The following is a 56,666-nucleotide window of genomic DNA, read 5'->3' as shown; positions in this document are numbered from 1 at the left end:
TTCGTGGCGAGCGATGGAGATGTTGCGGCCGCGCCGCACGACGATCACCAACGCAAGCACAGCAGCGGCTGCCGCGACACCGACGATGAGCGCCAGAGTTCGACCGTCCATGTCCATCAGCGTCTCCACATCGAGCTTCGATTCGGCGAGCCACGCGCGCGCCAGCGGCGCGGACTTCGGGTGTCTCCATCTGAGGCAGATCTCTGCGGCGAGGTCCGCGACGGCGTCCGCATCGCCTGGGGCCGCAGCTCCAGACTTCAACCTCCGCTTCCCCTCATCTCTCGCCGCCCATTGATCGATCCTCGGTGGGCGAGCTCGCTCTTCGTGTGGAGAAGAGCCAAGCAGCGTCCCGGCGACCTTTCTGATCAGCCCCTTCTCTCGCTGCGGGGGGGGCGGTGAGTGCGCGGCATCTCGTGCGCGTTCGCGAGCGCTATCGATCCTGCTGGCGAGCCAGCGGACGGCCTCGTCGAGGAGCTGATCGCAGCTCGGCTTCGTCACAGTCGCCTGCCTCCCAGCGCGCACATCCCGCCGACGACGGCGAACTTGTCGTAGCGCGCGAGTGGCTGGCGCTCGCGGCGCTCGGACCAGACCTGCGTGGCTTCGAAGCGTCGAACCTCCTCGGAGCCGAGTTCTTGGAGTGGCTCAGGGAACTCGCGAGCTTGACGAATGAGGTCTTGGACGGTCGGAGCGTCCACGACGTTGGCGCGTAGCCCCGCGTCCGACGCGAGCTCGCTGATGTACTCGGCGAGATGAGGGTTGCGCGACCCGCCACCTGTGAGCAGCACGCAGCAGTGGCGGGATTTTTTCCAGCGCGTCTCGCCGAGAGATCGAATGACGCGCGTCAGCACCGGGCCATAGAGTTCGCGCGTGGCGTCTCGGTACTCGCGTTGCGCCGGATCGCTGAGGTCTCGCGCGGGCAGCCACCGAAGTCCGAGCTGGGCCTTATATCTGGTGCCACGCGGTCCGATCTCGTGCCGCCCGATTCGCGACGAGATCGCTTCTCCACCGCACCCCGTGTCGCTGCGACTCAGCGCGCGAACGAGCTCGTGCTTCTCGAGGACCGAGATATCGAGGCTGAGTCCACCTGCGTCGAGCAAGACGACATGGTCGAACTGCTCGGGATGCTCGACGAGATCGTTCATCCACTCAGCGGGATTCGTGATCTTGGTGTCGACGGACGGTCTTGAGCCGCTTGGTCCTGCAGGGCGGTCATTGAACCAGCGGTACCCGAACCACCGAGACTCGTAGTCGCTGACGGCTGCCTGGCGGGAATCCCAGGTCCGCTGGCGCTGGGCTTGATCAGCGCACCGAGCTTCGTGGCTCTTGAACCGCCCCGCGTACGCCTGGGCGGCCTTCTGGAGGATACGCAGAACGCCGAGGTAGTGTGCAGCGACGAGTTCATGCTCGGGCACGACGACCACCGCTCCCTGCGACACCAGGTTTTCGGTGGTCGCCCTCCTCAGCGCATCCTGCGGCGAACGCGAGGCGCCATCTCCGGAGCGCGCCGTGTCCCGCAAGGTCTTCCCCAGCGCGATGACGTCGAACTGCTCGGTGGAAGGAAGCGAGAGGTGGACGTTGCGCAGGTACGCGTTGTGCTCGCGGCCGACCCAGTGCCGCAGCGCGGGCAGAGCGCGCGCAACCCACTCGCTCCACCGGTCCCCGGCAGAATCGGAGAGGAGCTCCGCTTTTCGATACGCGTCGATCCCCCACACCTCGGTCAGCGTCGCAGTGTCTTGATCGTGTTCGACGGGCTCTTTCCCCTCGAGGCGAAGCGCCCACTTCGTGTTCGTCGAGCCGAGGTCGAGGAAGATATCCGCGACGGCTGAGAAGGCGGGCAGCGCCGCGACAGGAATGCGCGTGGCGAACCTCTTCTCGGTACCGCGCACGGAGAGCAGCAACTCGCCGCCGGAGGCACCATTCGCCGCGAAGCCGCGCACGGCTTCGGCCGAGAGAACGATCGGCGGCAACGCGGTGAGTGCGTCTCGACGGACGACCCGAGTGAGCGGAGCGACGAGGAGTGGCTTGTCGCCTGAGACCACCTTGCACTCGTGGATGAGCATCTCGCGGGGAGTCCGCACCGCAACCTCGATGCGGTCTCCTCCGGGGGCGAAGCTCACCTGCGTTCGTGTCACATCGAACGTGACATCGCCGTCGCGAAGCTTTGCTGCTGCCGAGGCCGCAGCCGCGTCGAACGGCACCACCTCCAACCAGGCAGGCGCCGGTTCCCCTTCGGCGAGCGCAATGTCGGGGTCGAGGAGCATCGCACGAATCGAGACGAGCACCCGCGCTGCAGAAGGCTGCCGGAGGCCTTCCCAACTTCGACGGATGAGGGAGTTCAACTCGTCGGTGAGCAGCGACCGGGCGAGCTCGCGAAACACCTCCCAGGAACGCCCGGACGGGAACGAGGCCCCACTCGTCGCCGACCCGCCCAGCAGAGATCGAAGGCCGTCGTCGTTGAGTCGCTGAAGAACGATGGCCTGGTTGATGGCGGCGCCGACCCGCGGTGTGGTGATCCCTGTGATGTGCCACGTGCGATCGGAGCGCAGCTCGGCGTCGACCAGCACGCGAAGCTCGGCGAGATCTCTGCCGGGGGCGCCCAGCGCGAGGCGCGACCACTGACACACGGAGCACGCGGTGTCTTCCGGTGCCCGCTGCCAGTGCCCGCATGCTTGGCACATCCTCCACGGCGTAGTCGATGCTGCGGCCGTCATGACTTCCTCGGCGTCGTGGGCGTCTCGTGGCCCTCGAGCGCGCCGCCCCCACGCACCCACGCGTCGACCTCGGAGAGCTTGAACTTCCAGAGCTTGCCGATCTTGTGGGCGGGCAGACCCTTCGCGTCGATCCACCGGTACACGGAGTCCTTCGCGACCCCGAGATGGGCAGCGACGTCTTCAACGGATACCCAGGGCTCTGCCATCGGACGGTTCCTCGCGGATCCCTGATGGTACGCCGCTCGCCGGACATCCCACAAGGAGCGCGGAGGAGGGCCGGCCAGAGTCGACGAAAGTCGGTCCCGGACTCGGGGCGCGGGCCCCGAGACGACATCGGCGCGCGGGGCTCGAGGGTGCCGGAGCGAATAGCCGCTTCCCCGTCAAAGCGGCTATTCGGTCCGAGGCGGGCGAACGACGGCGGTGCCCACGCAGGAGCTGCAAGATCCCGCCGCCGAGCGCCCGATGGCGTCCACAAGGTTCGTTGTGGCGACCGAAGCTTTCTTGTACCGTCGTACCGTGCGGGCTGTCCTCATCGCGTGGGTCGGCGTCTCCGACCTGAAGGGACCTGAGAAGGCAGGTACGGGCGACCTTGGGCCCATCGCCCAGGCGCTCGCCGCACGCTCGTTCGACCAGGTGGTCCTGCTCGAGTTCTTCGACAAGGCCGACCATCAGAAGCTCCTGCCCGGCTTCATCGCCTGGCTGCGCGAGCGCACCCCGGCAGAGATCGTCGAACGGCGCGAGACGCTGCGCGGGCCGACCGACTTCGGCGGCATCTACGAGGCTGCGCGCCGAGCCTGCCAAGAGGTGCTGGCGCAGCACAGGGACGCGACGCTCACGTTCCACCTCAGTCCCGGCTCGCCACCGATGGCGGCCGTGTGGATGCTGCTCGGCAAGACGATCTTCCCGGCGCAGTTCATCGAGTCGTCGCGCGAGCAGGGCGTGAAGACCGCCGAGGTGCCGTTCGACATCGCGGCGGAGTTCCTACCCGATCTTCTGCGCGAGCCGGACGAACGCCTCCGCGCGCAGAGCACGGCGGACTCGCCGCCCGCCCCGGAGTTCAAGACCATCATCCACCGGAGCCGGGTGATGGCGCGGCTCATCCAACGCGCGCGCCGCGTGGCGCTGCGCAACGTCCCGGTGCTGATCGAGGGCGCGTCCGGTACCGGCAAGGAGCTGCTCGCGAAGGCGATCCACCAGGCAAGCCCGCGTAAGAGCAAGCCCTTCATCCCTGTGAACTGCGGAGCGATCCCCGCGAGCCTGGTCGAGTCCGAGCTCTTCGGCGTCGAGAAGGGAGCGGCGACTGGCGTAGACGCTCGCGAGGGGTACTTCGAGGCGGCGGACGGGGGAACGCTGTTCCTCGACGAGCTGGGCGAGCTCCCGTTGCCGGTTCAGGTGAAGCTCCTCCGAGTCCTGCAGGAGAACGAGGTCACGCGCGTCGGCGCCAGGAAACCGAAGCGGATCGACGTTCGGATCGTGGCCGCAACGAACCGCTCCGTCGTCGACGAGGTCGCTGCCGGCCGTTTCCGCGAGGATCTCTTCTATCGGCTCGCGGTCGCCGTCCTGAAGTTGCCGCCCCTCCGAGAGCGCTCGGGGGACGTCGGCCTGCTCGTCGACGAGCTCCTGAAGCAGGTAAACCACGAGGCCATCGGCGAGCCTGGATATCGGGACAAGAAACTTTCCGCAGGCGCAAGAAGTCTTCTGCTCGCGCATCCGTGGCCGGGCAACGTGCGCGAGCTGCTGCTGACGCTCAAGCGCGCCGCCATCTGGAGCGAGGGCGAGACGATCACCACCGAAGACCTGCGCGAGGCTCTCCTTGCAGTCCCCACGACACAGCGCACCGACGTCCTCGGTCGCCCCCTGGGCGAGGATCTCAACCTCCCGGAATTGCTGGCGGAAGTCGCGCGTCACTACCTCGAGCGCGCGCTGGATGAAGCGGACGGGAACAAGACGAAGGCAGCGGGCCTGGTTGGCCTCCCGAGCTACCAGACCCTCACGAACTGGCTCCAACGCTACGAGGTGAAGCGATGAGCGCGCGCCTGGCGATGGCGGCTCATCCGCTTGGCACGTCCTTCGCTCTACGGCCCTCGGTCGCCGCATCACGCGGCGAGAACCGAAAGGAGCCGTTCGATGTCGCCTGCCCTCGCTGCACTGCCCTCGACGCTCGGCAGCTTCTCTCTCTCCAAGCACGCCTACGAACGCATGACCACGCGCTCGATCTCTCGCACCGCGATCGAGGCCGCGCTGGAGTTCGGGCGCTGCGTGGAGATCCGCGGCGCCCAGATCTTCGCGATCGGTCGCAAGGAGGTCGAGAAGTACCGGCGCGACGGCGTCGACCTGCGCGAGTTCGAGGGGACGCAGGTGGTCGTCACGGTCAGCGGCGCGGTGATGACGGTGTACCGGAACAGCGACTTCAGGAGCCTGCGCACGCGCCGTCGTCGCAGCTTTCGGCGGTGAGGTGAGCGATGGGATGGGCCAAGTACCTCGAGGACATCGTCAGCCGCCGCAACGGGACCTCACGAGTTCAAGCAGAGATCAAGCAGGTGGCAGAGCGCCGAACGCCACCGAAGGCCGCACCGAAGAAGACTGGAGACAAAGCCATGAGCAAACTGAAGGAGTTCACCGCGTCGAGCGCGAGGCCGCTGCCGGTGCTGCTGCTCGCCGATGTCAGCGGCAGCATGAGCACGAACGGGAAGATCGACGCGCTCAACGACGCCGTGCAGGAGATGCTGGAGAGCTTCGGCGGTGAGGACGACAGCCGCGCGGAGATCCACGTCTCCGTGGTCACGTTCGGCAAGGACGGCGCGAAGGTTCACCAGCCGCTCGCACCTGCCGCGAAGGTCCAGTGGACCCGTATGACGGCGGCCGGTGGGACGCCGATGGGCGCCGCCTTCGATGCGGCGACCGGCATGATCGAGGACCGCGCGCAGATCCCGAGCCGCGCGTATCGCCCGACGATCATCCTCGTCTCGGATGGCCAGCCCACCGACGAGTGGCAGGCACCGCTGAAGCGGCTCCTCGGCGCGGAGCGCGCGTCAAAGGCGGCTCGCTTCGCGATGGGGATCGGCGACGACGCCGACGAGGCGATGCTCTCCGCGTTCCTCGCGACGCCCGAGGCACGTGTCTACCGGGCTCACGAGGCGAGGCAAATCAAGCAGTTCTTCCGCTGGGTGACGATGAGTGTCACGCAGCGCTCGCGGAGCGCGAACCCTGACAGCGTCATCGCCGCGGAGCCGACCGATCTCGATGACTTCAACTTCTGAGCGCGCCGAGGCCTTCGTGTCAAACCGCCTACCCGACGACTACTTCGGCGCCAGCGTGGTCGGACCGCGCCATCGCGCCGAAGGCAAGTCCAACGAGGACAGTTGGCTCGGAGCGCGCGGAGCGTTCGGGACGCTGGTCGTCGTCAGTGATGGGATGGGCTCTCGACGCGAGGCCCGTCGTGGCGCTCAGCTGGCCTGCCGGGCGGTGCTCGATGCAGTGCGCTCGTGGCACAAGGCAGGCGCACGGGACCTGGACGAGCTCCTCGTCCGCATCGAGCCGGTCTGGTGTTCGCTCATCGCTCCGTCGACCGCTCGCGACTGTGCGGCGACGTGCTTGTTCGCGCTCGCGCACGCTTACGGGCAGGTTCACGTGGCGGCGATCGGCGACGGCCTCGCGCTCCTGCGAACGAGACGTGGGCTGGAGTGGATCGTGGGCCCGCGCTCGGGCGGCTTCGCCAACGAGACCGCCGCACTCGGCCACTCGGCGTCGTGGACGCACCGTAGCTTCCCACGCGCGGGCGGGGAGGTCGTCGTGCTCGCGACTGACGGGGTCGCTGACGACCTGCTGCCCGAGCGCATCGACGGCTTCGTGCAGTGGCTCATGGACGACTTCGCCGGCATGGCGCCCAGCCAGCGTTGGCGAGCGCTCCAGCGAGAGTTGAAGGACTGGCCCACGCCCCACCACACCGATGACAAGACCCTCGTCGTCCTCACGCAGCGGGAGGCGGTGCTCGCATGACGTCTGCTCCGCGCCAGGTCACTGACATCAACGGCGTGCGCTACTCCCTGCTCCGGCAGTTGGGGCGCGGAGGCCAGGGGGCCGTCTACGAGGTCGACGGCGGCAGGCTCGCTGCGAAGATCGTCTTCGACTCTTCAGCAGCTCGGCGTGAGCGCCTGCGCAACCAGCTCACGCAGGTCAAGCGGCTCTCCCTCGCCGATCTCGAGATCGCCCGGCCCATCGAGATGCTTCGCGAGCCGGTGCTCGGTTACGTGATGGAGCTGCTCACCGGCATGCAGCCGCTGAAGGCGCTTGGGGCTGTGCCCAAGGAGGAGAGTTCTCCCGCCACGTGGTACCTCGCGGGCGGTGGTCTGCGGCGGCGACTCCAGCTCCTCGCTCGCAGTGCCGACGCGCTCGCGGCTCTGCACGGCAAAGGGCTCGTCTACTCCGACCCGTCGCCCCACAACATCTTCGTCTCAGAGAGCCCCGCGGCGACGGAGGTCCGCTTCATCGACGCGGACAACATCCACTACGCGTCGGTCGCGGGCGTGCCCGCCGTCTACACCCCCGGTTACGGCGCGCCCGAGCTCGTGCGGTGCACGAGCGGCGTCAACTCGCTCACGGACGCTCACGCCTTCAGCGTGCTCGCGTTCCAGACGCTGTCCCTCGCCCATCCGCTCATCGGCGACGCAGTCAACGACGGCCCTCCCGAGCGAGAGGAGGAGGCTCTCGGCGGACGCCTGCCGTGGATCGACCACCCGACCGACGAGACCAATCGCGCGTCCTACGGCATCCCCCGGCCCAATGTGCTGTCGCGAAAGCTCCTCGACCTCGCCGAGCGCGCTTTCGGCGCCGGCCTCCGAGACGCGGCGAAGCGGCCTGGCGTCTCTGAGTGGGCCGAGTGCCTGCACGGTGCCGCCGACGCCACGTTGTCCTGCGCGTCGTGCAAGGGGACCTACTACTTCACGGAGAAGCTCTGCCCGTGGTGTGACGAGCCTCGGCCTGCGTTCGCCACCGCCGCCTTCAACCTGTGGGACCCCTCTGTCGGTGCGGGCGGCGAGCTACTGCAGAAGCCCGTAGGTGACCGCCGTCGTGCAGTGGTCGCTGCGGTCCTCGGACTGACCGACGGCGAGACCGTGTCGGTCACGCAACGCCTCGCGCATGGGCGCGACGGTGCTGCTGGTGCTCGGCCTGTCATTGAGCTCCAGCTCTCGGGCACGCGGCTCTCGCTGCGAAGCGTCGACGGCGGTCGTTACCGGCTCTCGTCCCCCAGCGGCGGCCGAGGTGCAGAGGTGACCGACCGCGTGAAGGAGATCCGGCTCGAGCCCGGCGTGGCCTCGTGGCGCCTCCACCTCGGCTCACCCGACAGCCTGCACCGCGTCGTCAACTTCGAACTTCGACCGGGAGCCGCCCGATGAACATCAACGACCTGGCCTCGGGAGAGGTCTCGACCTTCGAGGTCATGCCGAGCGCGGCAGCCGACTTCGACCTCGTCATCGAAGCTCGCGCGGAGGCGGCACTGCAGTTCTCCGATGTCACCGGCGACTCGCTGCTGCGAATCGGCGCGAGTGCGTGGAGCGTCGTCGGCGCTGACAAGCGGGCAATCGAGGCGCTCCAGCGACTTCGGGACCGCAACCTCCCGCGCGTCGCCTGGGTCGCCTCCGTCCGCCCGAAGGGGAAGAAGAGCGAAGCGGTGCTCGTGCAGGTGCATGAGTTCCCCGCGCGCTACGACTGGCCCGACCCGGTCGACATCGGCGTCGACGACAAGCTCGTCGAGCAGGTGAGGCAGAAGCTCGCCCGCAGCGTCACGGCTGCCGAGGCCACCCAGTGGCTGAACGATCGGTTCCTCCTCCAGGCCGACGATGGCACTGCGAGGGTGTTCCTCTCGGGAAGCCCGACGCCGGAGACCGACCAGAGTGGCGCCTTCCGGCTTCACGGCCGGGGGTACGCAGTCGACGTGGCGAAGGGGCGCGACGACAAGCTGCTCGCCACTCGAGTCGTGGAGGCGAAGCGCGGCACCTCTCCCGACGAGCGCCGCCCCGTGGTGCTCGTGCTCGGGCGCATTCGGTTCTGCGATGCGACCATCGCGGGCGCGTTTCGTGGCGCCGCGCGGACTCAGCTCGATCAGCTCGTCGAGCAGGCCGGCAGCTATCTCAACGTTTGGAAGGAGTACAACAAGCTCGAACGCGAAAGCGTGCTGCGTCGCGCGCGAACCCTCGGCTGGCTTCGGTACAGCAAGCGGCTGCTGCAGGGAGACGGGCGGTGGCGCTTCTTCGTAGAGGACACGAAGCAGCTCGAGACCGCCCTCCAGGTGCTGCGCAACGCGGAGGACGTCGATCTCGAGGCCGCGCAGAACCCGCCGCCCGAGCTGCAGCAGGCGACTGACGACGCCGCGACGACGACCGACGCCGGCGCTGCGCGCTCCCAGCGGTCGCGGATCTTCGTCGGCTCCTTCTCGGGCGCCGAGCCCCAGCGGCGCACGATCGACCTGCAGCCCCCGATTGACAGCGATGACCGTGAGCCGCCCGAGAGCGGCGTGTTGTTCCTGAGCGTGAGTGGCGATCGCAAGCGCCTCGAACGGCGCGAGCACGCGCAGTCGCTCATCGCGTCTGCCGAGTGCCCGATGCCCCAGCTTGGCCTCTTGCTTGAGGGAAGCGCCGTCCCCGAGCGCCGCAGAAAGACGGAGGACGCACTCTCTGTCGCCGCACGCGCGGTGTTCGGTGGTGACCCCACGGCGCGGCAGGTGGAGGCGCTGCGCGTAGCGCTCAACACGCCCGACATCGCCTTGATCCAGGGCCCGCCAGGCACCGGCAAGACGAAGACGATCGCGGCCCTTGAGGCTCGCCTCGCCGAGCTCTCGGAAGACGAGCTCGCTGGTCAGACCTTGCTCACGAGCTACCAACACGACGCCGTCGAAAACGCGGCGTCACGGACCCTCGTGTTCGGCCTCCCGGCGATCAAGGTCGGGCGCAAGCGAGGGACCACCGATCAGAGCGACGGCTTCGATCGCTGGCGTCGGGAGAGAGCTGACGCTGTGCGCGCAGACCTGTCGACCCTCCCCGAACGCCCCGTGACAGAGGTCCTCCGCAAGGTCAGAACGCTCGCCGCCGCCTATGTCGCGTCGCCGCTCACGGCCGACGAGTCGCTGCGCGTCGTTCGCGAGGTGCAGGACCTCTGCAGCAGCTACGTCCCGCCCACCCTGAACGACCGGCTCGACGTGCTTCGTCAGGAGCTCTCGCGCTCCCCGCAGATCGACGATGCCGAGGACGACGACCGCGCTCTTGCCCTCAAGGCAGTTCGCGCGCTGCGCACCGACCCCATCGCGTTCGGCGATGATGGTCCTCGGAACGCTGGCCGCGCACGCCTGCGGCTTCAGCGCATGGGTCTCTACGACGAGGGCAAGCACCGAGTCCTGAGCGAAGCGGCCGAGTGGACCAGCGACGACGCGCCGTCGTTCCTCTCCGAGCTGAAGACGCTGCAGGATGGTCTGATCGATCTTCTCTCGGCCGAGAAGCCGGTCGGCGCTCCGATGGTTCACAGCGACCTCGAGAGCCTTCTCCCGGAGATCGTCGACGCGCTCTACGCCAAGGCTCGCGAGTCAGCGGGCGGCGAGGACGCGGTCCTCTACGAGTACCTCAACGACCTGGAGAACGACATCGATGCGGTCCGCGACGCGGTGCGGAGCTACACCGTCGTGCTCGCCGCCACCTGTCAGCAGTCGGTCGGCTTCCAGATGAGCCAGGCGAAGGGCGAAGACACCGTCTTCGCGAACGTGATCGTCGACGAGGCCGCGCGCGCCAACCCGCTCGACCTGTTCATCCCGATGTCACGCGCGGAGCGGCGCATCATCCTGGTCGGCGATCACCGCCAGCTTCCACACATCCTCGAGCCCGACATCGAGAGCCAGCTCGAGCAATCGGTCGCCGACGCGACGACGGCCGCGCTGCGTCGCAGCCTCTTCGAGCGCCTGTTCCAGGCGATGAAGGAGCGAGAGGCGAAGGACGGCATCAAGCGCACGGTCACGCTCGACAAGCAGTACCGGATGCACCCCGTGCTCGGGTCGTTCGTCAGCGACACCTTCTACGCGCCCTATGGCGAGGGCTTCGAGTCTCCCCGCCGCCCGGAGGAGTTCATTCACGACCTGCCGGGATACGCCGGGCGCGTTGCCGCGTGGGTGGACATGCCTCTCTCGCGCGGCCGCGAGCACGGTGGTCAAAGCAAACGGCGCGCTGTCGAAGCCGAGTGGATCGCGAAGGAGGTCGAGCGCCTCGCGACCGCGCGGCGAGATCTCAGCTTCGGCGTCATCTCGTTCTACTCAGCACAGGTCGACGAGGTGCTGCTCGCGATGGAGAAGCGTGGGATGTCCGAGCGGCTCGACGACGGCTCCTACCGCGTCAAGGACGCTTGGCGCGAGACGCGCGGCGAGGACGGGCGGCTCATCGAGCGACTGCGCGTCGGTACTGTCGACGCCTTCCAGGGCAAGGAGTTCGACGTCGTGTTCCTGTCGATGACGAGAGCGAACGACCTGCCCGTGTCGGATGAGCGCTCCCTCCGACGGAAGTTCGGCCACCTGATGCTCGAGAACCGTCTGTGCGTCGCGATGAGCCGGCAGCAACGGCTTCTCGTCGTGATCGGAGACTCGGCGATGCTGAGGGGCGAAGCGTCGGAGAAGGCGCTGCGCGGCCTCGTCGCTTTCCGTGAACTCTGTGGAGGGAAACATGGCCTTGCTGTTCAAGCGTGAGGCGCCGGTCCTCCACTTCGGGCCGCGTCTGCCCAAGGAGCCCAGCACGAACCAACGGATGCGGTGGAGCGAGCGCCGCTTCGTCCTCTGGCCCGCACTGATGTACCGCGTGGTGGCCCCCGAGGTGCGCGACCGCGAGCTCAACGTCCTCCAGAAGGCGGTGCTCGGGATGTGCCGTGCGGGTACGACCAACGTGCAACGCATCGGCGATCGGCTCCACATTCACCCCGACCTCGCGGCGCTCATCTACCTGGAGTTGCAGGAGCGCGGGCTGCTCGGCAGCAACGGGCTACCAACAGAGAAGGGACGCGAGCTCTTCGAGGAGGAGACCCTCGATGCGCGCCGGATGGTCACAGGCCACGTGTTCCAGGACCCGTGGTCCGGGGACCTCTGGCCGCGCTTCGTCGAGAAGCTCGACTACGTCGAGTTGCAGCAGAACCCCAACGGGTTCCCCGACCTCGTGCTCGGCTCCAAGGGCAAGCCCCGCCGGGAGCGAGCATTCATGGTGCTCCCCGGCGACCTCGCCATCCCGCCGGCGCCCGGTGCTTCCGACATCGTTCGCGTCACCCGTCGGCATCGCTCGGCGCTTCGACGCTCGGAGTCCTATGAGAGCGCCGACGAGGACGACACGTTCGCGCATGCGGGCAGCGTCGTTCTCGAGCGCGTGTCGCTCGTGGACGATCGGCCCACGCCGGTGTTCGTCACGAGCTTCATGTACCTGCCCGAGGCCGGTGACCTCGCGGGCGAGTGGCACGCGTGCGACCCCTTCGGACTTGGCGTTAGCCCGACGCTGCGACGAGCGCTCGAACGCGAGATGCGGTCGTCATCGGGTCTCCGCTCGGTGCTCGAGGGCATGATCGGCCGCTCGCTCGACGAGCAGATCCAGGACCAGCAGCGCTGGGCAAGCGAGATTCGCGCGATGGCGATCAACAACGTCGAGAAGGCGCTGTCGATCAGTGCGCGCGATCTGCCCCAGTACGAAGACCTCGTCGCGCTCGAGTACGCCCACGTCGAGGCTGAGCTGCTCGGCGATTCGTGCCCGGACCACAAGCTCCGCGCGCTCGTCGGCGATGCCCGGCGCGCGCTCGAGGCCACATTCGGCGCGATCTTCCAGCGCCATCCGCCGCGCCAAGTCTGGCGACGCGTCTACACGGATCGTCGGCCTGTCGAGGACGACGTCTACTGCCAGGGTGTCTACGAGGCGTCGGCGAAGGCCGTTGGCTTCCACGTGCCGCTGCCCGAGGCGCTCGCTCGCGTGAAGCCTAACCACGTGAAGGCCGCGTGCTACCCCGACGGCAACTGGCGTCTTCGCGGCGCGATCATCGCCGCCGTGCTCGCAGCGCGCGACGACCGCGCGCATCCACTTCGTCGCGCCGCAGCGCAAGAGCCGAAGCTCCTCGAACTACTCGACGGCGTAGCGAGGGCTGGCGGTGCGGTTCACGCCGGCGCCGAGCGTCCATCCCTTCAGTCGGTGCTGCCTGTCGTCGCCGACGTCCACCGCGCCGTAGGTCTGCTCTCGGGCCTCGGCCAGCCGCTCGACTCCGCGAGGATCTGACAGACCATGAGCAAGAAGAACAAGCACCGCCATCAGCAGCAGCAACAGCAGGCCAAGGCCCCCAGTTCCTCGGCGATGGCACAGGCGACGCCGCTCGTCGTAGCCCCTGCGGCCCCCGAGACGCCAGCCGCTGCGCTCGCGGCGATCACCGAAGCAAACGACGCTGTCGTCGCCGAGGCGACGGAGGAAGAGCTGAACGTCGCGCTCGCTACCCCTCCATCCTCGGAGGCGTCGAACCTCGATCTCATCGCCGCGGCGAAGCGGATCGACGAAACCCTCGCGCTGTTGAAGGCCCGGAGCGATCAGCTCGCGAAGCGTGAAGAGGAACTCGGCGCGCTCGAAGGGACAGTGCTCGCGCGTGACGAAGCGCTGAACGCGCGCGCGACTACGCTCGAGGATGCGGAACGAGGAGCCAAGGAGGCACACGCCAGGGCGAAGCAGGCCGAGGAGGATCTGCGGACGCGCGAGCTCGACCTCCAGGGACGCGAGGTTGCGATTCGCGAGCGCGAGCTGAACGCAGAGGCGGGCTTCGCGGCCGAGCGTAGGGCATCGCTGAAGCAGCTCGACGACGAGGCGGTGACGCTCCGCGACGAGCTCTCCAAGGCGCGGGCGCAGATCGCCAAGGAGCGCGCGGACTGGGAGGCCCAGCGCCGCGCTGAGGACGAGCGCTGGCGTGACGAGCAGAAGCGAGCCGCAGCCATGCACGAGAGTGCCCTCGCGGAGACGGAGCGTTCGAGCGCCGAGCAGCTCCGCGTCGAGCGCGAGCTGCTCTCGAAGGAACGCGCGGAACTGAAGAAGCGCGCGGCGCAGGTCGAGCTCGAGCGGGATGTCCTGCGTGAGGACCGCGAGGCGTTCGACGAGCGAGTGGCGCGCCGTGCAGCCCACGAACTAGAGACGGCGAAGGCCAAGCAGAAGGACGTCGAGGCGCGCCTCGCGAGCGCGCAAGCGAGCAGGGATGAGCTCTACGAGAAGCTGCGTCTTCGCGACGAAGCAGAGCGCGCGTTGGGCAATCGACCTCTCGACGAGGTGAAGAAGGAGCTCGACAGCCTCATCCGGGAGCGCGACTCGCTGAAGGCGCTGCTCGCCAAGCGTCCGAACCACGATGTTACCGAGCGGCTCGCTAGCCTGGAGCGAGCGCAGGAGGAGTGGGAGTCGGAGCGCGCCCGGCTCACGCAGGAGAGCGTCGCCGCCAGAACCGCGCTCGCGAAGGCGTCGATCGCCGTCACGGAGCTCGAGACGCTTCGCGACCAGAAGGCTGCGCTGGAGAGCGCCCGCGACCTCCTGCATACGGCGCTCGAGGAGCTACGCAAGGATGTCAACGAGCGCATTCGACGCGCCGACGGCGTGAGCCCATTCCCGGCATGCAGCCAGATGGACGGCGACAGCGGGCTCCAGACCCAGACGCCCGTGACCGACGAGATCTCCGACCTGAAGGCGTTCTGCCAGGATCTCCAGCACCGCATCGCCATCGATCCGGCCAACCCGGACAAGGTGCTGTTCTACGAGCTGCGTGACATCCGCTGCTTCTTGGGCGGCCTCGCGATGAGCCGACTCCACCTGCTGCAAGGCATCAGCGGAACCGGCAAGACGAGTCTGCCCCTCGCGGTCGCGCGGGCGCTCGGTGCGGGCTCGACCCTCGTCGAGGTGCAGGCCGGCTGGCGAGACCGCCAGGACCTCGTCGGGCACTTCAACGCCTTCGAGCGGCGGTTCTACGAGTCCGAGTTCCTGCAGGCTCTCTACCGCGCGCAATGCCCTCGCTATTCAGGGCTCGTCAACATCGTCGTCCTCGACGAGATGAACCTCTCACACCCCGAGCAGTACTTCGCGGACCTGCTCTCGGCGCTCGAGCAGGATCCGCATCTCCAGAAGCTCGATCTCATGACCGCGCCGGTCGAGCCTGCCCCGGCGAACCTCCGCAACGGCCGCACGCTCACGATCCCGCAGAACGTTTGGTTCGTTGGCACCGCGAACCACGACGAGACGACCAAGGATTTCGCAGACAAGACCTACGACCGCGCGCACGTGATGGAGCTGCCTCGCAACCGCGCGCAGTTCCAGCCGCAGCGCCTGCCCGCGCGCGCGCCGGTCTCGTTCGACGCCGTTCGCGCGGCGTTCGCCAAGGCGCAGCAGGCTCACGAAGCCAAGGCCAAGGAGGCCTACGCGTTCGTCGACGGCTCGTTCGCAGACCTCCTCGGGCGTCGCTTCGGGGTGGGCTGGGGCAATCGCCTCGAGCGGCAGATGCTCGACTTCGTTCCGGTCGTCGTAGCGGCGGGTGGCACGGTGGGCGAGGCTGTCGACCACATCCTCGCAACCAAGCTCCTGCGCAAGGTCCGCGATCGGCACGACACGCGGCCCGAGGACCTCACGGCCCTCGGTGAACGGATCGCAGAGGCGTGGCCGAAGCTGGATAAGACCACCGGCGCGGTGCGCTCCATGGCCATCGTTCGTGACGAGCTGCGCCGACTCGGAGCTGAGGAAGAGGCGTGAGTATCCGAGTCCGCGACCGCCTCGGCGCCATCGGAGAAGCCCGCGCCGGCGCCGCGCTGCTGGGCCGCCTCGTCGTGCGCGAGGGTGCCCCGGGCGAGCTGTTCATGAACTCGCTCCCGGCCCACGACGGCATGTTCTTGGTGCCCGAGTCGGCTGGACGCTGGCACCTGCTGCGCGGCGCTGAGCGTGTCGAGGGCACCTTTGCGCGCGCTCAACTGCTCGACCCGCTGGACGTCGCAAGCATTCGTACGGTCGGACGCAGCTTGGGCGAGTTGATCGAGCAAGGCGGCACATGGCTCGATGTACTCGACGTCTCGCCGTTGGTTCCGGGCATGTCGAACCGCGCTGAGTTCCAGCCGTTCGAGCAACTGCTCAAGGAGAACGTCGGGCATCTCGCGGAGGTGTGCAGGAAGCCCAGGACGCACCTGCGCGTCGAGGTCGAGCGGATGGCCGTCTCGCGCGCCCGCCGGTTCCCGGCGCAGGCCGCGAACTACCTCGCCGCGCACACGGAGGACTGGGAGCGGCCAACTCTGCGCTCCGTGGTCCCCAAGAGGATCCTCGCCACCGTCCGCGAGGACCAGTTCGACATCTACGAGAACCGCGTCGCAGTGCGGCTTGTCGACCACCTCGTGGTGTACCTGCGCCGGCGCGTTCACGAGGTGACGCGGCTCCTGCGTGTGTTCGAGGAGGCGGCCGGGAACCACGGCGCGGCGGCCGCTGGCTCGCACTGGCGCCAGGGGCGCATCTACAAGCTGTGGGGCGAGACTCTCGACGCGAGTGAGGCGAAGCGGAAGGCCGAGCGCACCCTCGCGCAATTGAAGCACCTCCTGTTCACGATCTCCGGGATGAAGGACTCGGTGCTCTACCGAGAGGTGCCACGAAGGGCGACGGTGGGCACCACGCTCACGATGACGAACATCCTGAGCGACGACGCCCACTATCAGCGGGTCGCCGAGCTCTGGCTCGAGTGGGCCCGGCTCGGACAGGAGCGGGCCGTCCGGCCGCGAGCGTACTTTGAAGAGATGCAGGATCTCTGTCGTTCGTTCGACAGCTTCGCGCTGCTGCTGACGCTTCGGGCGCTCGACCAACTCGGGTTCGAACCGACCAACCTCGAGCGGTTGCTCTCGGGCCCCGAGGCAGAGGTGCGTCACGGCTCGCGCGTCGTGCGCTTGTCGTGGGCTATGGCCGACGGCGCGATCTCGCTTCACGGAGAGGGCGTCGAGCTGCTGCGCATCGTCCCGCTGTGCAGCTCCCTCGCGGCACTCGATGACGAGCAGCTCCGCGGCGTGCTCGCCGACGCTGATGCGCACGCGGTCAACGGCGCGACGACGGTCATCCTCTACCCGTCGCCCTCCGATGCCGCTGCGTTCGAGCACCTCGCCCCGGAGCTGGCTGGGCGGCTTCGCTCTCTGGCCCACGAGGTCAGCAAGGCCGGTCAGCGAGCCGTCGGCTTCCTGCCTGTGTCCCCGTGGGACATCGGCAGCGTGGAGCGAATGGCACGCCAGCTTCGCTGGGTCACGACGGCCCCGACGTTCCTCGCGTATCCACCGATGATCGCAAGGCCGGATTCGCCGGAGCTGAGCCGCGGGCACACGTGGTTCGAGGTCGCGGGCAATCAGCTCCGCATCGTGCGCGCACCGCTGGAGAACGATGCGGTGCCTGCCAATCGGCTTGTCGATGACGCCGCCGCGCAGCTCAAGCGGCTCGAGGAGGAGCGGGAGAGCGTCTCTCTCAAACTTCGCGAGGCGGTTCGAGACCGTGGAGCGACCGGCGTCGTCAATGCGCGCAAGAAGGAACTGAACGCGGAGATCACCGACGCGGAGAAGAGGCTCGAAGCGCTCCGGCGCTTCGAGCGCGAGCTGTCGAGAGCGGTCGAAGTGGTCGACGACCTTCTGGGATGTCCGACCTGCAACACGCGCGCGGATGCGCGGCGCGACTTCAAGTCGATGGGCCAGCACTTCTCCTGCACGTGCTCGGACTGCTCGACGACGTGGGGCACGATCGCTTGCGGTCGCTGCTCGAAGTCGATCCCTGTGCTGCGGCTCCACGGGACGGCCTGGACGACGCTGGCTGGCGAACCGGGGTGGATCGACCGGATGCTGGGGGCTGACGTGCTCGCGGTCCCCTGGGTAGTCGGCACGGAGATCGGGTTCGTCTGCCCGTCCTGCGGCAATTGCCCCAGGGATGCGCTCACGGCTGCGTAGAGCCGCTCAGCCCACCAGCTTCCTGAGCATCGCCATCCCCCGCTCGACCTCGGCCGGCGTCGCGTCGGCGAGCTCGAGGTACACGCGGCCGCGGGCGTCGTAGAAGCTCTCGGTCTGGACGATCCAGCGCTCCCGCTCGGGCGTGGCCAGCTCGACGTCGGCGGCGAGCTTGTGGAGCGCGGCGCTCACCAGGCGGTGGCTCGTGCCCTTCGGGAGCCGGATCTCGATCTGCGGCTCGGCCGTCCCGTAGCGGCTCTCGCCCTGGCTCACCGTCTTCGTCGTCTGCGTGTTCTGGCTCGTGGTCCGCATCGTCGTCCTCGCGTTCTGCAGGGCGGCTCGTCGCCCGTTGCGAGGGACATACAGGCTTCGGTTCGCGCCCCTAGCAAGGCCAAGAACGTCGGTTTCCGATGTCTTTTCGAGCGGTTGGAATAGCCGCGAGGTTCCGCGCCCTTCGGGCTGCCCGGCCGACGGAGGCCGACGGCCTACATCCGCCGCGTGAGCCCGGTGCGGAGCATCTCGGCGACGAGCGACGCGGCCAGCTCCTCGTCGGTCCCGCCCTTCACGTCGAGCTCGACCTCCTCGAACTTGCGCGCGTTGGCGATCACCCACTCGATGTACTTCGGCACCGTGAAGTCCTCGACGCCGAACGCGATGTCCTGCATCGCCTTCACGATCTGCAGGGCGGTGCCTTGGAACACGCGCCCGTCTCTCATCACGATCTTCATGCTGCGGTCTCCTTCCGGCGCGCTCGCCAGCTGCCCGAGTCGATGACGGGGCGACCTTCGACCTGCTCGGGCGCGAGGAGGTAGGTCTCGACGGCGGCGCCGTCCTCGAGGGCGATGCGCGTGCGCCGGTAGAAGCGCGGGTGCCCTTCGAGCCGGTCGAGCGCGGCGAGCGTGGCCTCGTCGACCTCATACACCTCGCCGGCCACCGCGTGCTCGCCGCCACGCACGAGCCCGGGGAACGCGCCGAGGTCGCGCAGCTCGAACGCGGGCTTGGTCCTCGCCTCCGCGACGAGCCGGGCGCCCGTGAGGAGTCGGTGGTTCGGCTCGCCGGCGAGGAGCGTCCCGTAGACGAAGACGCGCGTGGGCGCGCCACGCTGGCCCTTGGGCGCGTTCATGGCTCCACCCCCGCTGCGGTGGCCAGGGGCGCGACGTCGAAGCCCAGGCGGGCGTACGCGCGCCACAGGACGCGGAAGTAGCCGGGCTGCGGCGCCCAGGGCTCGAAGCCGTCCTCGGGCTGCAGGTACGTCGTCGCGCGGCGGCGTTGCCCGTGCTCGTCGAGCACCAGCTTCACGACGCGCTCGTAGGCGAACGGGTGGCCCTCGAAGCGATCGAGCGCGCGGAGGTCCGCGTCGTCGAGGCGGTAGAGGAGCCCTTCGACGCGGGCGCCTCGGGCCCGCACGACGCTCGCGACCGCTCCGTCCCAGCGGTGGCTGAAGCCGCCGAAGGCGAGCGCGTAGTTGGGCAGCACGGCGCGCGCGACGGGCTGCGCGCTCGCGCACCGCGAGCGCATCTGCTCGTCGTCGAGGTTCGAGCCGTACGCGAAGTAGAGCACCTGTCCCATCTTCTCATCTCGCCGCGGGCCGAGGCCCGCCGTAGTCATCCATCGCTTCCGTTGGCGGCCGAGTCCAGGGCCGGCGTCGTGGCCGGCCCCGCGGCCCTCACGCTGCTGCTCGGGCATCGCCCACCTCCTCGCTCGCGGGGGCGCTCGCGGCCGGGCGGCGGTCGCGGCGCTCGCCCTTCCATGCCGCCGAGCCCGCGAGCTTCTTGGTGAGGTGCAGGCGCGCGGTCTTGAACTCTTCGCCGATCAGGCCGAGGTGCAGGAGCACCACCCGGAAGTCGTACTTCGCGGTGGCGGGGTTGAACTCCCGGCGCTTGCTCGATGCGGCCTTCGAGGCGAGGGCCTTGGCGGCCATCGCGAGGACCAGTTGCACGTAGGCCTTCACCTCGCCGGCATGCAGGGTGCCGTTGAAGTAGCGGAACTCCAACGTGCCCCTGAAGAAGAGGCTGTTGAGGTTCAGCCCGCGGTAGCGGCTGCTGTGGTAGCGGCTCGGCGTCTCGCCGCTGCGCCCGTACCAGGCGTCGCGCACGTCGCTCATCGTCTTGGGGCGGCGCGCCTCGAGCGCCTCGATGAAGCGGGCTTCGATCGGGCGGCAGTAGCGCGCGAGGCGCTGCTCGCTGACGCCGAGCGCGTGCTCGAGGAGGCGCTCCTGCTTGTGAACCAGCTTGACCAGGTTCACCACGCTCTTGGCGTCGAAGCGCTCCGCTCCGACGTGGATGTGGATGCCCGTCGAGTGGTCGGTCCTCGCGCCCGCCGTGCGCACCGCGCGGATGATGTTCTGCAACTCCTCGATGTCCTCGTAGCCGAGGACCGGCGAGACGATCTCGCCGCTGTTCTCACCGCCGCTCAGCGAGCCGTCCGGCACGACCTTCCAGGTCCGCCCGCTCGCGGTGGTGATGCGCACGTCCCGGTAGTCGTTCGAGATGGTGCCGCCCACCACGCTGTGGATGGCCTCGGCGAGCTTCGTCCGGCTCAGGCCCACCGTCTCGATCTCGATCCCGAATCGCAGCGCCTTCATCGTGGTCGTCCTCGCGTTTCGCGCGGGGCCCAGTGCCCGTCGCGTGAGGACATACAGGCTTCCGTTCGCACCCCTGGCAAGGCCGAACACGTTGATTTCGCATGTGTTTTCAGGCGCTTGGAATAACCGCGAGGTTCCGCGGACATGGGGCGTCGGAGGCGTTGTAGGCCTGCCGACGCCCCGCCGATTCCGCCGCGTTCACGCGCCCGCGGTGCCCGCGTTCGTGAAGAGCGCGGCCGCGTCGCGCGCGCCGAGATGCGCGAGGTAGTGGCCGATGGCCCCCCGGAAGAACTCCATGCGGTTCTTGATGCCCTTCGCGCGCCAGGCCTCGTCCATCTTGTCGGCGACGTCCGCCTCGAGCCGCAGCGGGAGGATCTTCACATCGAGCGGCTCGCCATCGCGCGCGCGGGTCTTGCGCGGCCCGACGTTGATGCGGCCCTTCTCGGCCTCGCGGATCTTCCAGATGAGGTAGCGGCGGTCGTCGCTGCCCGTCGAGCGACCGACGACCTCGAGGTACTTCGTCTGCAGCTCCTCGACCGTCATCGACGCGAACCGACCGCGCGGCTTCGGGAGCGTGCTCTCGGCGAGCGTCGTCTCGGGCTCGGGCACCGGCGTCGCGTGCGCGCTGGTGCGCGTCGGGCGCTGCGGCTCCTCGGCCGGCGCGGGCTCGACCGCGCGCGCGGCGAGCGCCTCCTCGATGCGCCGGACGAGGAACTTCTTGTTCGGGCTCTTGGTGGTCTCCCCCGTCGCCTCCTTGAAGCGCTCCCACAGCGCCGGCAGCCCGAGGGCTGCGAGGTTCTCCTTCTTGGACTTCGCCTTCGTGGTCTTGGTCTTCGTGCTCATGACTGCTCTCCTCGTCGGGCGCTGGGTACACGTCGCCCTTCACGCGCGCGCCCGTGGCTCGCGTGGTGGGCTTGCGCTCCGTGATGGAGCGCGTCGTCGTTCAGGTCGTCAGCGCTTCAGGCTCGCGAAGCACGCGAGGTCGATGGCGCGCGGGTCGCTCGACACGAAGCTGAAGCGTCCCTCTGCTGCGAGCCAGGGCTGCACCTCCACGCGGTCGTCGGCGGTCACGCCGCCCGCGCGCTCGAGGTCTTCCTCGTCGCGGACGTACTGCCCGTCCTGGTCCGGGTCGTAGTCGGCGCGCAGCGCGTTCTTCAGCACCGCGACGATGCGCACCCTGTGGCCACGCAAGTAGCCGTGCTCGGTGCCGTCGTAGGTCGTCGTGCTGCCGAGCGTCTTCATCGGTCCTCCTTGGCGGCGGCGAGCCCCGCGCGGTACGCGGCCTCGAGCGCGGCCTTCACCGACCAGACCGCGACGTCGTGGAAGTCGAGCGAGTCGCTCTTGCGTGTCTCGAGCGTGTCGATGTGGAGCGTCGCCTTCGCGATGGCGGCGAGCAGCTCCTCGACCGTCGGCTCCTTCTTGCCGGGGCGCTTCTTGTTCGTGGTCTGCATCGTCGTCCTCCGCGTTGATCGCCTCGCCATACAGGCTTCCGTTCGCGCCCCCAGCAAGGTCATTCCGTGAAGAATCGAGCTCGCCGGGAACCGCGAACGCGCTCAACGCGTGGCCACGCTCCACGCCGTCTTCGAGCCGTAGCGGAGCTGTTCGCCCTCGACGAGGAAGACGTCGTTCTTGGCGGTGCCGCGCTCGAGGCGGGGCTCCTCGTCTTCGTCGCCATCGACGTCCTCGTCGCGATCGGCGCTGAGCATCTCCTCGCGCGTCGTCACGCCCGCCAAGGAGCACTCGAACGGCCAGCTCTGCTGCATCATCACGAGGACCTCGGCGTCCGGGTCCTGCTCCTCCAGCAACTCGATCAGCTCGCTCACCTTCATGTCGTCGTCTCCGTCGGGGTGGTTCATGCGGTGCGCCCCGTTCGCGACGACATACAGGCTTCCTTCTGGCGACCTTCCAAGGCGAAGAAGCGAGAAATCGACCGGCGCGCGGAAGCCCGCGTTACCTGGCGAGAACTCCGCAAGCAGTACTCACGCGGCCCTGTCGTGCAGGTCCTCGATGGCGTCCTTGAGCGCGACGAGAGCGGCCTCGACCTTGGTCACGGCCTCGGTCTGCACGCGCCCCATCTCGGCCACCTTGTCGAACAGCTCGCGGAGCTGCGCGTCCTTCTTCTCGTTCACGCGCCAGAAGGCCCAGCCGAGCACCGCGACGAGGCCGTAGGGGCCGGTCGCCTGAAGCCACGTCGCAACGCTGGTGAAGGTATCCATCCGTCTCTCCTCTTGGTCAGGCCACAGCGGGCGTGGGCAGCAGGTCTCGAACGTCGGCACGGCGCACGCCGGTCGCGCGCTTCACCGCTTCCTCGAACGCGACGTCCGGCGCGAGCCCGGCCTCGAGGCGCAGCCATGCGTAGAGGACGAGCATCGAGCCGTCCGCGTGCCCGAAGTACTGGTGCGCGAGCACACCCGGCAGCGGCGCCTTCGCGGCGGCAGGCACGAGGCCCAGTGCGAAGCGTCCGTCCCGAAGCCCCGGCCACACGCGCGGCACCGCGATGCCCGGCGCGGGCGCGCTCGTCGTCCAGCGCACGAGCGCGGCGACCGCTTCCGCCTGCGCGGGCGTCGGCAGGACGTACTCACCCTTGTGCGCCCACGGCGCCTTGATGACGCGGTCCCACGGCAGGCCCAGCTTGAGGTAGCTCGGGTAGTAGGGGTTCACGACCTCGACGCCGAACGACGGGCCGTTGTGCTGGCTCGCGTGCCAGAGGATGTCCGTCGCAAGGTCTCCGTGCTGCGTGAGCGCGCCGTCCGCGCCCATCACGAGGTGGACGCTGAGCCCGCGCTTCTTCAACACCGCGATGGTCGAGTCGACGCTGCGCGTGACGGTCTCGTGGATGACGAGCTCGACCGCGCGAGCTCGTTTGCCCTTCGAGGGAAACCGATGGACGCCGTCCTCGGCGAACGTGCGGATCGAGAGGCCTTCGACCGGGCACGTGGCCTTGCCGCCGACGATGAAGCCGCCGCTCACTGGCCGGGCTCCTTGCCCTGGAGTTCCTCGACGGCACGCACCGGCAGCTTCAGTCCCGTGTCGAAGAAGCGGGCCCTGACCTCGGTGGCGATAGGCTTGGTGACGATCTGCGCGACCTTGCCCACGAGAGGTTCGACGACGCGCCCCTTCTTCACGAGCTGCGAGTGCAGCTCGTCGACCATCAGACGGTGAAGGTGCCCGGAGCTGCCTTGTGCCGGGTGCGCCTGCTCGCTCGCGGGCGAGCGCACCAGGAACTCCCGCGAGCGACACGTTGGGCACTCGGGCAGCGGGACCACGCCGTCCTCGACCTGCTCGGCGCGCTCCACGCCTACCGCGAGGTTCGCGAGTGCGACTCGGTTCTCGCGATCACAGCCCGCGCAGCGCTGGACGATCTCGAGGTCGGTGATTTCCTGGATGGCCATCGATGCTCCTCACGCGATCGCGGTGTACGTGCCGAACCACCAGACCGTGGAGAGGCTCGCCATGGTCTGGTAGCTGAAGACGCCGAACCCATCGCGGTCGGCGAAGTACGACGAGGGGCTCCCTGAGAACCCGCTGCTCGTGTTCAGCGCGCTGAACGTGATCGAGGACGGCGTCGCCGGGAACCGGTTGCGGAACGTGACGGAGCCTCCACCGGCGAGCGTCCGCGTCGCGCTGTCGGCGTTGGACCACTCCATCCCGACGCGGCCGACCTCACGCACCGTTCCCGTCAGCTCGAACGCGGAGTTGACGGTGCTGCTCATCGGGAGGCGCCACGTACGCGTCCAGGTCGTGAACGTCGCTGCGAACGAGTCCTCGTGGAGGAACTCGATCTCGTTGCGCGCGAAGCGGAACGCGCCGCAGAAGGTACCGCCCGAGTCGCGCACCCACTGCGCGCCGTCCCAGGACGCGTTCAGCGTGAACCAGACCGAGGAGCCGTCCGCGTAGATGCGGAGGTGCGTCGCCGCTGCGCCGGAGGCGTTCGAGTCGAGAATGAGCGCCTTCGTGCCTCCGAGCGGCGGCTGGCGGATCGCGCGGTGCTGGCCGGCGTTCGCCTCGTTGCCTCGGAAGTGGTCGCCCTCGACGGCGTCGAGGATCTCGGCAAGCGCGGCCTCGACGTTCGCGGCGTTGAGGTTGTTGCCGGAATCGGCGACCGAGACTGCGCTCGCCGCGTGCGCGCCGCTCGCCTGGTTCACGTGGCCGTTGAGCCCGCCGAGCAGCGTCACGAGGGCTGCGCGCAGCGTGCCCGCAGCGATCGCCGTGGGCGCGCCCGCGATCGCATCGACGCCGACGAGCCCCGCGCCCGGCGACGCTGCCCCGGTCGCGACGAGGTCTGTCACGATCTCCTGGAGCTGCGCCTGGACGTTCGTGCCGGCGACGTTGTTGTGAGGCGTCGCCGCGATGGCCGCCGCGTTGTGCGCACCGGTCGGCGCGCTCACGTGCGTGTTCAGGAAGCCGAGGAGCTGCGCGAGCTGGCTCTTGACGGAGCCCGCAGGGAGCGCGTTCGGCGCGCCCGCCGCCGCATCCACGCCGACTCGCGAGGCACCGGAGCTGCCCACCGCTCCGGTCGCGAGGTCGTCGATCAGCTCGTCGACGGCGGCCTGCACGTTGCCCGCGCCCACGAACCCGTGCGGCGCGTAGTCGATGGCGGTCGCGGCGTGGCGCCGGGCGACGGCGGTGAAGTGGTCGCGCAGCTCGGCGTCTGCCTCATCGAACGCCGCCTGCACGGTCGCGGCGAGCGGCTGGAGGATGCTCCACGTCCCGGTGGTCACGGCCACCGAGGTGCCCTGCGCGAAGATGAACGCCTGCCGGCGCGAGGTGTCGAGGTCGGCGACGAGGATCTGCGTCTGCCCCGGGCGGCGGCGGACATCGCAGAGGAGCAGCTCGTCCGCCTGGAGCGCGGGCTTCGGCGCGACGCCGATGGCGCCCTCGGGAGCCTGGCGCACGACGAGCTCGAACGACTCGTCGCGCCGGAAGAACACCTGCTGCGAGTTGCCGTCCGTGCGCGGGTCGGAGAGCTGGCGCTTGAAACGCAGGAAGATGCCCAGCCACCGCTCGTTGCCGACCGTGGCGACATCGGTCGGGATGCCCACGAGGTCGACGGCGCAGTCCACGGTCTGGCCCGTGCCGAAGAACATGCGCTGACCGAGGTTGTCGTAGGCCCGCCCGGGCGCGGTGAGGTCCACCGTCAGGTCGGGCACCGGCGAGTGCGGCGCGGGGACCGCGCCCGAGACGATGCCGTAGATGTTCAGGTCGGCGGCGAGGTCCCGGTCCGCCTTCTCGAGCAACGCGAACGCGAGGTCGAGCTCGGCCTCGGTGACGCGCTGGCGGAAGTAGAAGTCGACGCGATCGGCCATGTCCTTGCCTCAGCGGGCACGGGGCCCTCGGAGAGGCAAAGCCTGTCGGGCGGCGTCTTGGGGACAGCGCCCCGACCGATGTCGCAGCGGCGCTCGCTGTCCCGTAGGATTCGAACCCGAGGACCGCTCAGGATGCCGTCAGATAGCTACAAAGAGTTCCAGCAAAACCTCACCGACGTGAAGCGGCTCGTCTCGCTCCACAACAATCTCAGCCGACCGAACGGCACAGGCACACGCGGCAAGCGAGGTCTCGGGCACCTCACGCGCGGAGGAATCGTTCTGCTTTGCGCAGCCTGGGAACGCTACGTCGAGTCGGTACTGGAGGAGGGAGCCGCCTTCCTCGCCAGGAAACACACCCTCGCGACGCTGCCGGCTTCGCCCAAGAAGCTCGTTCAAGACTTCGTGAACGGCGGCAAGTCGACTTTCACCGCCGCGACCCTGCCCGCGAACCTCGAGGCAGCAATGATCGAGGCGGTCCGATTCAAGACAGTTGGTCCACCGGGCGGCGTGGGAGGACTGAACACCCCGAAGCACAAGCAGCTGAAGCCTCTCTTCGATACCATGCTCTGCGTTCCCGACGTCGGGACACAGTGGAGCAACGGCACCACGCCCATCGATAACTTCGTTTCGGCAAGGGGCGAGGTCGCCCACCGTGGTGGTCAAGCCAAGTACGTCCACTTCGCCGTTCTCACCAAGGCAGTCGTTCTCGTGTCGGGCTACGTGATCGAAACCGACAACTACCTCAGCGATCATCTGCGCAGCCAGGTCACGCCCCATCGCCGCCCCTGGAACCGTCAGACGCCGTAGGTGGCCTCCTTCCGCTCAGTGTAGGTCCGTGGTCTCGCCGAGGTCGCTGAGCCCCAGCTCCCAGTGGTTCGGCAGCACCGGCGGCAGCGGCTCGACGAGGTCCACGAAGTGGGTGTGCGCGGGCTTCAGGTACTCGACGATGGCGCGGAGCTGCTGGCGCTCGCGGTCGGTGAGGATGCGCGCGACCTCGACGTTGAAGGCGTAGCGCGCGAAGCGGTCGGAGGGGCCGAGCACCCAGTCGACGCCGAGCAGCGACTCGCCGAGATAGAGCGTGTCGGCGTTGAAGGGCGTGATGGCCGAGATGTCGATGCCGAGGAAGAAGCGGATCGCGTTCTGGATGCCCTTGGCCGTGCCCTTCTGCCGGTACATCTCGACGAGCACCGACGCGAGGCGCCGCTTGCCCATCGCGTCGAGCTCGAACGGGAACGGGTTGCCGAGGTCTCGCAGGATGAGGTCGACGAAGGCCTCGGGCGCGCGCTCGAGGTCGAAGATATCGGGCCAGCGATCGACGTCGGCGAGCAGGAGGTCCGTCACCTCCTGCAGGCACGCGACGAACCGGAACAAGTCGCCGGTGTGGTCGTCGCGTCGGTTGTGCTTCGGCAGCATGCGCCACAGATCGAAGCGGCGCCGCTCCGGGCGCGCGGGACGGAAGCCGGTGAAGGTGGCGCGGTCGTAGGGACCGAGGACGGCGTTGCCGAAGAGATCCGTCACGCCGACGGCCACGACCTCGTGAAGCACGTCGGGCGTCATTTCGGTGTCGAGAGTGAGGAGGACGATACTGCCCTCGACGTTCACACCGGCGACGGTGACTGAGACGGCCGGCGCGCCCTTCGGCGTGAGGAGGAAGCTCGCCCCGCTCGGGACCAGCACGGGCTCGTCGAATCCCACGCGCACGGTCTTCTGCGCGAGCGCCTGTGCGCCGACGACACGCGGCGCAGTCCGGTCCTCGACGACGAACGAGTACACCTCGTCGAGCGAGGCCGCGCCGCCCACGGTCTGAGCGAGCACGCGCACGTGGACCGTGGCCAGGCTCGCGAGCGGAGCCACCGGATGCAGCACGACGCGCAGCGTGTCGGTGGTCTGCGTGACGCTGGCCAGCGGGCCCGCGAAGGCCGGGGCGAGCTCGGGCACGGCGCTGCCGTCGAACGCGAGGACGCCGTCGATCCACACGCGCGCGGTCGAGCGCTCCACGCCGTCCGGCCCGGTGTCGACCAGCTCGAGGGCGATGGTCGCGTCGATGGGCACGCCGCTCTCGCCGGGGCTCGGGTCACGGTTCACGAGCACGAGCCTCGGCGTCGTCACCACGAGCGCCACCGAGTCGACGTAGAGCGCGGGTAGCTCGAGGGTGCTCATGCCGGGCTCCTCACGCGGTCACCAGCTCGAGCCGCACCCCAGCGGTATGCAGGCCCGAGAGCTTCGAGACGTTCGCGGCGAGGTCGGTGACGAGACGCTCGCGGCCGGGCTTGGCGCGCATGGTCGCGTGCTTGGCACCGTCGACGATGATGCTCGCCTCCCACGCGAGGCCGGGTGACGTCGACGCGGGCACGCGCAGCCGTAGGAGCGCGCGCACCAGCATCACGCCGGTGAGGTCCGTCTGCTGCGTGACCTCGGCGTGGTCGCCGGGTGCGAGCTCGAAGAGGCGCCCGAGCTCGGCATCGCCGAGGACGAAGGCGTAGTCGCCGCCCGTCGCCTTCGACGTCGCGAGGCGCCCCTGTCCGCGCCCGAGACGGCTGGTGAACGCGGTCAGCGCCATCGCTCACACCTGCCGGAACAGCTCGAGGTGGTCGAAGTACGCGCGCCGCGTGACGTCCTTCACGGAGAAGCCGAAGCCGCCGCGCCCCGACGTGAGCGGCTGCGAGCCGGAGTTGATGCCGAGGTGGTCGTCGATGAACTCCACCATGCCGGACACGGGCTGCCAGTCTGGCGGCGTGCCGAGCGCGTGCAGCGCGAGATCGCTCTGGAAGACCTTGAGGACGACGTCACCGTTGGTGTTCACGATGACGTCGAGGCGCAGGTGGAGCCACGTCGCCTGCGCGAACGACGCCGCCGACTTGAGCAGCACGCCGGGCCCGTCCGCCGTCGGCAGGCCCACCGTGACCGCGCCCTTGCGCAGCACGACGCGGTGCGGGTCATCGTCGGAGAGGCCAAGCAGGTACGCGCTGTCGTTGACCGAGTTTCCCTGGCAGCAGAGGAACAGGAACGGCGAGAAGCCCGTGGGGCCGCCGCCGGGACCGCGCTGCACGACGCCGCGAATCGAGCCGCCCTTGGCCATCGGCGCGAAGCTCGCGAGGTTGGCGAACAGGCCCACCGCACCCTCGACGGCAGCGAGCGAGTTGAAGGCGTAGAGGAAGCTGCCGCCGCCCGGTGGGCGCGCGATGCCCGCCGTGACGCCGCGATCCACCGTCGCGATGTCGAGCCCGTCGTTCAAGTAGGTCCAGTCTGCTTCGGCCATCGTTCGCTCCTCAGAGGGTCGTCATGCTCGTCCACGCGTTGTTGAAGTCCTCGACGGCCTGCGCGCCCGCGTCGAACATCGTCGTGCTCGAGGTGACCGCCGCCCACGTCCAGGCGTAGAGCTGGTTGCTGCGCCACTGGTCCTCGAAGTCCTCGCGCGGCTCGCCGTCGAAGACGCCCGTCGCGCTCGCGACGTCCGCCCACTCGCGCGCGTAGGGCACGTTGCTCCAGCCCGTCTCGCACTCCTCGGCAGGCTCTGCGTCGAACGTCGCGGTGACGAGCTGCGCGGGCGGAAGGTCATAGAGGTAGACGGCGTTCGCCCAGCCCGCGTCGAACGCTTCGTAGCCCTTGAGCGCGCTGTCGAAGAACGCGAGCACCACGACGACGTCATCGATGGAGTCGAGCAGCTCGAACCACCGCTCGAAGTCCTCCCATGCCTCCTCGGGCGCGGTGCCGAAGCCCGCGAGCTCCTCGGCGCTCGTCACTGCCGTGAGCAGCCAGTGCTCGGCCTCGCCGGGCAGCGCGCCCGCGTCCTCGAAGCTGGGGTTCTCGAGCGCCATCAGAGCAGCTCCCCCGTGTCGCCGTTGGTCAGGGTCACGGTCCGCAGGACCGGGAACTCGCGCACGTTGAGGCGCACGTCAGCGGGCAGGCCGTTGAGCGTGAGGTCGAGGCGCGCGTCGCCCATCTTCCGCACGCCTGGCGTGTCGCGGATGACGTTGAAGAGGTCGCTCCAGGCGATCTCGCCGACCGGGTTGCCCTCCGCGTCCTTGATGTTGAAGCCGAAGTCGACGAGCGGATTCGGCGTGCCGTCGGGCTCGTTCACGCGGAAGTACGCGGTGAGGTTCGCGCGTACGCGGTCGCGCAGGTCGCTGCCGGCGTAGCCTTGGCGCAGGAAGATGCGCGCGGCGACGTCGACGGTCTTGTAGACCGGGTCCTGCACGCTGACCTGGAACGTGAGCGTGCAGGGATAGACCTCGGTCACCTGCTGGAGCACGAGGTTCTTGAGCGCGGGCGTGGGGATCGCGCCAGACGCCTGGGACTGCGGGATGACGTAGAGGATTCCCGTGTTCTCCGCGATGGTCGGGTCCTCGTTGGACGTGAGCATCAGCGAGCGGGCGACGCCGGAGAGGCGGCGCGCGTTGATCTCGAAGTCCTCGCGCGCGACGGTGCGCGTGAGCGCGCGCAGGCTCTCGGGCGCGAGCAGCTTCGCCGACGCGACGGTCTGACGGTCGGCGCCGCCCGAGGCTGGTGCCGGGTTCCGCACCGAGACCTGCACAGCGTTGCCGTAGGCGTCCTTGAAGGCGCCCTCGATGACCGCGATGCGCTCGGCGTCGACGTTGCCCGCGCTGCCGCCGCCGGTCTTGTAGGTGACCGAGACGGTGCCGCTCGGTGGCATGCCGCTCACGCCGTTGCCGAAGCGCAGCGTCGCGCGGTCGTTCTGGTCGACGGCGACCACGAAGTGCCGGTCGTTCGGGCGCGAGTCGAGGAAGCTGTCGACCTCGGTGAACGCACCCTGCGGCGTCGAGACGACGGCCGAGTCGTCGAGGTACGGGGCGAAGTCGAGATGCAGCTCGAGGTCGGCGAGCCCGCGCGCGTCGAAGAGTTGCGTGTGCGCCTTCGAGTTCTCCACCAGCGCGACGACGCGCGGAGGATCGGCGGCGGCCCCGATGACGGCGGGCGCGAGAAGCTGGAAGCGCACCGGCTCGGTGACCTCCTGCGTGCGCAGCACCGTGCCGGCCGGGATGGTGACGCTCGCCACCGGCACACGCGCAAGCTGGAGCCAGACCTCAGCGGTCGCCGCCTGCGCGCCGTGGAGCCGGTAGCCGAGCATCTTCGCCAGCGCCATGACGCTCTTGCGCTGCGTGGCCGTGACGAGGCGTGACTCGCGGGCGAGGTTGTCCTGGTAGAAGGTCAGGACGTCGCCGACGTAGGCATAGAGCTCGACGAGCAGGTTCCCGAAGCTGGCGACGTCGAAGTCGGTCCAGTCCGGGAACACGCTCTTGATGAGCGCGATCAGCCGCGCCCTAAGGGCGTCGAAGTCTTTGTCGGTGTAGTCGACGGACTCGGGCAGCGTGGCCACGGCGGGATGCCTCCGGGGAGGCAAAGCCCCGGAGAACCAGCCCTCGGGGACGGGGTCACCGCTCGATCCACACGTCCACCGCTGCGGAGGTCTCGCGCTCGCGGACGCGGACCCGCAGCGTGAGCGCCGGGCCGTCCTGCTCGACGGAGAGGCTGACGAGCGTGGCGCCCGGGACCCAGCGCTTGAGGGCGTCGCGCACGTAGACGCGGGCCAGCTCCTTCAGGGCGGCGTCGTTGCGCTGGTGGCGTAGGAGAGCGAGCCCCGCGCCGAAGTTGGTGCGCCAGGGCAGCTCACCCGACGAGCGCGCCGTGGCGCCCTCCGTGAGCAGGGCTTGGCGGACCTTCGACGCGAGCAGCGCCTCGCCGCTGCCCACGGCGAAGTCGCGCTTCTTGTCGCGCCTGAACGGGATGAGGAGATTCTGGGCTTCGCGGCTCATGGCGTTCTCCTCACGGCACCGGGATGGCGCCGCGCACGTCCTGTAGCGCCTTCACGATGGCGTCGATCGGCGGCACCACCTCGTCGAGCGGACGCCCGGCGAGGTTCGAGAGGTCGGGCACCTCGGGCGCGCCGACCATGCCGAGGAAGATGTTGAGGATGCCGATGAGCTTGCCGAGGCTCGCGAGCGCCTTGCCGACGTTCGCCGCCTCGGTCGCGACGTTCGCCTGCGCGCAGCTCGTGATGGCCATGAGGCCCGCGTCCTCGAGCTCGGTCGCGCGATCGATGGCGCCGAGGATCTGCTGCATCTGCTGCTGCAGGTGCAGGAGCTGATCGCGCGCCTGCCTCAGCGTGTCGATGACCAGGTCGATGATGCCGATGATGGTGTACGGCAGCGAGAGCTGCGGGATGAGCTTCAAGAGCTTCGAGACCTTCTCGGCCAGCTCGGGGATGCACGCGGCGAGCGCGGTGGGGTCCGGCGGCGGCCCGAGCGAGTCCGGGATGGCCTTCACGCAGTTGAAGACCGCCACCACGGTATCGATGATGTCGAACACCGGCATCAGCGGGGTGAGCGCCGGCTGGATGGCCTCCATCAGGTTGAACTGCTGGATGCTCACGCCGCCGGGCAGCGTGATGACCGGCGGGTCGCCGAGCTCGGGGATTTCGAGGCAGATCGGGAGGGGCACAGCACGTCTCCTTCAGATGGGGGCGGCGATGGGCCGGACGACGCGGCCGCCGATGGTGATCTGCGTGCCCTCGATGCTGATGGCGCCGACCGCTCGCAGCGTGAGCGCCGTCGTCGCCTGCAGCGTCACGCTGTTCTCCTCTGCGTCGAAGACGAGGTGGTCGCCGGTCTTCTTGTTGGTGAGCCGGAGCTTCCGCCCGCCGCTCGTCTCATCGAGCTCGACGCGGAAGGTCTGCGTCGCGAGCACGCGGTTGTCGGGCGGGTTCCTCTGCGCCTCCTCGGGGACCTCGCTCTCTCCGTTCGGCTTCCCCCAGTGCGCGGCGAGGTAGTACGGCGCGTCGACGTTGCCCTGGTTGAACAAGACGGCGACCTCGGCGCCCTCCTCGGGCACCGCGAAGAAGCCCCGGTCCTTCGAGCCGCCGCCGCTCGTCCCCAGGGGCCACGCCCACGCGCTCTCGGGCTCGAGCACGCCGGGGATGCAGACGCGGACGCGCCCGAGCTGCTCCTCGTCGTCGCGCTTGGTCACGTAGCCCACGTACATGCCGAAGAGCCGCGAGTCGTGCGTGTGGATGTCGTCGTCGAAGGTGCTCATCGCTTGGCTCCTCAGTACATGCGGCTGACGCCGGCCTCCGGGTCCTCGACGCCGACGACGTTGCCGTCGTGCCGGTACTCGATGACGGTGCGGCCCGTCTCCGGGTCGACGCGTTCGAGCTCGGTCACCGTGCTCGTACCCCTGGTCGGCGTGGTGCGGTTCGGCTCACCGCCCTGCGGCTGCCCTCGTGCGTTCGGGCCCGCGCCTCGGCGAGCGCCGGTGCCGTCGCGCGTGAGCTTCAGGTCGACCACGTAGCCCGACGACGAGATGACGTGCTTCGCCTCGGTCACGTAGTACTTGCCCGAGAGCAGGCTCGAGATGCCGCGCACCTCGACGACCTGCTTCGCCCGCAGCGTCGGGTCGCCCACCACCTGCAGCGCGAGCTTCACCGTCTCGCGTTCGGCGCGGCGGAAGCGCGCGGCCGACTCGCGCTCGGCGGCAGCCGGCGTCGGCGCGGAGGTCGGATGCACGCTGGTCGTCGCGTTGCGCTCCTGGAGCGAGGTCTCGCCGGTCTCGCGATCGACCACCTCGAGGACGTCGCTCAGCGTCGCGCGCTCGACCGTGGCGCTTGTCGCCGCCGACTCCACCGTGGTCTTGGCGAGCGGGTCGCGCCCACGCACCTCGACGCGGCCGGCGCGTCGCTGGAGGTCGCTCTCCACGCTGACCGAGATGATGTCGCCGCGCCCCGGGTCGGAGAACCACGTCAGCACGTGCTTCGGCGCGCCGGCCTGATCGCGCGAGCGCCAGTGAAAGCCCGTGTCGTCGACGAAGTACTCGTACTCCTCGCGCGCGGCGAGACGCCGCAGGAAGCGCGCATCGGTCTCGGCGCTCTGGCTGATGGTGTCGAGCACCTCGCCGGTGTCCTCCACGTCGAGGAACTCGCCCTCGTAGCCGTGCTCGGCGGCGATCTCCCGCACGACGTCGGCGCGTGACTTGTTCGCCCAGGAGCGTGTCTTCGCCTCGCGGTTCATCAAGACGCTCGTGGCCTGGCCCTCGATGGTCAGCGTCTGGAAGCCCTTGAGCTTCTTCACGACCACCCGGCGAGGAGGCGCCATGTTGCCCGGGTAGCCCCACGAGACCTCGAGCGTCGCGCCGCCCACCAGCTCCGCACGCTCGAACAGCGCGAGGTCGAAGTTGTCGAGCTGCAGCGAGACCTGGTCGGCCTTCCTCTCGGCGTCCTCGTAGGTGAAGGCGATGATGCGCCCAGCGAGGTCGAGCGGCTCGCCGCTCGGCGCGCGCTCGTTGTCGAGCAGCGTGATGCGCACGCCGGGCCCCCTGCGGTCAACGATGGTCACGCGTCGAACCTCCGGCGCTGCTCACTGAGGATGACGTCGGTGAGCACGCGCAGGCTGGGCACGACGAGGCGCCGGCCGATGTCGAGCTCCAGGGTCGGGTCCACGATGGGGTCGGGCTGGAAGTCGGCGAGCACCCACCAGAAGCCGCAGGCACGCGGCAGCGGCGCGAAGTAGCGGCCGGCGAGGCCTTCGAGCGTGTCGCCCTGCGCGACGACGTGGACGCGGGTGTCCGTGTGCTCTCTGAAACGGTACGGCTCGCGCTCGCTGAGGAAGCGGCGCCCCAGCCCGTCGGGCACGCCGAGCGCGAAGGAGTGCCGAGAGCCGGTGCGAGGGGCCATGCCGAGGCAAAGCCGCGCGCCCAGTCTCTCGGGGACTACAGCTCGGCCTCGCGCAGCTCCTCGCTGGTCACACGGGTGTCGAGGATCTCCTCGAACGTCACGCTAGCCGCGTAGACGAGCACGGTGCCATCGACCGCGAGCTGCTTGTAGGTGAACTCGACGCTGGCGACGACGCACTCGACGGTGACGACCTCGGGCCAGATGAAGAGCACGCGCGGCGGCGCGGTCGCGGCGACGTCCTCGGTCCCCTCGGGTGGCACGGTGAGCGCGCGCAGGAATGCCCTGAACTCGAGGATGTTCACATCGCCCGGCTGCTCGGCGGCGAAGTAGCGGTCCAGGTAGAACTCGACGCCCGAGAGCTGCCGGTTCGCCGTGCTCTGGAACTGCAGGACCTGGTGCGAGAGCCCCGGCACGGCGAGGCGGTTCCAGTTCACCTGCAGCTTCTCGGAGAGCTGCGTCGGGTTGAAGAGGCACTCCATCGACTCGCCGCTCGTGACGTTCACGAGGACGCAGCGCGGTGGTCGGGCGATGGCTCCGTCGAACGACACGTTTGACCTCCTCAGTACGCCGGGACCGGCGAGAACGAGCGGGTGGCCGTGTCGCGGTCCGCTCGATGGACCGCGGTGGCGAGCGTGGTGCCGTCCACCTGGAGGTTGACCGTGATGGGCGGCGACGCGGGCGGCGTGGCAGGCGTCATCGGGAAGGACGCGGGCACGGCGGGCGTCATCGCCGCGACGGCAGGCATCGTGGAGGTGGCCGCGTCGAGCGCGGTCAGCGTCGAACCAGCGGGCGCCACGGTCACGCCAGCCGTGACCTCGTCGACGCCCTCGAGCAGACCGCGCTCGATGTCCTGGCGCAGGCTGCGGATCGCGTCGGCCCCGCCCAGGTCGGCGCCGAAGACGCCGGCGATGGTGTCGATGACGCCCGCGATGGTCTCGACGAAGCCGAGCAGGAGCTGCGCGAGGAAGTTGATGGTGTTGAGCACCACCTTCTTGAAGCCCACCCACACCTGCGCCCAGTTGCCGGTGACGAGGCCACCGAGGATGTCGACCACGCCGCCGATGAAGCCCACCACCGAGCGGAACGCCGCGATGATGACGGCGAGGCGGTTCACGACGAACGACACCATCACGCCGATCGCGCCAGCGATGCCGGCGGCGACGTAGCCGATGACCTGCCCGAGGAACTCGGCCACCGAGCGCAGCGCATCGAGCGAGCCGCCCGCCTGGCCGCTGGCGCTCGACGTGAAGCCGAACATCGCGCCGAGCTTGCCGAGCTCCTGGAAGACGAGGGAGACCGCGTTCTTCACCGCGTCGAACACGGGCTGAAGCGGCGCCATCGCCGAGCGGAAGGTGTTGATGGCGCTCGTGACGACGTCGATGACGAAGGTGAGCGCGCCGACGAAGACCTCGACGAGCACGCCTGCGATCTGTCCGAGGATGCGGCCGAACGCGGCGAAGTCGTCGGACGGGATGCCCGCCGCTGCATTGGCCGACTCGCCCGCGACGAGGCCCAGCGCCTGGCCGAGCCTGGTGAGCGCGCCGACGAAGGCCTCGAACACGGGCGCGGCTGCCTCGATGGCGGCGCTGAAGCCCTCGCCGATGCCCTGGAAGAAGCGCTGGATGCGGAAGGCGATCTGGTAGACGCGGATGAGGAACGTCTTGAGCCCCGCGTTCTCAGCGCGGTTCAGCTCCTCACGCACCGCGCCGGAGAAGCCGCCCTGCTCGAAGAGCTGCACGAGCCCTCGGAAGGCGAGCTTGATGCGGTCCCACACGCGCGCGAAGAAGTCGGCGATGCCGCCGACGTTGCTTCGGAACGCGACGACGAAGCCCGCCACCACCGCCGCGAGCACGCCGAAGATGAGGATGGCCGGAAGGATGGTGGCCATCAGCCCGCCGAGCGTGATGCCCGCCGCCTTGAGCCCGATGAGAAGGAGGGCGAAGCCCGCCTTGGCAGCGATGACCGCGCCGACCAGCGCGACGACGGCGCCCGCCCCGACCACGAAGGCCGCGAAGGCCCGCTTCACAGGTGCCGGGAGCTGCCGGAACACGTTGAGCACCGCATTCACGACCTCGACAACGATTGTCACGAGCGGCTTGAAGACCTGCGCGAACGGCTCGCCCGCGACGATGGCGAGGGTCTCGAGCGAGCCTGCGAGGAGCTGCTTCTGCCCCTCGAAGGTGTTGAGCATCTGCTCGCGGAAGCGCGCGGCCGTGCCCCCTGCGTTCTCGAACTGATCGCGCAGGTACGCGATGGCCGCTGCGCCGCGCAGCGTCTCACCGGAGTTCGTGCGTACGCCGTTCGTGACCTGCGTGAGGATGGCGTTCACGCCCCCCGAGCGCCTCGCGTCCGAACGTCGACAGCAGGAAGGCCGACCGCTGCGCCTCGCTCATCCGGTCGAGCTGAGGAGCGAGGTCGCCGAGGATGTCGAGGAAGCTGCGGAAGCGGTTCTGCGAGTCCGTCACCGAGACGCCGACGCCGCGCAGCGCCTGCTGGACACGCGGATCGGCCATGCGCTCCATCGCGACGGCGACGGCGGTGGAGGCCCGCTCGACGCCGGGCACGACGTTCTTCACGAGGCCCAGCGAGATGAGCGTCTCGGACAGCGACTGGTGGAGAGCCTGCGCGCCGCGCGACGCGGTGCCGAGGGCCAGCGGGAGCTCGCTCGCATCCAGCGCGAACACGTTGACCGCCTGCAGCATCCGGTCGACGGAGACGGAGGCATCGTCGATCGAGAGTCCAAACGCCTTCATGGCCTGCGAAGCCAGCCCGGCTGCCTGAGACGGGGTGAGCTGGCCGAGCGAGCCCGCCGCGAGGTCGAGCACGGGGTTCAGGAGCCGGACCGACTCGGTGACGTTGAAGCCGGCGGCGGCGAGGTCCTGCAGCGCCTGCGTCGCCTGCGTCGGCGAGAACTGCGTGGCGAGGCCCGCTTCGATGGCGGCGTCGTGGAGCTGCGTGAGCTGCTCGGCGGTCGCGCCCGCGATGGCGCCTGCGGAGGCGACGGCCTGCTCGAACCGGCCTGCTGCGTTGGCGAGCGAGAACGCGGCCCCCACCGTCGCGGCGCCGGCCGTGAACACGGCGAGCCCCACGCCGAGCTGCTGGAACGCGCTCTGGATGTTCTCGGTGCCGAGCCCGACGCGGCGGTCGAGGCTCATGAAGTTGCGCTCGAGGTTCCCGATGGCCCCCGAAGCAAGGTCGCGCGCGGTGAAGACGAAGCCGAGGCCGAGGTTGTTGAGCGCCACGGGTCACTTCCTCCCTCGACCGTTGCGCGCGGCCTTCTCCAGCTCCTTCGCCTCCCGCGCGCGCTGGCTGCCGATCCGCTCGATGAGCCAGTCGCGATCGGTGGTCGGCAGGTCGAGGGCGTCCTCCAGCGTCACCGCGAGGCCCGAGCCTCCGTGCTGCTGCCAGCAGAGCTGGAAGAGGCCCTCGCGCCACGTCTCCATGTTCACGTCGGGGAAGAGCTGCTCCGGGCCTTCCGCCTCGCGGTCCTGTCCTTGCCCGGCAGGAAGAACCCCTTGTCGAAAGGGAGCTCCACCTCCTGCGTCTGGAAGCACTCGGGGCACTCGATCTCGATGGTGGTGTCGACGCCGCAGTCGACGCGGTCGAACTCGTCGACGAGGAAGTCGGCGTCGCGCATCGTCAGGTCCTCGAGGAACTGGCGCTTCGCCTTCGCGTCCACGCCGTCGATCTCGAGCACTCGGTACGCGAGCACCGCCGAGAGCAGCTTGTCGGGCGCCGAGCGCTGGAGCGCAGGCAGCCTCCGCTCGTCATCGCCGGTCAGCAGCTTGAACGCGACCTTCTTGCCCGCGTCGGGCAGCGTGGTCTCGAAGCGGTTCCCGCCGACGAAGGCGGCGCGGCTCTCCTCGGAGAGCTGGCGCACCGGGAGCTTCGTCAGGTCGACCTCCCAGTCGATGCGCGCGCGGCAGTTGTCGTTCCGGCACGAGACGCCGAAGGCGTACTCGGGGCCGTAGGTCAGCGCGCGCACCATGAGCAACGCGAAGAAGCGATCGCCCTGGAGCACCTTCCCGAGGTCGAGCTTGCTGCCCTCGGCGAGCGCGTAAGGCCCGGGGTCGAGGGTCTCCTCCCAGCAGGCCGCGAGCAGCTCGTCGACCTGGCCGCCGCTCTTGGCGAGCTTGCGGTCGGCGAGGACGCGCTCCTCGCGCACCTTCATGCCGCGAACGCGGCCCTGGAGCCCCGAAGGGCACGTGATGACGTCTGCCATGCGCTGCCTCCACGGGGGCAAAGCCGCCCGGAGGGCACGCGGGGGACAGGCGACGAAAGGGAACCGGGGGTTCCGTTTCGTGCGCTACACGTCGGCGCGCTTCCGTGTGCCAGCCAAGTACTCCTTGAGCTCGGACTTCATCGCGGCCGTGCGTGCTTCGACGACCACGCGAACGTCGGCGGCGGCCTTGCCGGACGGGTCCACGAGCGTCGCATCCACGCCGAGATCCTTGGTCCACCCATCCACGGTCAGGGTGTTCGTCTTGAACTCGTGTACGCGGCTCAAGAAGGCCCCCAGCGGCTCGGCACCCTTGGCGATGTTGAACGACTTCTCGAGCAAGCAGCAGTTCCCGAGCGCGTTCATCGTCGTCGAGAGGTCGTCGGCGCTCAGCGCGTTCTCGTCCTCGTCGTCGGCTTGAGCCTGCGCACCAGGCAGGGTCTCCCAGAGCTTCACCGCGACGACGTGATCCACGTCGAGGCTCAGGCTGCCGCGCTTCGACTCACGCAGAGGGAGAGCCGAGGCCTTCCACCTGGTCGCGTCCAGGCGGTGCCATAGCCACAGCGCGAGGTAGTAGTCATGGACACGCTTGCGATCGAGCACCGCGAGGTCGTCGACGTATTTCGACGATTCCGTCTCGAGAGCCGCTAGCCATGTCTCCATGCGAGCTTTGAGAATGGCGATGACATTATCGGGCGTGGCGAGCTTCGAAATCTTCGCCCAGTCGACTGCGAGGTCCTTCACGTAGTCGGCGAAGGCCTTGTCCGTCGACTTACCCCATCGCCCGGACCACTGAGACATCAAGATCCAACGGTCGCAGTTGTCCTTGAACGCGGCGTCGAGCGCCTTCTCGAACCCGTCGTGAACCGTAACCGCGAGCGGGTGCCCCGCGAGCCACTGGCGACCGAGGAGCCGCCACGCGAGCAGCAGCGTGAGCACGTTCAACGACCGGTAGTGGGTGCCGAAGAGGAAGCCACGATCGCGTACAAGCTGCGCGCCCTCCACGGTGTTGGTGGCGACGGTGTCCCAGCTCTTCACGAGGTCCGCCGCCATCGGGCGCACCTTCTCGCCTCGCAGCAAGTCGTTCGCCGTGAGCAGCGCACCGTCACGGTGGACCACCGACCACATCGCCGAGACCGTTCCCACGAGGTCGTCGATGTCGATGCTCACCCCTGCTTCTGACAGGGACGCCTGCAGATCCTCGAAGCACCGACCAGCGGTGCGGTTTCCGGTCTTGCTGCCATCGCCCCAGCCAGTCTTGATCCACGCGAACGTGATCTCCTGCCTGGTGAGCGCGCGACCGGCGGTGTTGAGGCGCGTGAAGATGTTGACGATCGCGTCGTTGTAGACGTCCTGGCTCCCGCCCACGTCGGCGTCGAACGGCGAGAGCTGGAGGAACGACACTGTGGCCTGCTTGATGTCGACGACCTTGATCATCAGCTCGGCCAGCGAGTCCAAGACGTCGGCCACGACGTCCTTGGGAACGTCGTGGTCGTTCAAGAGCGGCTCGAGCTTTGCGCGGAACACCTTCTCGGCAGGCTTCTGCTGCGTCGGCGCGAGATCCCAGAGACGGCTCACGCGGACGAAGCGGCCCTTGTTCTCCGCGTCGAATGCGCTTGTGATGGGGAACTTGTAGTTCGCCGGGCGCGGCCATGCGGAGCGTCCCTCGTTTGGGTTCTGCACGACCCACGAGAGAACGTCGCGGAAGTCGATGCTGTCGATGTCGCCCGCGTTCTTCAGCCGCTCACGAAAGGCCCACACGTCGAGGCAGAGGTGCCCGAGCGACCAGTGGCGCCAAGCGTTCTTGCCCTTGGGGCGCTCTGCATCAAGCACTCTCGACCACTCCTGATCGAGGAGTCGGAAACCCCAGGCGTCGCCACCGAACGCGAGCAGCAGGCTCTGCAGGCGCTGCTGTCCGTCGAGCACCATGCGGAACTGCGCGGGCGGGTTGCTCTTGCCGACTTGCTGATCATCGAACTCGCCAGTGCGGTCGACGACGCGCCAGAACGGCCGTGACGGAATCCCGGCCAGCTCCTCCTTGTGGACGCTCCAGAGCAGCAGCGTGCCGAACGGCCAGCCGCGAAGCAGCGAATCGACGAGCAGCGTGACCTGGCTCGGCGTCCACACGTAGGGGCGTTGGAGATCGGGGACCAGGAGGGTCGCGCCTTGGTCGGAGCTGGCTGCCTTCAGGATTTCGTGGAGCGGCTCGCCGCCTTCCGTGTAGATCTTCATCGTGGTCGGCCCTCGGGAAGCCACCGATACTACACCCCCATCGAGCGCAGGAAGAGGCCGAATCCCCACGGCTTTCCTGTGACCCAGCCCGTCACTGGATCAGCTCGAAGAAGTCGTACGTGAGCGTCACCGACTCGATGATGTTCTCGTCGCTCTCGTTGTCCCACTCGCCCGCGACGAACTTCACCGGCCAGGCGCGGGAGAGCGACCAGCGGCGCAGGGTGAGGCCGTCGCGGTCCTGCTGCACGATGTCGAGGTTGCGCTTGTAGTTCACGTCGGTGAGGCCGAGGCCGCTCGATGTGATGGCGACGTCCTGGAACCAGTCGAAGAGATCGCGGTCCTGCGTGGCGCCGCGCTCGAGCGTGACGTCGGAGAACGTGAGGCGCCCGGGGCTCTTGTTCGGGATGAGCGAGCCGCCCTCGAAGTACTGCACGTTGGCGACCTCGACGGAGAGCTCGCTGGCCTTCTGGAAGCCAGCGTGGCCGACGTCGTCGATCTCTACGATGAACTTGAACTTCTTGTGGAAGCTGCGCGGGTTGCCGATGACGGTCATGGGCTATCTCCTCATCCCTCTGCGGCCGCGAGCTCGGCCTCGAGCGCGCGCGTGTCCTGGCTGATGCGGAGGATGATGAACTCCGCGGGCTTGTTGGTGGCGAGGCCCACGCGGGCGACGAGCTTGCCGGCGAAGATGACCGTGGGCGTGTTGAGCTGCTCGCTCACGTCGACGAAGAACGCGGTGCTCGGCGTCTTCGACCGGAACGCGCCGTTGTTCATCTGCGCGAGCAGGAAGGCCGTGATGGTGCGGCGTACCTGCGCGCGCAGCCCCTCGGTGTTGTTCTTGTGCCGCGCGAACTGGAGTCCCTGCTTCAGCGAGCGCTCGATGAAGATGACGCCGCGCCGCTCGGCGACGTAGGGGAAGTTGCCGTTGCCCTTGAGCGTGCGCGAGCCGTCGATGTAGCGCGGCAGGCCCGGGCCCGTGGTGAGCGGGTTGATGCGGTGCGGGTAGACGAGGTCGCGCTTGTTCTCCTCGAGGACCTCGTCGGTCTCGAAGCCGAGCACGCCGAACATGCGGCCCGCCTCGATGCCGGCGGGCGGATCGTAGACGCCGCCGGGGTGTGCGGAGTCGGTGCGCGCGAAGACGCCGGCCAGGATGCCCGAGGGCGGGACGACGAGCTGCTCGCCCGAGCCGAACACGCTCTTGGCCGGGTTCAGCACCTTCACGCGGGGCCAGTAGATGGCCCCGAACTCGGAGAGCTGCTCGAGCGCGGCGGTCGTGGCGACGTAGGTGACGATGTCCGTGGCGCCCTGGTTCGCGGGCGGATCGAGCACGGCGAAGGCGGTGCCGTCGCGGTCGACCTCGCAGTAGCGCACCATCGCGTTGTGGACGGCGGGCGTGGCGCGCCCGGGCACGAGGAGCAGCGACAGCTCCTGCACCTGGTCGAGCGCGTGAAGGCCCGTCTTGGCGGGCTCGCTGCCGATGAAGTCGTTGTCGTCGAGCCCCACGAGGCCGTCGCTGCCGCCCGCGAGCGCCACGGTCTGGGGCGGCGGGAGGGGCGCGCCCGCGAGTAGCTGGTCGATGGCGCGCACGTAGACGGAGCCGTTGCGCGCGTCGTTGACGATGGTTTCGACGTAGCGAGCTTCGCTCGGGTTCATCGAGAGGTTCGGGAAGGTCTCGCGGTAGGCGCCGTCCTCCACGACGAGCAGGTCGAACGCGCTCGGCGAGCCGTTCGTGGCGTTGCGCACCTCGGCCTCCACGCGGTTCGCGTAGGCGCCAGGGTCCTTGCCCTCGACGCGCACGGAGTTGGCGGTGCCCGAGGCCGCGCCGGAGTGGAGGGCGTTGTCGAGCCCGAACGCGGCCGCCGTGGCAGCGGCGGCCTGGACGCTGGCGCCCGGGCCGGTCGCGACGGTGCGGATGTCGAGCACGCCGCCCACACCCGCGTCGACGGTCACGGTGGGGATCGCCGTTTCTACGACGGCCTTCACCTCGGCGACCTCGACGGCGCGCAGGTTTGCGACGTTGCCGCCGCCGACCGAGGCGGCGCCGGGGAACGCGAGCACCGCGTTGGCCGTGCCGCCCGTGACCTGCACGCGGCTCGCGGTGCCCTCGGTGTCGCTGGCGAGCCTGACGATGCCGCCCGGCGTGGTGGCGCGCCCACCGACGATCACCGCGTTGATGGCAGCGGCGACCTCGGTGGCCGTGGCGTTGGCGATGTCGGCGAAGTCGGCAGCCGAGAACAGCACGGTCTGCTCGAGGCCGTTGTCGACGCGCAGGAGCAGCTCCATGCCGTCGGCGAGCGCGTACGGACCCGCACCGCCCGCCGCCATTGCGGCCGCCGAGCCGTTGAACACCGCGTCGGCGTCGGGCGCGCCGTCCACCGCGAGGCGAACGACGTCTCCGTCGTGCAGCACGAAGGGCCCGGGCACGGCGCCGAGCAGGATGCCCGGCGTGGGGCCGCCGCCAGCGACGAGGAAGCCCGCGGCGCGCACGGCGGTGGCGGTCGCGGCGTTGGCCACGTTCGAGTAGTGCGTGGTTCGGACCACCCAGAGCTGCGCCCCGCCGTTCTCGAAGAAGCCCATCGCGGCGAGTGCGAGGTCGGAGTCGGGCGTGAAGCCGCCGAACTTGGTCTGGAAGTCGTCGAACGACGTGCAGAGGACGGCCTCGCCGATGGGGCCGCGCTCGGTGACGCCGACCGCGCCCGCGACGGAAGTAGGAGCCGAGGGGATGCCGCGAACCTTCGGCTCCTCTTCGACGATGACGACCTTGGACGACAGGAGCTGTCCGCTCACGATGCACCCCGCTTGTTCTTCTTCGCCTTCACGTCAGCGCGGATGACCTCGGCGAGCGAGGTCGTGGTGGGAGGCCTCGTCGCGACCACGGCGGGCTTGGGCAGCTCGGGCACGTGGCGCTTCACCGAGAGGTCGCCGCGCTTCACCGCGCGCACGACCTCGGGAATGGTCAGCACCGCGTCATCCAGCGCAGGGCTCGTCAAACCGCTCGCGAGCGTGAGCGACTTGGCCGTGCGTCGCGCGCGACGTCCCTGCTCGACCTCGCAGCGGCAGTCGCCGAGCGCCTGGCAGTAGGTCTCGTGCACGAGCACGAACACGATGCAGCGCCCGCTGGTGTTGGTCAGCGAAACGGTCACGGAGCACCTCCGGTGGCGATGGCCTGCGTCGGGAGCAGCTCGGGCTCGGTGACGCGCTTGCCGAGATCGAGAGGAAGCCCCTCGTCGACGTCAAAACCGCGCACCACGAAGCCGCAGGTGAACGCGCGCACGTCGTCCTTCCCCGCGAGCTGCGTGCGGAACTCGCCATCGGCGTCGAGCTCCCAGCGCGCCGTCCCGCGGGCGGCGTCGGAGGGGTCCCGCTGCAGCTCGAGCCAGCGGTTGCGGTTCAGGAACGTCGCGACCGCCGCCATCAGGTTGAACAGCTCGGCGGTCCGCTCCGACGCGGCGGTCAGCGTGAAGACGAGGTCGACGGTGTACGGGGGCTTACGCCGAACGAGCTCGGGCCCCGAGACGCCGCCGACCACGTCCTCGTGGGCCACGTTCGCGGAGTAGAAGCGGTTCGGGCGCAGCGTCGGCCCCGAGAGCACCAGCGACGGCACCTTCGCCATCGCGATGACGTTCAGGCCGTCGAGGGTGGTGTCGTCGTAGTCGACGCTGACCGTGGCGCTCACGTTGCCGAGCACCTGGCGCTTCAGCTCGCGCAGGAGCTGGCGGATGATGCGCGTGAGGTCGGCCTCCCGGGCGACGGTCGGGCGCAGAATCGGTAGGCGCCCGCGAGCACCACGGACTCGCCGGGGACCGGGTCGCCCCCCGCGTCGAGGTTCGACAGCTCGACATCGACGACGCCGACCGCGTGGATCGGCGTGCGGAGGTCGACGACACGCAGGCCCGCCTCGTCACGAACGGACAGCACCTCGGCGCGCACGCCGCCGAACAGCACCCGGACCCGGTCGGCGAGATCGGTCCCGACGAGCCGCACGAGGTCGCCGCCGCTCGAAGGGCCGGCTACGGGCTGCACGGAGCTGAGGGTCGGGAGGGCCACGCGGAGGCAAAGCCACGGGACCCGGTGCTCAGGGGACGCGCCCCTTCACGTCAGGGCGCGAGGCCCAGCTCCCTGGCGATACGGTCGAGGAAGCGACGGCTGGCCCCCTCGCGGAACTTGTCGAAGGCGGGCCGGAGGAAGGGCCGCGCCGGGACCTGCACGACGATGACGCCGCGCCCGCTACCACCCGTGGGCTCCTTGCCGGCCTGCCGGAGCAGCGCGAACAGGAAGCGGCGCATCTTGGGTGTCATCGGGATGATGACGGGCGGGCCGCCGAACTCGTGGAGCTTGGCGAGGTCCACCATCGAGGCGCCGTCCTTCGACCGCGCCGAGCGCGAAACGCCGATGAACGCCTCGTCGCCCTGCACGACCACGGTGATGGAGTTGCGGAGGTCGCCCCGCACGATGAGCGCCTTCGTCCCGCCGAAGCCCTCGAGCTCGCGGGCCGCGATCGTGAGTGGCGACGGCGGCTTCAGAGGCTCGCCGCCCGGCGCTTGGCGCGTGAGCCCCTGGACGATCTCGTTGCGCAGGGCGTGAGCCTCCTGGCGCACGGCGGTGCCGATCGCCGCTTGCAGGCGCTGCGGCGCAGCGGTGAGGAGCCGACGCGCCCGTGCCCAGTCTCCCGTGCGCGAGACCGCCATCGCTCACCCCTGCTTGAAGCGCAGGCGCGGCACGTGCTCGTCGAGCCAGCCGAGCGCTACGTGCGTCGCCTCGTTGATGACCGCGCCCTTCTTCACGCTGAGCGCCGAGAGTGCGAGCGACTTCGCCGTGACCTCGATGTCCCCATCGCGGCAGCCGTAGTCCTTGAGCACCGAGGCGGTGCGCTGGGCTGAGGGCGTGGTGCCCGTGCGCCAGAACTGCAGCTCGAGGTTCGAGCGGTAGGCCTCGGCCTCCCAGCGGGCGCGCGCGGCGCGATCGGCGAGGTAGCTGACCTCGTAGGCCAGCCCCTCTCGATCGTGCTGCACGACGTGCTGGTGCTCGTGCACGCAGATGACGATCTGGTGCCAGAGATCCCAGCCGCCCTTGGGCGAGCCGACCTCGAACGGCGTGTAAATGCGCCGGCCGATGGTCGTCGTGAAGTTCTTGAGGAAGCGGTCCTTGCTCTGGATGCCGAGCGCTTCGAGACCGCGCGCGACGAGCTGCATCTCGAGCGCGCTCCGCTTGTTGATGACGCTCGTGCGGAAGTGGTCCTGCATGAAGCGCCAGAACGCCCAGACCTCCTCGGGCTGGACGTCGAGGAAGATCTTGCCGACCACCGGCAGGGATTGGAGGTAGCCCTTCATCGCCCACCTCCGGCCGCCGCATCGGCCTCGCTCGCGGGCACGCAGGTGTGCCCGGTGATGTGGCCGTCCTCGGTCGTCTCGTCGACGTACGCGCAGACGAAGGGCGCGCCGCTCCGCTCGCTCACGTCGTCGCAGTCGGCGAGCTCATGGTAGCTGCCGTCCGCGTCGCAGATCTCGGCGGTGTTGGTGCTGCAGCGCGTGGCGCCCCGGACGCAGCCGTCGATGGGTCGGCAGTGCGCGCCGAGGCACAGGGCGCTGCCAGGGCGGTGAAGATGAGGGCCTGCATCATGTTCCACTCCGTGCGGCTGCGCGGTCCTGGAAGGAGACGAGCAGCAGGTTGCGGCTGGGCCGACGCCGGTGGAGCCCGAAGCCGATGGGACGCGCCTCGGTCACGTAGAGACCGGGAGGCGTGCGCACGGCCTGCACGAGCTGGCCGTCGCGCGCGTAGAGCGCGCCCAGCCTGTCGCTCGGGCGAATCAGGGCGTCGCCCGAGGCGGCGTCGACGAGGCCGAGCTGCTCGAGATCCCTGAAGTGGAAGACCAGGTCGAAGCTCGACCTGGGCGTGTTCCCGGACGTCGCCATGCGCAAGGCTTCAAAAGCCTCCGGCTCCACCTGGCAGGGGACGCGCACCGGCGGATGCTCGCGACGAAAGGGCTCACCAACGCCATCGTCGTCGGAGTCGACGAGGACGGGCTCCTTGAAGTCCTCATCGTAGTCGGGCGCCATCGCCTGCGTGTCGAGGCGATGCAGCTCCGCGATGAACGGGAAGATGAGTCGACCGCGCATCACGCCGCTCCGAGGGGAGTGGGCCTCACGTAGAGCGCAAGGAGCGCATCGATCTCCGGGTCGCCGGTGAGGCTCGCCGACGCCGAAGCCTTTGAGGGGTCGAGCCGGTAGCTCTGGTCGCGCGTGCGCTCCTCGATGATGCGCCAGCGACTGCGTGCCTCGAACGAGGCGTCGTCGGCGAGCGGCGCCATGGAGCGAAGGACGAGGAGCATCGTCGCGCGGCGGATCGCAGGCGGCGTGCGCCCCGTGGGCGTGCCGTCGTCCTCGGTGAAGCCCCAGAGCCCCTCTGCCACCACGTTGCCGTGGCCGCGTGGGAACACGCGCCCGTGGCGGCGCGTGAAGCGCGGGCCGTCGAAGCCAGGCTGGACGGGCGCGCCGACGATGAGCAGCTCGCTCGGGTCGAGCGACAGCTCCGCGCCGCCGAGTACGAGCCGGTCGACGCGGATCGGCGGCACGGGCAGCTCGATGCTCGGCGCGCCGCGCCCGGCGAGATGCAGCGTCAGCAGGCGCGGCTCGAAGAACCAGCCCGTCACGCGGTCGATGAGGCTCGAGGCTTCGGCGAGCAGCAGCTCGAGGCGGGCGTCGCTCGCCTCGGCCGCCGTCACGCCTTCGGCGCGCAGGTCGGCAACCGAGGCGTACACGTCACTCTCGCTCGCGCTTGCCGCGCTTGTTGCCCGTCGTCGTCCTTCGCGGGCGGCGTCGCGGAAACGGGAGGCGTGTTCTTCGGCAGGTCGTCGGTCGTGACGGTGCCGCGCGCGGTCGTGACCTTGAGGTCGTCGGTGGCGTTGCGCTTGACCTTCGCCGCCTCGCTCTCGCCCGCGTCGAGCGCCTTGGCCTCAGCCTCGGTGCAGACGTCGAACGCGAGCGGCGCGTACTTGTCGGTGGGCACCGTGCGCACCGCACGCAGGTGCTCGCCGACCTTGCGCTCGACGCGGTACCAGCCCCGCTCGTCCTGGAAGCGGATGCCGGCGTAGGTGAAGCGACGCAGCACGAAGCCACGTCGCGGGTCATAGGGCTTGAGGCGAACCAGCAGGGTGTCGGTCATGTCTCGTTCTCCTCAGCTCAGAGCTGCACGTTGATGGCCTTGGCCACGCCCGGCTCCTCGGCGAACTTCACGTCGAAGCGGAGCGTTGCGACGATCTTCAGCGTGCCCTCCGAGATGTCGCGGTCCGATTCGACGCGGATCTGGCGCCAGATCCCAACGTGGAGGTTCTTCGGATTGCAGCACGATGGCCGTCTGGTCGCCGCCCACGCCGAGGTTCTCGGGGAAGAGCGGAATGGGCTGGAGCGGCACGCCCGAGTAGAGCACCGGCGTGTCGTCCTCGAGGAAGCGGTCGCCCGCGACGGTGGCGCGATCTGCCAGCGTGTTGCGGTAGCCGAGGTCCGCGTCGACGCTCGACAGGAAGCGCATTGCCTTCTTGTCGCGCAGGTACTCGCTCGGCAGCGTCTTCAGCATGTCGCGGAGCATGTCCTTCGTGATCGGCGTGCCCGCGGCGTCGACGACGTTGCTCGTCGCCTGCTTGAGGATGCCGTCCATCGTCGCGAGGAACGGGTCGACGGAGGCCGTGTCGCCGTTGATGGCGACGTCCTCCATGTCGCGCGCGATGGCGTCGGCCAGCATCTCCATGATGGTCTGGCGCAGCTCGCCGCGCTCGATGCTGTCCTCGAGCACCTCGTCGGAGAGGCGCACCTCGGCCTTGAACAGCTTGGCGTCGAGCTCGACGTCGGAGAGGTCGGGCTTCACGCGATCGACGGCGCCGAGCGCGGTGCCCTCCTGGCCCGGGCGCAGCACGCGCGCGCCGAACTTGATCTTCGAGATCTGCTGCTTCGGCGAGGCCATCGGGACGACGGTCGCGAGCTGCAGGAGGACGGACTGCTTGATGAGCAGGCGCATGAACTTCTGGGCCTGCGCGGGCTGGAGCAGACCGCCTCCCGCCGTCAGGTCGGCGAGCGCGAGGTCGGCTTTCTCCAGGATGGAACGGTTGCTGAGGTGGCTCATGAGGGTCTCCTTCCGGCGGGGTTCAGAGGTCGTGGAAGGAGATCGCCTTGTCGACGCTCTCCCGGTCCTTGGGCTTGTTGAGATCGAGCGGCCATCCCACGTCCTCGACGGTGGCCTTCGAGACGCGCTCGGCGGGCGCTGCGCTGTTGGGCAGTCCGAACTGCTTCTCGACGCGCCCGAGCCGCTGCTGCTGCTCCTTCACGGTCTCCGACAGCGCGCGGAAAGAGTCGGCGAGCTTCGCGAGCGACTCGTTCACGTCGGAAGCGACCGGCTTTCGCCGCCGGGGCGGGCTCGGGCTTCGGCTCGGCGGGCTTGTCGGTCTTCGCGGGCACCTGCTTCGCCAGCTCCCCGAGCCGCGCGAGCGCCTGCTTCGCGGCAGCGATGTTGGTCGCGAACGTCGCGGGCTCGCTCTTCACGCGAGCCTCGACGACCTCGTCGGCCTCGTTCACGCCATCTCCGTCCGTGCGCTCGAGGAGCTGCATGGCGACGCTGCGCAGTTCCTCGGCGAGCCCGGCGAGCCGCGCGTCGGCCTGGTCTGCGCCGAGCTCACCGAGCAGCTCGACGAGCCCCGTCAGGCTCTCGAGAGCTGCGAGGGCGGCGTTCAGCGCCGAGTTGTCGTCGAGCTTCGCCGTGGGCGCAGCGGGCGGCGACGGCTCGGCCGCGGTGGTGTTCTGGGTCTTGTCGTCGTCCATGGCTTCGTCCCTCTTCACGATGAGAAAGCGGTGCTTGTTGGCGGCGCGGTCGACGAGCGAGACCTCCTCGACGACCATGTCGACGAGGCGATGCACGCCGTCCGCCTTGTGCATTTCGGTGGTCATGCGGCGGCCTCCGGTTGGTGGGTGGCGGTGTCGTCGGGGGGCTGTTCCGACGTCGGAACAGCCTCGGGCACGCGGCGGGCCGAGCCGCCGATGGAGAAGCCTGTGAGGTCGCCGGACTTCACGCGCTCCCACAGCTCGTCGGAGAGCACGCGCACCGCGAGGAGCCACGTGCCCTTGCGGACCGCGAGCTCGCCGATAGTGAAGTCGGTGGGCGCGAGGTAGCTCTCCAGCACCTTCACCTGGCCGTTCACACGGAGGCGGTGCATGAGCCCGAGCCCGCCGAAGTCCTCCATGAAGCGGTGGGCGGCGGCGCGGATCTCCTCGGCCGAGTAGATGTCGCCCTGCGCGTCGACCACCTCGGGCTCGAGCACGATGCCGAGCACGAAGCGCTCGTCGTTCGGATCGACGCCCTTCACCAGGCGCGAGGGCTTGTCGAACACCAGCTCGTCGAGGCTCGGGTCGAGCGGCAGGTGCTCGCACTTGGCCACGAGCTCGAAATCCTTGGCCTTGCGCACCGGGTAGTTGGCGACGAAGAGGCGCATGGCCTGCTTCGCGCCGCCGCGCCCGGAGGCCTCGCGCACCTTGAGCCGGAAGACGTGGCCGACCTTCTTGAACGCCGCGACGTTCTCGGGCGTGGGGTTGAGGACCGCGATGAACTTGCCCTCGACCTTCGCGAGCGCATCGATGAACTCGCCGAGGTCGATGACCTTGTCCTTGTCGAACCACTCACCGGGGTACGGCGGGTCGATGAAGAAGAACGTGTCCTTGCTGTCGTAGGCCTCGAGCGTCTTGCGGTAGTCCTGCCGCAGGATGCTCACGCCCTTCAGGCGCTCGGCAGCCTTGAGGTACTTCTCTGGGGTTGGTCGTCGAGCCGAGGTGCTGCTGCGCCGGGTGCGTGCCGTCGGGGCGGCAGTCGCGGGCGTGGGTGCGCACGAAGACGAGCTTGTAGAAGCGCGCAACGTCGTCCTTCGGCGTCATGTCGCGGGCCTTGGCGAAGCTCTCCTGCGTGACGGTCCACTCGAAGCGGCGGCGCAGCTCCTCGACGCGCTCGGGCGTCATCGTCTTGATGCTGCGGTGGAGGAACACCACGTCGTCGTCGAGATCGGCGATGACCTCCTTGTCGCTCGCGTCCTTGGCGTGCAGCACCGCCGCCGCGCCCGCGAAGGGCTCGACGTAGGTCTTGTGCGCCGGGATGAGCGGCACGATCCGCTTGGCGTAGTGGAACGACCCGCCGAACGTGCCGAACGGCTGCGCCTTCTCGACGTCGTCGTCACCCTCGTCGAGTGCGCCGTCCCAGTCGTCGAGGACGAACTCGTCGTCGAGCGCCTTGGTGGTCGGCTCGTAGTTCGCGACCAGGAGCTGCGTCAGCACGGAGCTGCCGCCGACGCCGCGCATGTGCGCGATGGAGCGGCGGGTGCGGATGCGCTTCGACCAGAAGTCCGAGCCCTTCACCAGCTCGGGGAACTTGCCCCGGATGCCGTAGGTGATGAGGAAGCGGCCCTTGAGCGACTTGAGCAGCTTGAAGAAGCGCTCCTCGTCGAACTCGCTCTCGCCGACGTCGACGTTGTAGCCGGGGTACGGCGGGTCGAGGAAGAAGACCGTGTCCTTGCTGTCGTACTTGCGGACGACCTTCTCGTAGTCGCCGCCGTAGACCTTCACCTTCTTCAGGCGCGGCGCGAACTTCTCGATGCGCTTGATGGTCGTCGCCTCGACGCCGACAACCGTCGGGCTGAAGCTCTTGCCGCGCATCTTCCCGTAGGAGAAGTGCGTCAGGTACAGGAAGCGGTGCAGCCGCTCGACGTCGTCCTCGGGCTCGACGTCGAGGAGCCGCTTGAACGTCTTCTCGTCGCCGACCCACGGCAGCTTCTTCAGCTTCGCGAGCCCCTCGGGCGTGAGCTTCTTGATGAGCCGGTAGGCGTCGGCGATCTCGAGGTCGGCGTCGTTGATGACCTCGACCTCCGCGGGCTCCTTGGCGAACAGCACCGCAGCACTGCCGGCGAAGGGCTCGACGTAGGTCTTGTGGGCGGGAAGCATCGCCGCGAGTCGATCGGCGAGGCGCTTCTTGCCGGCGGGCGAGCCCCAGATGGTCTTCTCGACCTCGGCGCCGTCCGGGCGCACCCCCTGGTTGACCGCGAGGATGCGGCGCGCGTGGGCGATGGCGGCTTCGCGGCGGTCAGACATCGCGCAGCGCCTCCGGGTCGGTGCCCCACTCGGGCTTGTCGCTGGAGGGCGCGTTCAGGTCGCGCGGCCACACGAAGGGCGCGTCCTGCTTCGCCGTCTTGTCCCCGGTCCGCCCAGGCGCCGACGCAGGCGTCCCGTCCCCGGTGGTCGGGGCGGTCGTCTCGGGCTCGCGCGGCTTCGTGTCGGGCATGCGTCGTCCTCCGCAGAGGGCAAAGCCGCCGACTTCGCGCGGAGGGGACACGCGCGCAGATTCGGTTGCGTTCGAGACGGCTCTCGTGGCTCGCTGGCCCAATGTCGTTCCCGATCCAGCAGCAGATCCACGGACGCGTGCATCGCGGCCTCGGCATGCAGCCTCCTGACCTGGCTCCAGAAGCAGGCCCCAACGCAACAGGCTCTGGACCCGCTGATTCAGCAAGGGATGCGGGCAGGGAACAACGGCTTCGACTCGCTGCAGGCCGCCCTCGCTACACTTCGCTCGTCATCGAGCGCACAGCGGTTCACTCCGGTGGACCCGGCAGCCTGGGCATCGGCGACGCCGAGCGCGGCCGCGGGTTTCCATCTCCCACGGGGTGAATCTGCCCAGCGGGATCCGCGCTGCGCACATCACTGTCGTCCTCTCGACACCGGGAGTTGGCATCAGGCGGATCCGGCACCGCATCGGTTCGTGCCATCACGCTTGCTCAGCTTCAGCCGGACTATGCCGGCGACCTCGCCATCATCATCTGACCGTGGCTATACGACCGCGAGCGTCGTGGACCGGCACAGCCCGTGGTACGGCGGGAAGCCGATCCCGACCTCGTTCAAGGCGCCGTCGCTGGCGAGCGCACGGAAGTCGCCCCGATCGTCCCGGGTGCCCATCGCCGAGCGCGTGACCTCGGCGAGGTCGGTCGGCCGCCGCCGCCGTTCACGTAGAGCCGGGTGCGGCCCGTCTCGCGATCCTGGGCCTCGCGGACCCACGGCATCGCCTGCTTGATGGCCTCGGGGTCCTCGAGCTGCTCGATGCGGTCAAAGCGCCGGAGGGCGTCCGCCACGGAGAAGGTCTTGCCGTGCAGGTAGCGGCAGATGTTCGTGGTTTGCTCGTCGAGCACCGCCTCGATGCGGTACTGCCGGATGCCCGCCTCGACGTAGCTGCTCATCTGCGCGTAGGAGCGGCCCTGCGCGATGAACGAGGCGGCGACCGTCTCCCAGTAGAACGGGGCGCGGTCGACGAGCGCGGCGCGGGCGGCCTGCTCCAGCGCGTCGGCGATGTCGTCTCGCCCGAGGCCTTCCTCGAGCCCGGCCGCCACGATGCGCCGGGCCTCCTCGAGGCTCTCGATGCGGCGGCCGTACTCGTCGCGGACGAAGTTGCCCTGGGACCTGGTCACGTGCGCGACGACGCGGCGGTCGACGGCGTTGAACTCGGCGCCGATCGCCAGCCGCTGGCGGCGCCGGGCGTCGGTGCGCGTGGCTGCGACCACCTCCTGCGCGGCGTCGTTGAAGGGAGCCTCGATGCGCGCGGGCACGATCGCCGTGGCACGACCGGCAGCGGCCATCGCCTCGGAGACCAGGCGCCGTCTTTCGGGGCGGTCGTGCGCCCAATCGACGTCCAGGACGGCGATCGCCTCGCGTACGGCGTCGACATCGGCACGCCCGGTGGCGCGCTGGAGCTGGGCGGCTAGGAGCGCCACGGCGCGATCGAACCCGGCGCGGGTGCCGAGATTCATCGCCTTGGCCACGGGGAGCCGGAGGAAGCGCTCGACGAGCTCGTCGGCGGCGACGCGGGCCTCGTGGACGACGAGGAGCCGATCAGCGGAAGCGGATGTGCCGCACATCGGCGTCCTCCTCGAGCCGCAGCTCGCCGTGGGCTACGTGCATCAGCACGCGGCAGAACGTGCAGCGCAGCGCCTTCGAGAACGTCAGGTCGTCGGGCGCGTCGCCTTCGTCGATGTCGAGCCCATCGTTGCCAGCGAGCGCGGGGGTGTTGAACCCGCAGCGCAGGCAGCAGACGTGGTAGCCGACGAGGAGGTTCGTTCGGTCCTGCGGGACACGGCGGATCTCGCCGCGCTCGAGGCGACAAGGGCGCTTGGCCGAGGGAACCAGCTTCACGGGCCACCTCCGAGGACGAGGGGCTCGTCGCTTGGCGCGCACCTCGACGCCCGCCTCCGTGGGCGAGAACATGACGTCGTGGCACGAGGCGCAGCGGTCGCAGAGCGCGAAGACCAACTGGCCGTTGCGCCAGAGCGTGGTGGTCTCGTCGAGCCCCGCGTGGCGCTGGCACATGCGGCAGGCGATGACGCCGCGCTCGGCGTCGAGCTGCGCCTGCTGTACCCACGCGCGGTGGTGCTCAGGGCGCATCGCGCACCTCGCCGAACCACGCGTCTCCCTGAAAGCTCTGGATGATCGGTTCCAGAGCTCACGCAGAAACAAAGATGGCGACCCGCCTTGCCTGAAGCTCAAGTTTCTGACTTCGATTCTTCCTGCGTCTTACGCCGCGAGGGAGCCAGTAGGCCTGCGATCTTGTAAGCGCCGTGGAGCACACGATCGCGGATGGCGTACCGCGACGGTGGGGTCGGCCAGGTACGCGCGTGCCATCAGTCGGGTCCGATCTGGCTCGTGAAGACGGTCGCGCGAAGGCCGTAGCGGTCTTCGAGGATCTCGAAACAGATATCTCGGCGCGCCTCACCTCGGTAGAGGCGAGCGCAGAAGTCGTCGAACGCGAGACGTCCGCCTTCGCGATCCGAGACAGGACGCAGTGTTAGCTGCCGTCCGCGCGCGATGCGGAGCTCGTCGAAGAGCCGCGCCACGTCGATGAGCGACGCGGAAGCCTTTGCGGCACGCTTCATGGGCGAGGCGCATGCGGTAGCTCTTGCCCGTCCCGGTGGCTCCCGTGACGTCACCGTCTGGTGCTCGGTGACCCAACGACATGTCGCGAGAGCCGGCGCACCATGGGCTTGTCGAGCTGACGCTCACGGGCGAAGGAGATTCCCTCGATGCACGCGTCCGGTGATCGGGCTTCGCGTCGCGGAGATTTTTCGCCAGGCCGAGCCATTTCGCGAGCGAGCATCTCGGCTTCGACGAGGGTGCGAAGCGATCGTCGAGGCCATCGCGAGGTGTCGGGAGGACTTTGTCCTGCTTTCGAGCCAGGCGGAGGCGAAGCACGCCCAACTGCGCTGGCGTGAAGTTTCTCTAGAGTCGGTTCTTTCCTCAGCGTGTCTTCTCCCTTGTTTCTCTCAGTGGTAGTAGTCGGCGCCGCGGACGTTTTCGTCAGACTGGACCAGTCGCGGCAGGGCTTCCGGGCTGGGGCAGCGGCCACGTGTCGAGGTTGTGTTCAGGATCGTCAGCACGGAGCAGGTAGCTGCGCGCGCCCACGTAGAGCGCGCTCGACGGCGAGCCGCGTCGAGTCGCGCTCGTTCCCGCACTTTTCGCGGCCGAAACAGTCCGAGCACGAGCGGTAGCCCAGCTCAGGTGATGACGCCCTCCGAGGATGGCTTCGCAGGAAGCTGCGTGTGTGAGGGGCCGATCTGCTCGGCCCAGTCGAGGATGCGCGGATCCCACGTCGGCCTGAGCACGGTGGCTGCTCGGCATGTGCTCGGTCGTGGTCGTGAAGCCTCCGCGGCTGTAGCTCCGCACGTGCGCGGCAACGCGCTCGCGCCGTGGAAGACTTCGTCGCGCTTGGCGTCGCCCGAAGCCAGAGCTCGGCGTCGTCATGACGCAGGCCGTGCGGGACCGAGTAAAGTGGCCGTCGAACGCGGCGTAGTAGTCGACGTTGAAGACCAGCCTTCTTCCACGTCTGCGTCTCGAACTCCTGGGGGGGCGGCCCGAGGGCAGGCTTGTCGAGGCGCTCGAATTTCGCGGCGGCTCGCCTTGGCCGTCTTCATCCGCGTGTTGAGGTCGAAACAAGCTCACGCAAGCGCGCGTTGAGCTCGCCAAGGCTCGAGAACCTCTCGTCCCGGATGCGCGCAGCAACCATCGGCAACCTGGACGCCGACCTCCACCTTCGCCTTGTCGCGCGGCGACTTCGGCCGCGCCGGCAAATCGTGAATGCCGTAGTGGCGCGCAGGCTCGGCAGTGTGCGTTGCACGCCAGGGTCGTGGCGGCACGCCTTCACCTGGCGCTCTTGAGTTGATCGGGGCACGATCGCGCGCTGACACCGCCGAAGAACGTGACGCCCGCGCAAACGCTCTCGCGACGAAGTCGGGCACCTGCTGCGTCCGCGTCGCCTCGGCATTGCGTGTGGTGCTCCCCGAGAACGGCGACGAACAGCTCGACCTCGACGACCTCTCCGTCTCGGGCTCCACGAATCGCGGACGCATCCGGCGTAGTCGACGAACATCTTGTCGCCGCGACGCGTGCGTCTGCCACATCACGGGGTGAAATCGCTTCTGCCACGCCCGGTAGCGATCGCAGAACGCGGTGTACCGTAACCCGTCCGGCTGGGCCGCCAGGTACTCTCCATGTGCAGGGCGCGAGCGTCACCCCGGTCGCCAAAATGGCATTGCAACGCCGCGCAGTCGGGCTCAGGACGCATGCACGACGGTGGAGCTGGGGGATAGAGGTACGTCTCGAGCTCACGCGTCGGAGAGCGCCTCCGCTCGCCGCCGTCGGCCGTGCGACCTCGCGTCGGCGGTACCGCCGGTGCTCGGGCTCACGCCGACCGAGCGCGCGTACTCCGTTGGCTGAGGCCGAGGGCCAGCTTTTGCCTTAAATCTCGTAGACGGTGCATCGGAAGTCTACTCGGTCGCCATGCCGCCGTCGCGGGCGCCAGTGAAGCGTTTAGAGACCGTCACCTCATGCCGCGATCGCGATGCCCGTTTTGGGTGATCGGCATCCCCGTTTTGGGTGATCGCGATGCGCCGTTTGTCCGATCGCGATGGTC

At 69.1% G+C, this 56,666-nt stretch carries 51 protein-coding genes and 8 pseudogenes (1 of these 59 running past the window's edge); 10 read left to right on the top strand and 49 right to left on the bottom strand.

Features of this window, described 5'->3' with window-relative positions:
* From IPK71_17345 to IPK71_17335, 3 genes are all read right to left on the bottom strand, one after another.
* Window positions 1-261 carry the 5' portion of a hypothetical protein gene (locus IPK71_17345; GenBank protein ID MBK8215501.1) on the bottom strand. 798 nt of this gene lie to the left of the window's left edge, so only the first 261 of its 1,059 coding nucleotides appear in the window; the start codon lies at window positions 259-261; its stop codon lies off the left edge, out of view.
* A gap of 233 nt (window positions 262-494) precedes the next feature.
* On the bottom strand, window positions 495-2,564 hold the full coding sequence (locus tag IPK71_17340; GenBank protein MBK8215500.1) for a hypothetical protein: 2,070 nt from the start codon (window positions 2,562-2,564) through the stop codon (window positions 495-497).
* Between the two features lie 143 nt (window positions 2,565-2,707).
* Complete coding sequence (locus IPK71_17335) at window positions 2,708-2,917, bottom strand: helix-turn-helix domain-containing protein (protein ID MBK8215499.1); 210 nt, start codon at window positions 2,915-2,917, stop codon at window positions 2,708-2,710.
* Between the two features lie 256 nt (window positions 2,918-3,173).
* Here IPK71_17335 and IPK71_17330 point away from each other — a divergent pair, with 256 nt between their 5' ends.
* From IPK71_17330 to IPK71_17290, 9 genes are all read left to right on the top strand, one after another.
* Entirely contained in the window at window positions 3,174-4,739 is a 1,566-nt protein-coding gene (locus tag IPK71_17330) for a sigma-54-dependent Fis family transcriptional regulator (GenBank protein MBK8215498.1), read from the top strand.
* 99 nt (window positions 4,740-4,838) lie between these two features.
* Window positions 4,839-5,165, top strand: a complete 327-nt coding sequence (locus tag IPK71_17325) for a DUF4258 domain-containing protein (protein MBK8215497.1) — start codon at window positions 4,839-4,841, stop codon at window positions 5,163-5,165.
* A 143-nt stretch (window positions 5,166-5,308) separates the two neighbouring features.
* Complete coding sequence (locus tag IPK71_17320; protein MBK8215496.1) at window positions 5,309-5,971, top strand: VWA domain-containing protein; 663 nt, start codon at window positions 5,309-5,311, stop codon at window positions 5,969-5,971.
* A gap of 16 nt (window positions 5,972-5,987) precedes the next feature.
* Window positions 5,988-6,710 (top strand): protein phosphatase 2C domain-containing protein, encoded by a 723-nt coding sequence (locus IPK71_17315; GenBank protein ID MBK8215495.1) that lies wholly within the window; start codon window positions 5,988-5,990, stop codon window positions 6,708-6,710.
* Complete coding sequence (locus IPK71_17310) at window positions 6,707-8,107, top strand: serine/threonine protein kinase (GenBank protein MBK8215494.1); 1,401 nt, start codon at window positions 6,707-6,709, stop codon at window positions 8,105-8,107. Before IPK71_17315 ends, IPK71_17310 begins: the two co-directional genes overlap by 4 nt.
* On the top strand, window positions 8,104-11,430 hold the full coding sequence (locus tag IPK71_17305; GenBank protein MBK8215493.1) for an AAA family ATPase: 3,327 nt from the start codon (window positions 8,104-8,106) through the stop codon (window positions 11,428-11,430). Before IPK71_17310 ends, IPK71_17305 begins: the two co-directional genes overlap by 4 nt.
* A 109-nt stretch (window positions 11,431-11,539) precedes the next feature.
* On the top strand, window positions 11,540-12,985 hold the full coding sequence (locus tag IPK71_17300; protein MBK8215492.1) for a hypothetical protein: 1,446 nt from the start codon (window positions 11,540-11,542) through the stop codon (window positions 12,983-12,985).
* 6 nt (window positions 12,986-12,991) lie between these two features.
* Window positions 12,992-15,472 (top strand): AAA family ATPase, encoded by a 2,481-nt coding sequence (locus tag IPK71_17295; GenBank protein MBK8215491.1) that lies wholly within the window; start codon window positions 12,992-12,994, stop codon window positions 15,470-15,472.
* Window positions 15,469-17,676 (top strand): hypothetical protein, encoded by a 2,208-nt coding sequence (locus tag IPK71_17290; GenBank protein ID MBK8215490.1) that lies wholly within the window; start codon window positions 15,469-15,471, stop codon window positions 17,674-17,676. The genes IPK71_17295 and IPK71_17290 overlap by 4 nt, the downstream gene beginning before the upstream one ends.
* Window positions 17,677-17,682: 6 nt before the next feature.
* Here IPK71_17290 and IPK71_17285 read toward each other — a convergent pair whose 3' ends face one another.
* From IPK71_17285 to IPK71_17225, 13 genes are all read right to left on the bottom strand, one after another.
* Window positions 17,683-17,985 carry a hypothetical protein gene (locus IPK71_17285; protein ID MBK8215489.1) on the bottom strand — a complete coding sequence of 101 codons (303 nt, stop codon included), beginning with the start codon at window positions 17,983-17,985 and terminating at the stop codon, window positions 17,683-17,685.
* 173 nt (window positions 17,986-18,158) lie between these two features.
* Complete coding sequence (locus IPK71_17280) at window positions 18,159-18,389, bottom strand: hypothetical protein (GenBank protein ID MBK8215488.1); 231 nt, start codon at window positions 18,387-18,389, stop codon at window positions 18,159-18,161.
* Window positions 18,390-18,397: 8 nt separating this feature from the next.
* Entirely contained in the window at window positions 18,398-18,796 is a 399-nt protein-coding gene (locus tag IPK71_17275) for a gamma-glutamylcyclotransferase (GenBank protein ID MBK8215487.1), read from the bottom strand.
* Window positions 18,793-19,233: a gamma-glutamylcyclotransferase gene (locus IPK71_17270; protein MBK8215486.1), complete on the bottom strand. Its 441-nt coding sequence runs from the start codon at window positions 19,231-19,233 to the stop codon at window positions 18,793-18,795. Before IPK71_17270 ends, IPK71_17275 begins: the two co-directional genes overlap by 4 nt.
* Before the next feature lie 106 nt (window positions 19,234-19,339).
* Window positions 19,340-20,257 carry an amidoligase family protein gene (locus tag IPK71_17265; GenBank protein ID MBK8215485.1) on the bottom strand — a complete coding sequence of 306 codons (918 nt, stop codon included), beginning with the start codon at window positions 20,255-20,257 and terminating at the stop codon, window positions 19,340-19,342.
* A 198-nt stretch (window positions 20,258-20,455) separates the two neighbouring features.
* Window positions 20,456-21,100 (bottom strand): hypothetical protein, encoded by a 645-nt coding sequence (locus tag IPK71_17260; GenBank protein ID MBK8215484.1) that lies wholly within the window; start codon window positions 21,098-21,100, stop codon window positions 20,456-20,458.
* Window positions 21,101-21,208: 108 nt separating this feature from the next.
* A complete protein-coding gene (locus IPK71_17255) occupies window positions 21,209-21,499 on the bottom strand; it encodes a hypothetical protein (GenBank protein MBK8215483.1) in 291 nt (96 codons plus the stop codon).
* Window positions 21,496-21,708, bottom strand: coding sequence for a hypothetical protein (locus IPK71_17250; GenBank protein ID MBK8215482.1), 213 nt, complete (start codon window positions 21,706-21,708; stop codon window positions 21,496-21,498). Before IPK71_17250 ends, IPK71_17255 begins: the two co-directional genes overlap by 4 nt.
* A 102-nt stretch (window positions 21,709-21,810) precedes the next feature.
* The gene (locus IPK71_17245) at window positions 21,811-22,086 is read right to left on the bottom strand and encodes a hypothetical protein (GenBank protein MBK8215481.1); all 276 of its coding nucleotides are present in this window, start codon (window positions 22,084-22,086) and stop codon (window positions 21,811-21,813) included.
* Between the two features lie 150 nt (window positions 22,087-22,236).
* Window positions 22,237-22,473, bottom strand: coding sequence for a hypothetical protein (locus tag IPK71_17240; protein MBK8215480.1), 237 nt, complete (start codon window positions 22,471-22,473; stop codon window positions 22,237-22,239).
* A gap of 16 nt (window positions 22,474-22,489) precedes the next feature.
* Complete coding sequence (locus IPK71_17235) at window positions 22,490-23,212, bottom strand: N-acetylmuramoyl-L-alanine amidase (GenBank protein MBK8215479.1); 723 nt, start codon at window positions 23,210-23,212, stop codon at window positions 22,490-22,492.
* Window positions 23,213-23,223: 11 nt separating this feature from the next.
* A complete protein-coding gene (locus tag IPK71_17230; GenBank protein ID MBK8215478.1) occupies window positions 23,224-23,649 on the bottom strand; it encodes a hypothetical protein in 426 nt (141 codons plus the stop codon).
* A gap of 9 nt (window positions 23,650-23,658) precedes the next feature.
* Entirely contained in the window at window positions 23,659-25,563 is a 1,905-nt protein-coding gene (locus IPK71_17225; GenBank protein MBK8215477.1) for a hypothetical protein, read from the bottom strand.
* Between the two features lie 132 nt (window positions 25,564-25,695).
* Here IPK71_17225 and IPK71_17220 point away from each other — a divergent pair, with 132 nt between their 5' ends.
* Window positions 25,696-26,370, top strand: a complete 675-nt coding sequence (locus IPK71_17220; protein MBK8215476.1) for a hypothetical protein — start codon at window positions 25,696-25,698, stop codon at window positions 26,368-26,370.
* A gap of 15 nt (window positions 26,371-26,385) precedes the next feature.
* On the opposite strand, the gene IPK71_17215 is transcribed toward IPK71_17220, so the two are convergent.
* The 33 genes and pseudogenes from IPK71_17215 to IPK71_17055 form a co-directional block, all read right to left on the bottom strand.
* Complete coding sequence (locus IPK71_17215; protein MBK8215475.1) at window positions 26,386-27,723, bottom strand: phage tail protein; 1,338 nt, start codon at window positions 27,721-27,723, stop codon at window positions 26,386-26,388.
* 10 nt (window positions 27,724-27,733) lie between these two features.
* Window positions 27,734-28,123, bottom strand: coding sequence for a hypothetical protein (locus IPK71_17210; GenBank protein ID MBK8215474.1), 390 nt, complete (start codon window positions 28,121-28,123; stop codon window positions 27,734-27,736).
* Between the two features lie 3 nt (window positions 28,124-28,126).
* A complete protein-coding gene (locus IPK71_17205; protein MBK8215473.1) occupies window positions 28,127-28,822 on the bottom strand; it encodes a hypothetical protein in 696 nt (231 codons plus the stop codon).
* A gap of 10 nt (window positions 28,823-28,832) precedes the next feature.
* Complete coding sequence (locus IPK71_17200; GenBank protein ID MBK8215472.1) at window positions 28,833-29,381, bottom strand: hypothetical protein; 549 nt, start codon at window positions 29,379-29,381, stop codon at window positions 28,833-28,835.
* Complete coding sequence (locus tag IPK71_17195; GenBank protein MBK8215471.1) at window positions 29,381-30,901, bottom strand: baseplate J/gp47 family protein; 1,521 nt, start codon at window positions 30,899-30,901, stop codon at window positions 29,381-29,383. The genes IPK71_17200 and IPK71_17195 overlap by 1 nt, the downstream gene beginning before the upstream one ends.
* Before the next feature lie 55 nt (window positions 30,902-30,956).
* Complete coding sequence (locus IPK71_17190; protein ID MBK8215470.1) at window positions 30,957-31,337, bottom strand: hypothetical protein; 381 nt, start codon at window positions 31,335-31,337, stop codon at window positions 30,957-30,959.
* Between the two features lie 10 nt (window positions 31,338-31,347).
* Window positions 31,348-32,022 (bottom strand): hypothetical protein, encoded by a 675-nt coding sequence (locus tag IPK71_17185; GenBank protein ID MBK8215469.1) that lies wholly within the window; start codon window positions 32,020-32,022, stop codon window positions 31,348-31,350.
* A 12-nt stretch (window positions 32,023-32,034) separates the two neighbouring features.
* On the bottom strand, window positions 32,035-32,613 hold the full coding sequence (locus IPK71_17180; GenBank protein ID MBK8215468.1) for a hypothetical protein: 579 nt from the start codon (window positions 32,611-32,613) through the stop codon (window positions 32,035-32,037).
* A gap of 11 nt (window positions 32,614-32,624) precedes the next feature.
* Window positions 32,625-33,908: a phage late control D family protein gene (locus IPK71_17175; protein ID MBK8215467.1), complete on the bottom strand. Its 1,284-nt coding sequence runs from the start codon at window positions 33,906-33,908 to the stop codon at window positions 32,625-32,627.
* Window positions 33,905-34,246: a hypothetical protein gene (locus tag IPK71_17170; GenBank protein MBK8215466.1), complete on the bottom strand. Its 342-nt coding sequence runs from the start codon at window positions 34,244-34,246 to the stop codon at window positions 33,905-33,907. Before IPK71_17170 ends, IPK71_17175 begins: the two co-directional genes overlap by 4 nt.
* Window positions 34,247-34,281: 35 nt before the next feature.
* Window positions 34,282-34,794 (bottom strand): peptidoglycan-binding protein, encoded by a 513-nt coding sequence (locus IPK71_17165; protein ID MBK8215465.1) that lies wholly within the window; start codon window positions 34,792-34,794, stop codon window positions 34,282-34,284.
* Window positions 34,795-34,805: 11 nt separating this feature from the next.
* A pseudogene (locus tag IPK71_17160) lies at window positions 34,806-37,401 on the bottom strand (phage tail tape measure protein).
* 90 nt (window positions 37,402-37,491) lie between these two features.
* On the bottom strand, window positions 37,492-37,695 hold the full coding sequence (locus tag IPK71_17155; protein MBK8215464.1) for a hypothetical protein: 204 nt from the start codon (window positions 37,693-37,695) through the stop codon (window positions 37,492-37,494).
* Complete coding sequence (locus tag IPK71_17150; GenBank protein ID MBK8215463.1) at window positions 37,692-38,468, bottom strand: hypothetical protein; 777 nt, start codon at window positions 38,466-38,468, stop codon at window positions 37,692-37,694. The genes IPK71_17155 and IPK71_17150 overlap by 4 nt, the downstream gene beginning before the upstream one ends.
* A gap of 84 nt (window positions 38,469-38,552) precedes the next feature.
* A complete protein-coding gene (locus IPK71_17145; protein MBK8215462.1) occupies window positions 38,553-40,697 on the bottom strand; it encodes a DUF262 domain-containing protein in 2,145 nt (714 codons plus the stop codon).
* 91 nt (window positions 40,698-40,788) lie between these two features.
* Entirely contained in the window at window positions 40,789-41,250 is a 462-nt protein-coding gene (locus IPK71_17140; protein MBK8215461.1) for a phage tail protein, read from the bottom strand.
* 11 nt (window positions 41,251-41,261) lie between these two features.
* The gene (locus IPK71_17135; protein MBK8215460.1) at window positions 41,262-43,484 is read right to left on the bottom strand and encodes a phage tail protein; all 2,223 of its coding nucleotides are present in this window, start codon (window positions 43,482-43,484) and stop codon (window positions 41,262-41,264) included.
* Window positions 43,481-43,840, bottom strand: a complete 360-nt coding sequence (locus tag IPK71_17130; GenBank protein MBK8215459.1) for a hypothetical protein — start codon at window positions 43,838-43,840, stop codon at window positions 43,481-43,483. Before IPK71_17130 ends, IPK71_17135 begins: the two co-directional genes overlap by 4 nt.
* A pseudogene (locus IPK71_17125) lies at window positions 43,837-44,744 on the bottom strand (IPT/TIG domain-containing protein). The gene IPK71_17130 and the pseudogene IPK71_17125 overlap by 4 nt, the downstream one beginning before the upstream one ends.
* Before the next feature lie 50 nt (window positions 44,745-44,794).
* Window positions 44,795-45,385, bottom strand: coding sequence for a phage virion morphogenesis protein (locus IPK71_17120; protein ID MBK8215458.1), 591 nt, complete (start codon window positions 45,383-45,385; stop codon window positions 44,795-44,797).
* Between the two features lie 3 nt (window positions 45,386-45,388).
* Window positions 45,389-46,027, bottom strand: coding sequence for a hypothetical protein (locus IPK71_17115; GenBank protein ID MBK8215457.1), 639 nt, complete (start codon window positions 46,025-46,027; stop codon window positions 45,389-45,391).
* Window positions 46,024-46,251, bottom strand: coding sequence for a hypothetical protein (locus IPK71_17110; protein ID MBK8215456.1), 228 nt, complete (start codon window positions 46,249-46,251; stop codon window positions 46,024-46,026). Before IPK71_17110 ends, IPK71_17115 begins: the two co-directional genes overlap by 4 nt.
* Window positions 46,252-46,312: 61 nt before the next feature.
* A complete protein-coding gene (locus tag IPK71_17105) occupies window positions 46,313-46,813 on the bottom strand; it encodes a hypothetical protein (protein ID MBK8215455.1) in 501 nt (166 codons plus the stop codon).
* Window positions 46,813-47,454 (bottom strand): hypothetical protein, encoded by a 642-nt coding sequence (locus tag IPK71_17100; protein ID MBK8215454.1) that lies wholly within the window; start codon window positions 47,452-47,454, stop codon window positions 46,813-46,815. The genes IPK71_17105 and IPK71_17100 overlap by 1 nt, the downstream gene beginning before the upstream one ends.
* 80 nt (window positions 47,455-47,534) lie before the next feature.
* Window positions 47,535-47,858, bottom strand: a pseudogene (locus IPK71_17095) (hypothetical protein).
* A 17-nt stretch (window positions 47,859-47,875) separates the two neighbouring features.
* A pseudogene (locus tag IPK71_17090) lies at window positions 47,876-48,812 on the bottom strand (phage major capsid protein).
* Window positions 48,813-48,834: 22 nt separating this feature from the next.
* Window positions 48,835-49,630, bottom strand: a pseudogene (locus IPK71_17085) (hypothetical protein).
* Window positions 49,627-50,448 (bottom strand): N-6 DNA methylase, encoded by an 822-nt coding sequence (locus tag IPK71_17080; protein ID MBK8215453.1) that lies wholly within the window; start codon window positions 50,446-50,448, stop codon window positions 49,627-49,629. Before IPK71_17080 ends, IPK71_17085 begins: the two are co-directional and overlap by 4 nt.
* The gene (locus IPK71_17075) at window positions 50,357-51,811 is read right to left on the bottom strand and encodes a DNA adenine methylase (GenBank protein ID MBK8215452.1); all 1,455 of its coding nucleotides are present in this window, start codon (window positions 51,809-51,811) and stop codon (window positions 50,357-50,359) included. The genes IPK71_17080 and IPK71_17075 overlap by 92 nt, the downstream gene beginning before the upstream one ends.
* A complete protein-coding gene (locus tag IPK71_17070) occupies window positions 51,804-52,001 on the bottom strand; it encodes a hypothetical protein (protein ID MBK8215451.1) in 198 nt (65 codons plus the stop codon). The genes IPK71_17075 and IPK71_17070 overlap by 8 nt, the downstream gene beginning before the upstream one ends.
* Window positions 52,002-52,543: 542 nt before the next feature.
* Window positions 52,544-53,622, bottom strand: a pseudogene (locus IPK71_17065) (head morphogenesis protein).
* Window positions 53,623-53,917: 295 nt separating this feature from the next.
* Window positions 53,918-54,145: pseudogene (locus tag IPK71_17060) on the bottom strand (hypothetical protein).
* 236 nt (window positions 54,146-54,381) lie between these two features.
* Window positions 54,382-54,726: pseudogene (locus IPK71_17055) on the bottom strand (ATP-binding protein).
* Window positions 54,727-56,666 lie beyond the last annotated feature (1,940 nt).

Source organism: Myxococcales bacterium, from assembly GCA_016712525.1.
Lineage (GTDB): Bacteria > Myxococcota_A > Polyangia > Polyangiales > Polyangiaceae > JAAFHV01.
Note: the sequence above shows the minus strand (reverse complement) of the source record. Positions and strands in the feature narration are given on the sequence as shown.

What these genes read in the sequence shown, in the direction of transcription:
- IPK71_17335 (MBK8215499.1), bottom strand. Translation starts at nt 2,917, where the DNA reads ATGGCAGAGCCCTGGGTATCCGTTGAAGACGTCGCTGCCCATCTCGGG.
- IPK71_17330 (MBK8215498.1), top strand. Translation starts at nt 3,174, where the DNA reads ATGGCGTCCACAAGGTTCGTTGTGGCGACCGAAGCTTTCTTGTACCGT.
- IPK71_17325 (MBK8215497.1), top strand. Translation starts at nt 4,839, where the DNA reads ATGTCGCCTGCCCTCGCTGCACTGCCCTCGACGCTCGGCAGCTTCTCT.
- IPK71_17320 (MBK8215496.1), top strand. Translation starts at nt 5,309, where the DNA reads ATGAGCAAACTGAAGGAGTTCACCGCGTCGAGCGCGAGGCCGCTGCCG.
- IPK71_17310 (MBK8215494.1), top strand. Translation starts at nt 6,707, where the DNA reads ATGACGTCTGCTCCGCGCCAGGTCACTGACATCAACGGCGTGCGCTAC.
- IPK71_17305 (MBK8215493.1), top strand. Translation starts at nt 8,104, where the DNA reads ATGAACATCAACGACCTGGCCTCGGGAGAGGTCTCGACCTTCGAGGTC.
- IPK71_17295 (MBK8215491.1), top strand. Translation starts at nt 12,992, where the DNA reads ATGAGCAAGAAGAACAAGCACCGCCATCAGCAGCAGCAACAGCAGGCC.
- IPK71_17285 (MBK8215489.1), bottom strand. Translation starts at nt 17,985, where the DNA reads ATGCGGACCACGAGCCAGAACACGCAGACGACGAAGACGGTGAGCCAG.
- IPK71_17280 (MBK8215488.1), bottom strand. Translation starts at nt 18,389, where the DNA reads ATGAGAGACGGGCGCGTGTTCCAAGGCACCGCCCTGCAGATCGTGAAG.
- IPK71_17275 (MBK8215487.1), bottom strand. Translation starts at nt 18,796, where the DNA reads ATGAACGCGCCCAAGGGCCAGCGTGGCGCGCCCACGCGCGTCTTCGTC.
- IPK71_17265 (MBK8215485.1), bottom strand. Translation starts at nt 20,257, where the DNA reads ATGAAGGCGCTGCGATTCGGGATCGAGATCGAGACGGTGGGCCTGAGC.
- IPK71_17260 (MBK8215484.1), bottom strand. Translation starts at nt 21,100, where the DNA reads ATGAGCACGAAGACCAAGACCACGAAGGCGAAGTCCAAGAAGGAGAAC.
- IPK71_17255 (MBK8215483.1), bottom strand. Translation starts at nt 21,499, where the DNA reads ATGAAGACGCTCGGCAGCACGACGACCTACGACGGCACCGAGCACGGC.
- IPK71_17250 (MBK8215482.1), bottom strand. Translation starts at nt 21,708, where the DNA reads ATGCAGACCACGAACAAGAAGCGCCCCGGCAAGAAGGAGCCGACGGTC.
- IPK71_17245 (MBK8215481.1), bottom strand. Translation starts at nt 22,086, where the DNA reads ATGAAGGTGAGCGAGCTGATCGAGTTGCTGGAGGAGCAGGACCCGGAC.
- IPK71_17240 (MBK8215480.1), bottom strand. Translation starts at nt 22,473, where the DNA reads ATGGATACCTTCACCAGCGTTGCGACGTGGCTTCAGGCGACCGGCCCC.
- IPK71_17230 (MBK8215478.1), bottom strand. Translation starts at nt 23,649, where the DNA reads ATGGCCATCCAGGAAATCACCGACCTCGAGATCGTCCAGCGCTGCGCG.
- IPK71_17225 (MBK8215477.1), bottom strand. Translation starts at nt 25,563, where the DNA reads ATGGCCGATCGCGTCGACTTCTACTTCCGCCAGCGCGTCACCGAGGCC.
- IPK71_17220 (MBK8215476.1), top strand. Translation starts at nt 25,696, where the DNA reads ATGCCGTCAGATAGCTACAAAGAGTTCCAGCAAAACCTCACCGACGTG.
- IPK71_17215 (MBK8215475.1), bottom strand. Translation starts at nt 27,723, where the DNA reads ATGAGCACCCTCGAGCTACCCGCGCTCTACGTCGACTCGGTGGCGCTC.
- IPK71_17210 (MBK8215474.1), bottom strand. Translation starts at nt 28,123, where the DNA reads ATGGCGCTGACCGCGTTCACCAGCCGTCTCGGGCGCGGACAGGGGCGC.
- IPK71_17205 (MBK8215473.1), bottom strand. Translation starts at nt 28,822, where the DNA reads ATGGCCGAAGCAGACTGGACCTACTTGAACGACGGGCTCGACATCGCG.
- IPK71_17200 (MBK8215472.1), bottom strand. Translation starts at nt 29,381, where the DNA reads ATGGCGCTCGAGAACCCCAGCTTCGAGGACGCGGGCGCGCTGCCCGGC.
- IPK71_17190 (MBK8215470.1), bottom strand. Translation starts at nt 31,337, where the DNA reads ATGAGCCGCGAAGCCCAGAATCTCCTCATCCCGTTCAGGCGCGACAAG.
- IPK71_17180 (MBK8215468.1), bottom strand. Translation starts at nt 32,613, where the DNA reads ATGAGCACCTTCGACGACGACATCCACACGCACGACTCGCGGCTCTTC.
- IPK71_17170 (MBK8215466.1), bottom strand. Translation starts at nt 34,246, where the DNA reads ATGGCCCCTCGCACCGGCTCTCGGCACTCCTTCGCGCTCGGCGTGCCC.
- IPK71_17150 (MBK8215463.1), bottom strand. Translation starts at nt 38,468, where the DNA reads ATGGCAGACGTCATCACGTGCCCTTCGGGGCTCCAGGGCCGCGTTCGC.
- IPK71_17145 (MBK8215462.1), bottom strand. Translation starts at nt 40,697, where the DNA reads ATGAAGATCTACACGGAAGGCGGCGAGCCGCTCCACGAAATCCTGAAG.
- IPK71_17140 (MBK8215461.1), bottom strand. Translation starts at nt 41,250, where the DNA reads ATGACCGTCATCGGCAACCCGCGCAGCTTCCACAAGAAGTTCAAGTTC.
- IPK71_17120 (MBK8215458.1), bottom strand. Translation starts at nt 45,385, where the DNA reads ATGGCGGTCTCGCGCACGGGAGACTGGGCACGGGCGCGTCGGCTCCTC.
- IPK71_17115 (MBK8215457.1), bottom strand. Translation starts at nt 46,027, where the DNA reads ATGAAGGGCTACCTCCAATCCCTGCCGGTGGTCGGCAAGATCTTCCTC.
- IPK71_17105 (MBK8215455.1), bottom strand. Translation starts at nt 46,813, where the DNA reads ATGCGCGGTCGACTCATCTTCCCGTTCATCGCGGAGCTGCATCGCCTC.
- IPK71_17075 (MBK8215452.1), bottom strand. Translation starts at nt 51,811, where the DNA reads ATGTCTGACCGCCGCGAAGCCGCCATCGCCCACGCGCGCCGCATCCTC.
- IPK71_17070 (MBK8215451.1), bottom strand. Translation starts at nt 52,001, where the DNA reads ATGCCCGACACGAAGCCGCGCGAGCCCGAGACGACCGCCCCGACCACC.